Below are 51070 nucleotides of genomic sequence, written 5' to 3'. Positions count from 1 at the left end.
GAGATTCATGCACGTGTGGCAGTATTAAATAAATTTATGGAATTAGGCCGAGCTCATACCCAAGTTGTCACTTAAATTTAAACAACTTAGGAAAGCTCTATCTTTAAAATCTTTATGCAACAAAGCCGAATAAAACTGTCAAGTTTTTGACAGATTTGAATAAGCCGTTTTGACATCATCAGCTCATCCCGAGTGGAAACCTTTAAAAACATCAAAAGAGAAATGAAGGAAATTTAATATGAGCTATGACTATCAACATATTCAGGTCAAACCGATTAATGGCCGTATTGGCGCTGAGATTCAGGGTATTCAATTATCTTCGCAATTAGCGCAAGCGGTGATTCAGGAAATTAATCAGGCGCTATCTCCTGCCCTCAAATCAACACCTCAATGGTCTTTTTCTTCCAGACAAACTGATAATACAGGCCTTGTAAAATACACAGACTGACAAAGGCCAGCGCATAGGCATACCAGATGCCTTGTAATCCCCACCACTGACTAAACAGATAAGCACACGGCACTTCAATCAGCAAAATTGCCAGCACATTAATAATCATTGGCACCGTGACAGTCCCGCTGGCGCGCATAATCGAAGCGAAAATGGCACTGGCCCCAAAGAACAAAATTGACCACAATACAATAAACAGCAGCTGCTGGCCCAGCTCGACCACCTGCGGGTCGGTAATAAACAGCGCCATTAAATATTTCGAGAATAAATAGGCCAGCACCACTAGCATCCCGGTAATCATCAGGTTCATGCCCAAAGCAGTACGGGTGACTTTGGCCAGTAAATCGGACTTGCCAGCCCCAATCGCCTGCGCACCAAAAATAGAGGCGGCAATGGCAATCGACAGCGCCGGGAACTGAATATAGTTCAGCACCTGATTCACCGCACCATAGGCCGCTGTGGCTTCAGCGCCATAACGGTTGACCAGCCCGACAATTACCAGACCGGCCACCGACGTGGTGACCATCTGAATGCCGGTCGGAATGCCCAGACGTAAAATAATCTTGCTCAAGATCGGTTGATGGCGAATATTTTTCAGCAATTGCCAATCCGGTCGTAGCGGATGGTTTTTCTTGTTCAGATACACCGCCAGAAAAATCAGCACCGCCAGATAACCAATAATGGTGGCGATAGCCGGGGCAATAATCCCCAGACGCGGAAAACCAAAATAGCCGGCAATCAGCACCGGGGTAATAAACAGCCCGATCAGGCTGGTCATGCCTAAGGCAATTAAGGGGGTAATACTGTCGCCCACGCCGCGTAAAATGGAGGTGTAAATAATATAGACAAACAGCAGCGGGCTACCGGCCAGCATCCATTGCACATAGGGCAACGACAGATGCATCACCTGCGGATCGGTACCTAAGGCTAGCAGAATGGATTTGGCGAAAATCACGCCTAAAATTGCAATGATGGTACCGCCAATCAGGGTCATAAACAGGGTCGAGCCGACCACACAGCGTACTTTTTCAATATTCTGCGCACCCCAGGCCTGCCCGACCAGCACGGTTGAACCGGCTGACAGTCCGATCACAAAGGCCATCAAACAGAACAGAATCGGGAAGAATACCGCCACCGCTGCAATGGCATCGACACCCATCATCTGGCCAACAAAGACAGTGTTGATGGTGCCAGACAGGTTTTGCAGAATATTGGTGGCAATCAGCGGCAGCAGGAAAATCAGGAAGGTTTTCCAGAGCTTGTGTTGATTCACCAAAGGTTGATGCTGCGGCATGAGCAATCCTGTAACCGGTTTATGATCGTGTGCATGAATGGCTTTACCCTAGCATGAGCCTGTAGCAAAAAGCCTTAGCAATTGCGTAACTTAGCTGATCTTACGTACTCGTGTTAACAGGCCGAGAAAATTTCTGCGGCCCGATCCAGCGTTTCATCTTTTTTGGCAAAACAGACCCGAATCAGGCGTAAATCATCCGGCGGGGTCTGATAAAAAGCAGAAATCGGAATCGCCACAATCTTGTGCTGCTCGGCCAGATACTGGCACATCTGCAGATCGTTTAAATCCGGGCGGATGGCGCGATAGTCCAGATTCTGGAAATAGGTGCCTTGCGCGGGAATCCACTGAAAACGGGAGTGCTGGATACCGGCCTGAAAGCGGTCGCGTTTGGCCTGATAGAACGCGGCCAGTTCAGCAATATGTTCCGGATGCTGTTGCATAAATTGTGCCAGCGCGACTTGCACCGGGGTCACACCACAGAAATTGGCAAACTGATAAACCTGCCGGAACAACTGCATCAAAGCCGGTGAAGCCATGCAATAACCGGTTTTCCAGCCGGTGACATGAAAAGTTTTACCAAAAGAACCAATCACAAAACTGCGCTCGTGCAGGGCCGGAAAATCAAGCGCTGAATAATGCTGCTGGCCGTCATAGACCAGATGTTCATAGACCTCATCGGACAGTACGACAATATTGCGATCCTGAATCAGCTCAATCAGGGTCTGCCAGTCCTCGGCTGACCACAGCGTACCGCTCGGGTTATGCGGGGTATTGACGATGATCATGCGGGTACGATCATGAATGGCATCTTTGACCTGATTCCAGTCGACCTGAAAATGGGGCGGCTGCAAGGCCAGATGGATAGCTTTCCCGCCGGCCAGTTGCACGGTGGGTGCATAACTGTCATAGCTGGGATCAAAAATAATCACTTCATCCCCGGCCTGCACCACCGCCTGAATGGCACAGAAAATGGCAATGGTCGCGCCGGCGGTAATGCTGATTTCGGTGTGAGGATCAAACGAACGACCGGTCTGTTGCTGCTTTTGCGTAGCCAGCTGTTCTCTGAGCAATAACAGCCCATCACCGGGTGGATACTGGTTCTGGCCCTCTAATGTCGCCTGACACAGGGCCTCCAGCAGGGCCGGTGGGGCCGGAAAATCGGGGAAACCCTGTGACACATTCAGGGCATTCAGGCGCTGAGCCAGGGTGGTCATGACACTAAAAATGGTCACGCCAAGCGCAGGAAGTTTAAATTGAAGTTCAAGCATGACCATTGACTACCGTTATTGTGTATGCACATCGCATGATAAGCCGCCATCCGCCAGCAATTGAAGCGGTGAGCGAAAAAAACTGAATTAAATCAATTCGACCAGCGCCCGGATAATCCCCAGTGCCAGACCAATAAAGGCCCCCACCACCACGCCATTGACCCGGATCATATGCAGGTCGCCGCCGACCTCGTTTTCAATTTTGCCAATCATCTCGCGTGAATCCCATTCATGAATCCGCTCACTAATAAAACGGATCACTTTTTCACTGTACTGGTCAGAGAGATTGACGGCGATGCCGCTCATTTTGTCATTCAGCAACTGGCGCACGGCGCCGTTACTGATAATGTTCTCACCGACCTGCTGAATGGCCACGCGCAGGTTTTCCGCAATACCGGAATCGGGTTTTTCCAGATCTGCCCGGATTGCATCACACAGAATCACCACCGCGCCGCTAATAAAATTCAGCACTTGCGGACTGTCCAGCAGGGCATTTTTGGTCTGGTTCAGGCGCTGGCTGGCGGCACTGTCCTGATCGGCCAGCTGTTGCATCAGCTGATGTGCCATATCTTCTACTTTTTGCCGCCACGGATGATCGGGATCGGCCAGCATTGAATCGACTCGTTCCAGTAAAGAGTCGATGGTGCGCTGCTGTACATCAATACCAATCCAGCTGGCACCTCTGGCCAGTCGCCACACGCCCAGTTCTTTAAACAGGGTGCGGGTCAGCTCGCGGGTTTCTTCCGGATGTTGCAGCATCCAGTCATGTGCCAAATCCAACCCGCGTTGCAGTACATCCTGATGGAAATCATTTTCCAGCACCGCGCGCAGCATTTCACTAGCCAGATAATTAATGTCAGTATTTTTGACCCATTGCACGCTGTTGTTCTGGATAAAGCGGCCAATCTGTTCCTGCCCGACAAATTCAAAAATCTTCGGTACGGTCTGCTGAATCAGCTGGCTGACCTGCTGGTTATTCTGCGGATTGGCCAGCCATTTACCCACGGCCAGCGACACATCGGTATTGTGCAGGCTGCGCTGTACAATTTGCGGCGACAGGAAATTTTCCTGAACAAAACGTCCCATCGATTCGGCAATACGGTCTTTGTTGCGCGGAATAATTTCGGTATGGTCCCGCAAAAACTTGGGAATGGGCAGCCGGCCAAAGGGATTACGAAACAGCACGGTAATCGCATACCAGTCGGCCAGTCCGCCGACCACACCGGCTTCGGCTGACAGCATCAGAATATGAATCAGCCAGATATAGTCGGGCAGCAGTTTGGCCAGCACCATTAAACAGATCCAGGCCAGCACGGCCGTGATCAGGGCCATGGTGGCAAAACGCTTGCTGCGTTGCAGGTTTGGAGAAGTGGGTGCTGGCGCTGTCTGCATGCATGTTTCCCTAGTTTGAAGTGGCTACCGGTGGCTGTAACACCTGACCGCCTGGACTGAGCCCGTATTTTCCACCCAGTGACTGCAAGATCAGGCGAGCATCAAAGGCATCACTTGGGGCGCTTTTTTGATCTTTATAACATTGAATCGTATAGGAAACCTGAATCGGGTCAACATTAATGACCTGCGGGTAGTCATAAAATGGGTCAGGCCAGAAAGCCGGATGACGACGATAATAGCCATATGGATAAAAGCTCGGTGCCGGATAGACCACAGCTTGACGCGGTGGCTGCTGGCTGCGGTTACTCGGATCATCCAGCACTTTAAAGAAGGTATAGCCCTGTTGCAGCGTGGTTTGTGCCGCTTTGACCAGGGTAATTTCTTCGGCCGTGCCAAAGCTCATGTTGGGACGGGCCTGAAAACTAATGCGATAGGTCTGGCTGTTCAGTGGTGTCACCGAATATTGACCCAGCTGGTCAAAGGTCAGCGGCTTGGATGGTGTGGTGGCACAGCCGCCCAGCAGCAGACTGAGCCCGAGGCCTAAACCAAGAATTAGATGTTTCATGCTGTTCTCCTGTGAAGATACTGCAAGGGGAGAATGAACCGCGTTTTAATTAAAAACTGCTGTTCGGTTGGGTCAGGAACTCCAATTCTTCTGCGCTTGATTGGCGTCCCAATATTTGATTGCGATGTGGATAACGGCCAAAGCGCTCAATAATCACTTTATGTTTCAGTTCATAGCCCAACACGGTGGGGTCATTCAAACTTTCAAACAACGTTAATGCGACTTCGTGAATACGTTTGGATTCACTGTGCATAAACGGCATATATAGAAAACGACGTTCGGTTGGGTTTAAGTCCTGATCCAATTTTAAGTGAATCATTTCTTGTGCCAACACCAAGGCCATTCCATCTTGGGCAAAGGCACGCGGGTCATTACGGTATAAATTACGTGATAATTGATCTAAAACAATGATTTCAGCCAAACGACCTGCGGGTGTTTCGCGCCATGTCCATAGTTCTCCTTGTGCCGCTTGTTGCAGTACATCGGTAAATTTTTCTGCAAGCACGGCATCAAACTCTGCGCTTTTGACAAACCAGTTCGGTTCCGCAGCAGGAGAAAACCAAAAATCTAAAAAATCCTGATAATTCATACGCTTTATTATTTACCTCTGTTCTTTTGATTATAAAATCACAAATTTCACATGTCTTATAGAGCAACTTTGTGATAAAAAATTGCCAAAAATAAAGTTGTGGGTTTGTTTGAAAACTATACAGGATGTAATGTGCCGGCACTAAATCGCGTTATACTGATATAAACCGATGATTTTCTTTAGTAGTTTTTTGCGATAAGCGAGATTGTAATGAGTCAACCCGAATCGACCTCTCAAGATACTTTAACGACTTGGGTGGATTCTTCGCTACTGCGCGGCATGTTGCGCGGTATTGAGCGTGAAAGCCTGCGTATGCAAAGCAATGGATTTCTCTCTCAGGCAGCCCATCCGAAGGGCTTGGGTTCGGCACTGACTCATCCGCATATCACCACCGATTATTCCGAAGCATTAATGGAGTTTATTACTCCGCCGCAGGACAGTATTCCGGGCGCACTGAATTATTTAAGCGATATTCATGCCGTGGTGTACCGTCAGCTGGAACATGAAGAAAAACTCTGGCCGCTGTCAATGCCGTGTATGCTGGATGATGCCGAAGAACGCATTCCGCTGGCGCAATATGGCAGCTCCAATATTGGCCGTTTCAAGACCTTATACCGTCATGGTTTGGGGGTACGCTATGGACGCCGGATGCAGACCATTTCCGGGGTGCATTATAATCTGTCTTTCCCGGATGCTTTATTTGAAGCGCTACAACAACAAGAAAGCGATGAGGCACTCAAAAATCTGAGCCTGCAGGATTATCGCAGCCATCGCTATTTCGGTTTAATCCGTAATTTTATTCGCCTGACCCCATTGGTAATGCTGGTGGTCGGTGCCAGTCCATCGGTGTGTCAGTGTTTTATGACCGGCCGTGAACATCATTTGCTGCCACTGGTACGCGGCACGCTGTTCCTGCCGTATGCTACCGCCTTGCGTATGGGCCGTTTTGGCTATCAGAATTCGGCGCAAAAACAGCTCGGGATTCACTATAACAACCTGAGTGGTTATTTAGAGGGTCTGCAAAAAGCCGTCAAAACCCCGTATCAGCCATTTAGCCGTTTGGGTCTGAATGATGCACAGGGTGAGCCGATTCAGATCAATGATCACGTGCTGCAAATTGAAAACGAATACTACAGTCTGGTGCGTCCGAAACAGGTGCCTCAGGCGGGTGAAACCCCATCGCAGGCGCTGGCCAATCGGGGTGTTGGCTATGTGGAGTTACGCGCAGTCGATGTCAATCCGTATAGCTCTATCGGGATTGATGAACACACCGCCGGCTTCCTGGAAGTGCTGGCATTGTACTGTCTGCTCAAAGACAGTCCGGCGTTATTGGATGATGAACAGGACATTATTGAGCGCAATCAGGCCGAAGTCGTGAATCGTGGCCGTGCGCCAAATGCCACCATTTTAGCAGATGGCCAGTCCTATCCGATTGAAGACTGGAGCCGTAGTCATGCTCAGGCCATGCAGCCTTTGGCTGAACTGCTGGATCAGGCCTATGCCACCACGCTATATAGTCAGGGTCTGGCGACCATGCTCGGCCGGATTGATGAAGTCGATGCGACGCTATCCGCGCAGGTGATTGAAGATACCTTACATCAGGGCGGCACCTGGAATTTTGGCAGCCATATGGCGCAGCAACATGCTGACGTCTATCAGGCGCATGTATTAAGCCCGGAAACGCTGGCCTATTTTGAAGAAATGGCCCAGCAATCATTGCAACAACAACAGCAACTTGAGCAGGAACAGACCTTGAGTTTTGAGCAGTTTCTGACTCAGTACCGATAAAAATAGAAAGAGGATTGACCATGCAATGGAGTTATCGCTTCGTGAGTGGTGTTTTGTTTTGTGCCAGTGTGGTGGGGATGGTCTTCGCCCTGTATCTTGAGCATGTGCAAGGTCTGGCGCCGTGTCCATTATGTGTTTTCCAGCGTGTCGGCCTGATTGGTCTGGGGATCATTTCCCTGATCGCGCTGCTCCACAACCCGCTTTCGGGGGCGTTTAAACGGCTGTATGCCTTTTTGGGCAGCTTAAGCATTTTATGGTCGGCCGGTGTTGCCGCGCGGCATGTCTGGCTGCAAAACCTGCCGCCAGATCAGGTGCCAAGCTGTGGCCCGGGACTGGATTATCTGGTTGATGCCTTGCCAATGAAAGCGGTACTGCAACAGGTGCTGTCTGGGTCTGGCGAATGTGCAGTGATTGACTGGACTTTTCTGGGCCAATCCTTGCCGGTCTGGTCGTTAGTGTTCTTTATTGTGCTAACGATTATTAGTATCTGGCAGTTAATCCGTACCTATCCCTATACTTCGGCCAAAACCAAGCCGGTGAAAAAGAAATAATATTGTCTCCAGATCAATAACAAACAGGAGGGCCATGGCCCTCCTGTTTTAATTTTAGCGCATAATATTTTAAGTCAGGGCAATGCCTTCAATACTCTCTAAATTGACAATATATTCACGCACCTGTTCATTGACCCGGTCATCATTTTCCGGATAAAACCATTTCACAATCTGCTCGGCGACGCTGGAATGGTACTGAATTTCCATATGATTCAGACCATAAAACACCGCCTTATGCGATTCCGGCAGTTTTAGCTGAAAACGCGGGTTCGGATGTTCACCCAGTGCACTTTTGACACTGACCAGATAATCGCCAATTACTTTGCGGGTGCGGTTGCGCTTGTTTTCATATTCAATGGTGCCGGCCACCAAAAAGGCATTAATATGGGACGGGAAGGGCGCTGGTTTACGGTTATCATCAATTTCACCAATTCGCGCTTCATTGTGTTCCCAGTCATCATCGCGCACGCTGCCATAACGTAAATCCAGAATACCGTTACTGCGGATATTCACCACATGCCCGACAATTTTCATAAACGGGAAACGCCCCAGTTTATCCTGTAAGTGAAAGCCGAAACGCTCCAGCGCTGCACCATGATGCGGCGAACCCAGACAGACCAGGTTATCGACCATGTGAATCCACTCATGCAAATCCTGTTTGCCATAAAACAGAGCACTGCGTGACACCAGTCCGCCCATGCTATGTCCAATCAGGCTGATGCTGGTGATATTCGGATTGCGCTGAATCAGATCTTCCAGAGTATTGGCCAGACTATGACCATTGGCGGAAATACGCCGTCCGGTATTGTAATTTAAATACAGCATGGTGTTGCGCTGGCGCTGTGCCAGCAGTTTTTCGCCAATACCACCATATTGCTGATGTGACCAGTCCAGATGGTTCATACACAGGCCATGCACAAACAGAATCACCTGTCCGGTCAGCTCGCCTTTTTGCACACTGCCGTAGTGGTCATAAATGGTCATTGGCAGTGCCAGCGGATTTTGCTGATTCAGCAAATAATCACCCAGCACCCCATTTAAAATACCGACCAGCACATGCATATACGGTGTCAGCGGCTTGTCATGCAGGCGCGGAAAACGATCAATTACCTGACGCAGACTGGGCGCCAGCAGGTAGTTGCTATAGTTTTGCAAGGTATCAAAGGACAGGCTGTACAGCTTGCGAATGGGCGACATATTCTGAAATTTTCGGGAGTGCTGTTCACTCATGCCAAACAGGCTCAGCAAGACCTCACGCTGAATGGTCTGCACCAGCTCTTTGACCACCTGATGCACCGGCATACTCAACAGCTGCGCCAGACCTTCCAGTAAATCGGCCTGGCTGGGCGGTGTGGTGTCCCATTTACAATAAGTTTCATGCAATGGTGTTAAACTTGGCATGTGCTACTGCCCCCTAACAATAGTGTCGCGGCTACTTTCTTTTTCGTTGGCTTCACGGTATAAATTTCTAAGCTTAATTTTATATCATTCATCCCGAACAACTTTTACAATAGCGAGGATGACGCCCCAGTTTTAATTTTTTTGTCTAACAATTATTTGTGACATACAAATTAAAACATGAATGTGATCAAAGTCTCAAAAAAGTAAATACAACAATGAACATGGATAACATCCGATTAGCACAATGAATTTAATTTATTTGCATGGTTTCAGGAGCAATCCCTTTTCTGCCAAAGGCCAGCTGTTGCGGCAAGCGCTGGCACAGCGGAGTGACATTCAGGTGCATCTGCCCGATCTGAATGCGCCGCCATGCGAGGTGATGCAGCACTTATCTGCACTGATTGAGCAGCTGGATCAGGTGGCGCTGGTCGGCAGCAGTCTGGGCGGCTTCTATGCGACACAACTGGTCGCACGCTATGCGGTTCCGGCTGTGCTGATTAATCCGGCTATGCGACCATGGCAGTTGTTTCAGGAACTGTTCGGCGATGCGCAGATTCCGCTGAAAGTGCATGAACACTGGACGCTGGAGCTGCTCCATTTACAGCAACTGGAACAGATGGCAGTGCCTTTTGTTGAAAAGGCAGACAAAATTTTAGTGTTATTGCAGCAAGGCGATGAAGTTTTGGATTATCGTGACGCACAGCGTTATTATAGCCAGGCCCAGCATAGCTCTCTGATCATGACCGAAACCCGCGGCAATCATGGGATGGACAACTTTGCGCTAAAAATACCTATGCTGCTGCAGTTTTTATCGGATTCCCTAAAATAAGGAAACAGTACAACGTGTCTCAATATACGGCTCAATCTCTTGAAGTTTTATCTGGTCTCGATCCGGTCCGTCGCCGTCCGGGTATGTATACCGACACCTCGCGTCCGAACCATTTGGCGCAGGAAGTGATTGATAATGCTGTCGATGAGGCACTGGCCGGACATGCCACCAAAGTTAGCGTGACCGTGTATAAAGATGGCTCGCTGGCAGTAGAAGACAATGGCCGCGGGATGCCGGTGGATATTCACCCGGAATATGGCCAGAGCGGAATTGAAATTATTTTGACCAAGCTGCATGCCGGCGGCAAGTTCAGTACCGATAACTACCAGTTTTCCGGTGGTTTGCACGGGGTCGGGATTTCTGTGGTGAATGCCTTGTCGACCCGGGTAGAAGTGGATGTACAGCGTCAGGGCAATCTCTACAAAATGGCTTTTGAGCAGGGCGAAGCCACTGGACCACTAGAAGTGCTGGAAGGTAAAGCGCCAAAACGTGCGTCAGGCACCTTGGTGCGTTTCTGGCCGGAAGCCAAATATTTCGATTCACCAAAATTTGCCTTAAAAGCCTTAAAACATAATTTAAAAGCCAAAGCGGTTTTGGCGGCTGGCCTGCAAATCAATTATATCGACCAGATTAATGATGAAAAAATCACCTGGCAGTTTGAAAATGGCCTGGTCGATTATTTAATGGATGAACTGGAAGACCGCGAGATTATTCCGGCGCCGGCCTTTGTCTCTTCAGGCAATGCAGAACGCGCCAGCGCAGAGTTTGCGATTTGCTGGAATGTTGAAGGCGGTGAAAGCATTCAGGAATCTTACGTCAACCTGATTCCGACCGCGCAGGGCGGTACCCATGTCAATGGTTTGCGTTCCGGTATCACCGATGCCATGCGCGAGTTCTGTGAGCTGCGTAACCTGTTGCCGCGTAACTTGAAACTCTCGGCCGAAGATGTCTGGGATGGAGTGAACTATATCCTGTCGCTAAAATTCCAGGAGCCACAATTCTCCGGTCAGACCAAAGAGCGTCTGTCGAGCCGTGAAGCGTCCGGAATTGTGCAGAATATTGCCAAAGATGCCTTTGCCTTATGGCTGCATCAGAATTCAGATATAGCGCTGCAACTGGCAGAAATGGCCATCTCCAAGGCCGGTCGCCGTTTAAAAGCAGCCAAAAAAGTCGAGCGTAAAAAGATTGTGTCGGGTCCGGCTCTGCCAGGCAAGCTGGCCGACTGTGTCGGTCTGACCCGTGAAGAATCGGAACTGTTTATTGTCGAAGGGGATTCTGCGGGCGGTTCGGCCAAGCAGGCACGTGACAAGAATTTCCAGGCCATCATGCCGATTCGCGGTAAAATTTTAAATACCTGGGAAGTGTCTTCTGATGAGGTGCTGGGCTCTCAGGAAGTGCATGATATTGCCATTGCGATTGGGGTTGATCCGGGTTCAGATGACTTGTCTGAACTGCGTTATGGCAAAATCTGTATTCTGGCCGATGCCGACTCCGATGGTCTGCATATTGCCACCTTGCTCTGTGCGCTTTTTGTCAAACATTTCCCGGCTTTGGTAGAAGAAGGGCATTTATTTGTGGCCATGCCGCCATTATTCCGGATTGATGACAATAAAGATGTACATTACGCACTGGATGAAGATGAGCTCAACGGCATTTTAAATAAATGCAAAAGCAAAAATCCGCAAATCACCCGCTTTAAAGGCTTGGGTGAAATGAACGCCAGCCAGCTGCGTGAAACCACCATGGACCCGGATACACGCCGTCTGGTGCAACTGGATCTGGATGATATTCATGTCACTGCCGGTTTGCTGGATAAACTGCTGGCCAAAAAACGCTCCGCAGACCGGAAGCAGTGGCTAGAGCAAAAAGGCAATCTGGCTGATCTGGTGGTTTAAAACCTTAAAACTTTCATCATTTTAGAAAACCTGCCCGTCTTGGTGCAGGTTTTTTTATGTCGCTGATTTTTTCTCCAAAATGAGGCAATACGGCTGTATAGGGTTGCCCTTTTTTTGTTCACTTTTGTGTATCCTTATCCTTCAATATCTCTAAAAACTCAAGAGCACACCTTGCTTGCATGTGCGTGGTGCAGATCAGTGCAGCGTAGCTGAAGGGCGTTCTTTCATTTTTATATTAATCTAAGTAGCTAATTTTTATGATTTAAATCTTGCTTATCCCGTCTAGATCTGCCTGTCAGTTTTGCGTTTGGCATAGAAATTGAATTATCCGCTGCAGTCATAGAACAACAGGCACCATGTTCAGGTGCTGCATAAGTGTGGAGAAATTCATGAAGTTCCAGCGCAATCTGTTTTCAAAAAGTATGTTAGTGGCCAGCATGGCCGGGGTTGTGGCGCTCAGCGGCTGCTCAAAATCGACCGAAAGTAGCGACAGTGCCAGCACAGCCCAGCCAGCGGCCAGCACCGGTGAGACCATTAAAGTCGGTATCCTGCATTCCTTGTCCGGCACCATGGCCATTTCAGAAACCTCGCTAAAAGATACCGCGCTAATGGCAATCAATGAAATTAATGCCAATGGCGGGGTGCTGGGCAAAAAGCTGGAACCGGTGGTGGTTGATCCGGCCTCTGATTGGCCACTGTTTGCGGAACAGGCGCGCCAGCTGATTACTCAGGATAAGGTCGCGGTCATTTTTGGTGCGTGGACTTCAGTATCACGTAAATCGGTACTGCCGGTGGTGGAAGAGCTGAATGGTCTGCTGTTCTATCCGGTGCAATATGAGGGTCAGGAACAGTCGAAAAATATTTTCTATACCGGCGCAGCACCTAACCAGCAAGCGATTCCAGCAGTGGAATATCTGATGAGTGAAGAGGGCGGTCAGGCCGAACGTTTTGTGCTGCTAGGAACGGATTATGTCTATCCACGGACCACTAACCAGATTCTGCGCGCTTTCCTGAAATCAAAAGGCATTGCCGATGCCGACATTATGGAAGAGTACACCCCGTTTGGGCACAGCAACTATCAGACCATTGTCAGCAATATTAAAAAATTCTCGGCTGGGAAAAAGACTGCGGTCATTTCCACCATCAATGGCGATTCCAATGTGCCGTTCTACCGTGAACTGGGCAATCAGGGCATCAAAGCTTCTGATATTCCGGTGATGGCGTTCTCGGTGGGTGAAGAAGAATTACGCGGTATTGATACCAAGCCACTGGTCGGCCACTTGGCATCGTGGAACTACTTTATGTCGGTAAAAAATCCGGTCAATACCGAGTTCACCAACAAAATGAAGCAGTACGCAGTCGATTATAAACTGCCAAATGCCAACAAGCTGGTGACCAATGACCCGATGGAAGCGACCTATGTCGGCATCAATATGTGGAAGCAGGCGGTAGAAAAAGCCGGCACTACCGAGGTGGATCAAGTCCGTGCAGCCATGGCTGGTCAGGAATTTAAAGCACCCTCTGGTTATACCTTAAAAATGGATGCGTCAAACCATCACTTGCATAAGCCGGTCATGATCGGGCAAATCCGTGCCGATGGCCAGTTTGATATTGTTTATAAAACCCCGCAAACCCTACAGGCAGAACCTTGGAGTCCTTACCTTCCGAAGTAAGTTTGACATCACGCCTGCTGCTTCGGCAGCAGGTTTTTTTTCGATTTCTCTGCTTTCTTATAAAAAAGAGGACACACAATAGGGGGATATAAAATGAATATTCGCGTGAATATCGCCGCTATTTTTCTGATTTTTGCCCAAGTTTTATCGATACAGCTGGCTCAGGCCGAACAGCCGCAAACACAGACAGCCGTTGCTGTGACACAGGCCGATGCCATCCAGCAATTTGTGCAAGGTGATTTCGCCAGCCGCCGTGCCTTACTGAACCAGTGGCCCGGCAGCCTCGAACAGCTGGATCAGCTTGCACAATATGTTGAACAGCAGCAGCTCTATAGCGGCGCCAATGGTCAAACCTATATTCTGGAATCGGATGAGCGTTTACTGCATTATCCGGCACTGGAGCCGGTCAGCGACTGGCCAAGTGATCTGGCGCAGGTCACGCTGGTGAATACCTTGCAGAAAGCGCTGACCTTTGCGCTGGCGCATTCGAAAATGCAGTCAGAAGATGCGGCTGAGCGCCTTGAAGCTGTCGATATTTATGAAAGCAATCTGTCTGAATTACAGCTGGCGCAGATCAATCGCCTGTATTTACAGGAACGGAATAATAAGGTGAAGGCGCGTCTGGCCCAGCTCAAAGCACGGCTGGATTATCAGCAGCCAGATGTGCTGGTGAAAATTCAGGCCGCCCAGGTACTGGCCGATTCCAACCGTCCCGATGTACTGGCCATGGTGGAGCAGGAGCTGCAACAGCCGAATCTGAATCCGGAACTGAAAGCCGTGTTGCTGGAGGCCAAAAGCGCCATTCAGACCCGCTTACAGGCCAGTGAATGGGCCGGGCATCTATTTTCCGGGCTCAGTACCGCCAGTATTTTGCTGCTGGCGGCGTTAGGTCTGGCCATCACCTATGGTCTGCTTGGCGTTATTAATATGGCGCATGGCGAGCTGATCATGATTGGCGCTTATACCACCTATGTGGTGCAAAGCCTGTTTAAAAGCCATTTTGGCAGTTATCTGGACTGGTACCTGATCGTGGCGATTCCGGCAGCCTTTCTGGTCAGCGCTTTAATTGGCATGCTGATTGAACGCGCGGTAATTCGTCCGCTCTATGGCCGTCAGCTGGAAACCCTGCTGGCCACCTTTGGGGTGAGTCTGATTTTAATGCAATTGGTGCGGATGATCTTTGGCGCACAAAACGTGGAGGTGTCCAATATTGCCTGGCTGTCTGGCGGCATTTCCATTAGCCCAAGCCTGATGCTGCCGTATAACCGTATCGCAATTATTGTCTTTACCATCGCCGTGCTGTTGTTACTGGTCTATTTACTCAATAAAACCCGTTTTGGTCTGTTTGTGCGGGCTGTAACCCAAAACCGTCAGATGGCACGTGCCGTCGGAATTCGTTCCAGCCGCATCGACATGATGGCTTTTGGTCTGGGTTCTGGTCTGGCTGGACTGGCCGGTTGTGCCTTGGCGCAGGTCGGAAATGTCGGCCCGGATTTGGGGCAGAACTACATTATTGATGCCTTCCTGGTGGTGGTAGTTGGCGGGGTTGGTCAGGTCTGGGGTGCGGTACTGGCAGCACTGGGTCTGGGTATTAGCGGGACTGCGCTGGAAATTGGCATGGGCGCTGTACTGGCCAAAATTATTCTTCTGGTTCTTGTGATTTTGTTTATTCAAAAACGCCCACAAGGTCTGTTTGCCATCAAAGGCCGTTTTGTGGAGTAAGCGCATGAAGATCACACATTTACTTTCCGATAAACCCTATAGCGGGGCAGCCATTGCCGCCTGTTTTGCGATTTTACTGCTGTTGCCGTGGCTGCATCTGTTGCCGAGTGATTCGGCACTGCATCTGTCGGCTTATTGGGTCACCCTGATTGGCAAAATCATGTGTCTGGCACTGGTGGCTTTGGCCTTGGATCTGGTCTGGGGCTATGCCGGTATTTTAAGTTTGGGTCATGGCCTGTACTTTGCTCTGGGCGGTTATGCGTTTGGCATGTACCTGATGCGCCAATCCGCGGGTGATGGGCTGCCAGACTTTATGCGTTTCTTAAGCTGGACCGAGTTGCCGTGGTTCTGGGTTGGTACGGAACATTTCCTCTGGTCGCTTGCACTTGTTGTTTTAGTGCCGGGCATCATTGCCTTTGTGTTTGGCTTCTTTGCTTTTCGCTCCAAAATCAAGGGCGTGTATTTCTCGATTATCACCCAGGCCATGACCTTTGCTGCCGCACTACTGTTTTTCCGTAATGAAACCGGTTTCGGCGGCAACAATGGTTTTACCGGCTTTAAAACTATTTTGGGCATGGATATTACCTCGGCACCGATGCGGGCCAGCCTGTGTTTTATCACCGCGCTGGTGCTTCTGCTGTGCTTTATCGGGTTGCGTCATCTGATGAATCAGCCTTATGGCCGTGTGCTGGGTGCAATTCGTGACAGTGAAAACCGTCTGCAATATCTGGGCTATCGCACGCTGTGGTACAAGCTGTCGGCCTGGGTACTGTCTGCGGTGATCGCGGGTATTGCCGGGGCGCTGTATGTGCCACAGGCCGGCATCATCAACCCGAGTGAAATGAACCCGGTCAACTCAATTGAAATGGCGGTCTGGGTCGCAGCGGGTGGTCGTGGCACCTTAATTGGGCCTTTGCTCGGCGCGGGTGTGATTAACGCGGCCAAAACCTATTTCACCGCTGCTTCCCCAGAGGCGTGGTTACTGATTTTAGGGGCGCTGTTTATTGTGGTGACCATCTTCCTGCCGAAAGGGATTATTGGTCTGTTTGACCGTTTTAAAAAGGAGCGGAGCGAATGAGTGAACTGTTGCAAGCTCATGGCGGCCATGCTGCTGAAGGTTATGGCCGTCCCAAGGAACAGGGCGCAGATTTTAGCCACGGTATTGCGCTGTATTTGGAAAAAGTCAGCGTGTGGTTTGATGCCTTTCGTGCCTTAAATGACTTGTCTTTGTATATCGAAGAAGGGGAATTACGTTGCATCATTGGACCCAATGGTGCCGGTAAAACCACGTTAATGGATGTGATTACCGGTAAAACCCGTCCCACCGAAGGCAGTGCCTTTTTTGGCCAGACCTATGATTTAGCCAAGATGAGCACCGAACAGATTGCCGAGGCCGGAATTGGACGCAAGTTCCAGAAACCCACAGTATTTGAAAATTTTACTGTCATAGAAAACCTGCTGCTTGCCGCCCCGAAAGATAAACGGGTGAAAAAGAGTTTCTTTAGCAAGCTCGATCCGGATGCCCAACAGGCGCTGGAGGAATCGTTGGCGCAAATCCGCTTACAGGAATTGGTGCATAAACCGGCCGGATTGCTGTCGCATGGCCAAAAGCAGTGGCTGGAAATTGGCATGTTGCTGATGCAGCGCCCGAAGCTGATTTTGCTGGATGAACCAGTGGCAGGTATGACCGATGCCGAAACTGAACGCACCGCAGAGCTATGTCTGGAGCTGAAGAAAAATCATACCTTGATTGTGGTTGAGCATGACATGAGCTTTATTGACACCATCAGTGAAAAAGTCACGGTGCTGGCACAGGGTGCCATTCTGGCAGAGGGTACATTGGCCGAAGTTCAGGCCAATGAAGATGTGATTGAAAAATATTTGGGACGTTAAGGAGACCGCGATGCTAGAAGTCAAAGACGTCAATCAGTTTTATGGGGGCAGTCATATCCTGCGCGATGTATCGTTTCAGGCTCCGGTCGGCGCATGTTCAGTGGTGCTGGGGCGTAATGGCGTGGGCAAAACCACCTTGCTGAAATGCTTGATGGGCATTTTGCCGATTAAGTCCGGGCAGATTCTGCTGGATGGCAAAGATATTTCCAAGCTCAGTCCGGAGCAGCGCGTGCGTGAAGGTTTGGCCTATGTGCCGCAAGGCCGCGATATTTTTTCGACCTTAACAGTTGAGGAAAATATCCTGATTGGGATGGCGAAATTTAAAGGCACAAAAACCCGAAAAGTACCGGAACATCTGTACGAGATTTTTCCAATTCTGGATGAAATGAAGCAGCGCCGCGGCGGAGATTTATCCGGTGGTCAGCAGCAGCAATTGGCAATTGCCCGCGCGCTGGCTTCTGAACCGAAGGTATTAATTCTGGATGAGCCAACCGAGGGTATTCAGCCCTCGATTATTAAAGATATTGGCCGGGTGATTCGTAAACTGGCTGATAGTGGCGAAATGGCAATTGTGCTGGTCGAACAGTTCTATGATTTTGCCGAAGAGCTGGCCGATGGCTATACCGTGATGGTGCGTGGCCAGGTGATTGCACAAGGTGCCGGCAGGGAAATGCCGGAGAAAGGGATTCGGGAGTTAGTAGCGATTTAATTTCCCTCTCTCAAAGGGAGGTTGGAGGGATTTAACAAGTCAAAGCCTCCCTGAGCAAGAGATCAGCACGGCTTGATCTTGCAGCGCAAGAAGGGAGGTTTGGAGGCTTTAATTTCACCTCTCCCTGTCTCCGAAAAGGAGAGGGAAATTGTCATTCAATTTCCGTATTTTCATTCCATAAAAAATACCCGCCATACTGGCTGGATCTGAACTCACCCCCGCTACTTTTACCCTGTTCAGTTAAAAAGTGTTTGCCATTTTCGTTTAAGGTCAGGAAGCCTTTTGCAGTTAACTTCTCCAGTACATCTGCGGTTTTTAGCTTATGTTTTGCAGCCAGTTTGGAGGTGGTGAGTTTGGGTAGTGTTGAGCTTTCTTCGCCACGCTCTACTTCGGCCACCACAGCATCCGCTTTCACTTCATCGAGGCTAATCCGGACTTCATCACTAATCCGAATAATGCGCTGCGCTTCTTCATAGGCATCTTTAAATACTTCATCATCTTCGTATTTGCGAACCAGAATCCCCATTTCATTGTTATTAATCTGGCTGAATTCATATAAATTCAGGCTGGAAATAATACATTCTGATTCATTCAGATAGCATTTTGCATGCAGGTTCTTGCAGAAGCTTAAACGGACATAATCCAGTTTTTGCAGCCACTTAATTTCCTCTGGATGCAGGTCGCTTTTGCCATACACAATACGGATGTCAATTTTGAGCCGATCTTTATCTTCGAGTAATTCTTTAATCCGGTCATTGAGGCGTAAATAGGGGCTAATCAGAATTAAACGCTCTTTGGCATTCTTAATCAGTTCTTCTAGAAAAAAGTTGGTTGCACTGGTGTTTAAAAACTTGGCCATAAAAATCCCCGTGTCATTCTTATTGATGGCTTAGATCATAGTCTAAGTATAGGTAAAAATTAAACAAAAAAAAGAGCACTGAAATCAGTGCTCTTTTAGATGGATGCTGAGCGTTTAGCTAAAGAACCAGTATACGAACAGCGCAATAATGAAGGTACACAGGATGTTTAATACTATCCCGACACTCATCATTTCACGCTGTCTGATATGACCGGACCCAAACACAATTGCATTTGGCGGTGTTGCTACAGGCAACATAAAGGCACACGATGCACCAATACCAATAATAATCACCAGAATTTCTTTTGGCATACCCATCTGGTCGGCAATGGCGGCAAAGACCGGTACCAACAGTGCAGCAGAAGCGGTGTTACTGGTAAATTCAGTCAGGAAAATAATGAAAATGGTCACCACAAAAATAATCACCAGCGGTGATGCCGTACCAAATACATCTGCAACGGTTTGACCCAGTACCAGCGATGCACCTGAATCTTTTAACATCGCACTTAAGGTTAAACCACCACCGAACAGCAGTAACACCCCCCAGTCGGTGTTTTCAGAAACCTGTTTCCAAGTGGCTGTACCTAAAATCACCACCAGACAGGCGGCGACCAGCGCGGTCCAGGTATCCGGAGATGAAATACCAAAGTTCTCGCTGAGTTTTTTGCCAAAAATCCAGGCAATCGCGGTACAGATAAACAGAATCATGGTCGCGATACGGGTTCGGTTCCATGGAATTACTTCTGTTTCAAAATGAATTTTCTGGTTCAGTTTCGGACGCAACACCAGATATAAACTGACCAACATGGCTGGCAGTAAAATCAGCATCATCGGCAAACCGATTTTCATCCAGTCGGCGAAGTCATAGTCCAGTGCTTTGGCAGCAATCGCATTCGGTGGTGAACCGACCAGCGTTCCCAGGCCGCCAATACTGGCCGAATAGGCAATCCCGAGAAGAATAAAGACGAAGGTAGAGCGCTCTTTGGTTGAATCTAGGTGCGACAGCAGACCCAAAGCCAGCGGGAGCATCATCGCTGCGGTGGCGGTATTGGAAATCCACATCGACAGTGCAGCTGTGACGGCAAAAATGGCCAGCACTGAAATCCCCAAATGCCCGCCAGACATGGAAATAATCCACATCGCAATTTTACGGTCCAGTTTCTGGATATGTAGGGCAGTGGCCAAGGCAAAACCACCAAAGAACAGGAAAATGACCGGGTCAGCAAAAGTCCGCAGCGCCTGCGTGGTGGTCATCGGTACCAGTTCTTTGCTGGCATTTTCAATCGGCATGCCAAGCGCTACGGCCAGCACCGGCACCAGCAGCGCGGTAATGGTGATATGCACCGCTTCAGTCAGCCATAAAATCCCGATAAACAGCAGCAGGCTCAGGCCTTTATTGGCATAATCATCATAGGGCAAAATATGGTAAAAGCCCCAAGAAAGCAGGGCGGCAATGACAATAATAATCCAGCCTTTGACAATGCCTTTCGGCGCGGCCTCGACCGGTGGTTTTAACGTATCTGTATTCATATACGATCCTTTTATAGATTTATAGGAATTAGAGTAATCGGCCTATTATTTAATATTTTTCAAGCAGGGGGGCAAAGTATAAATTGATTATTTTGTAGCTAAGTGAAGATTAAACCACAAAAAAATGCGGGTTCTGACTGAGGAGTTGCACAGCTTGCCACAGGGCTGAGCCGCCGAGCACGGCCAGTAAGCTGAGAATCAGCCAGCGAAATTTCTGCTGGGAAATATGGGCACGTAACTGGCCGCCAGCCCAGACCCCGAGCAGCGACACCACGGTTAATAAGCCCAGTAAGGACCATTGTTCAGATTTAAATTGCAGCATCACCGGGTAAAGCAGCAGCAGCTGAATCAGTTTACTGACCGCAAAATTCAAGTTGCTGATCAGCACAATTTCGGTTTTGCTGTGTTCGGTACTCAGCAGGTACATCATCAGAAAGGGTGCCATGGCATTGGTGGCTCCGCCGATCACACCGGCCAGCAGACCAAACAGCAGCATGTTTTTCAGACTGGCCTGAATGCGCAGGGGCTGGCTGCGAAACTGATCCAGCACATACCATAAAATAAACAGCCCCATCAGCAGTTTGAGATAGCCATCATTTAGATGTAGCAGTAACTGCACACCGAATACACTTCCGATCAGACTGCTGATAATCAGGCCCCAATATTGACCGGAATAATAGCGCAGCGCCTGAAGAAAGCTGCGTTCGGGGTCGCTATTGAGTAAAAACAGATTCAGGATCAGGCAGGGTAATAGTACAAAGGCTACCGTGGTCGACAGCGGGTACAAGGTGGAGATGGCCGCGGTACTGACCATAGGAAAGCCGAAGCCACTGATCCCGTGTAACAGGGCAGCAATGATACAAAAGATCAGAACCATCAGGTCGGCTTTAGACATGCGTATTTCAACGGACTGGCAGAGTACTGACTAAAACATGCACATACTGGGCTTGTAAAGGGCAAGCCGGCTTATTTTTTATCAAATGGAGCGTAAACCTCTGTCTTTCAGTCAGAGATATAAGCGACACGACATGAAATGTCGTTTAATTGCTAAAAAACAATATATTAAGCCTAGTATGAGCTAATATAAGCCCATGAAAACACTTAAATTACGCATAAAAAACAGTCACACAAAGGTGCTAGACCAATTGGCATCTGAAGTTAATTTTGTCTGGAACTATGTCAATGATTTGTGTTTCAAACACCTACAGCGCAAACAACAATTCTTTTCAGCATACGATATTGCTAAATACACGAAAGGCGCATCAAAGGAATGTAATCTTCATAGCCAAACCATTCAGGCTGTAACAGAAGAATTGGTCACTCGCAGAAAACAGTTCAAAAAATCAAAATTGAGATGGCGTGTCAGTAATAAGAAATCAGCAAGAAGATCACTGGGTTGGATACCCTTTAAAAAGGTCGCTATTAAATATGCCGATGGATACGTTCAGTATGGCAAGCATCAATTCAAGCTATGGGATAGTTACGGACTATCGAAATACAGCATTCAAACAGGCTCATTTGTAGAGGATAGTCGTGGACGTTGGTATGTCTGCTTAGTGGTTGATTCACCCAAACAAGACAAACCTACCGCCACAAAAGCCGTGGGTATTGATCTAGGCTTAAAAGATATTGCTACCTGTTCCGATGGCACAGTCATCAGTAATCCCAAGTTCTATCGAAAATACGAGCAAAAGCTCGGTATTGCTCAGAGAGCGAGAAATAAAAAGCGTGTCCGTGCATTACACGCCAAGATTGCAAACTGTCGTAAAGACCATTTGCACAAGGCTAGCACCCAGCTGGTGAAAGACAATGCACTGATTGTCGTTGGTGATCTAAGTGCGAACAAACTTGTAAAAACTAAAATGGCGAAATCTGTTTTAGATACAGGATTTTCAGCGCTCAAAACCATGCTCAAGTATAAATGCGAGAACGCAGGGGTCATGTTTGAGGAAGTCAACGAGAGATTCACAACCCAAACCTGTTCGAGCTGCGGTACAATCACCGCAAGCAGTCCGAAAGGTAGAGCAGATTTGCGAATAAGAGTATGGAAATGTGAATGCGGAAGTGTAAATCAACGCGATTTAAACTCCGCCAAGAACATACTTGCGCTTGGGCATAAGCGTCTAGCAGTAGGAATCACCCTCCTTTCAGGTGGGTGAGGATGTCAAACCAAATGGAGAATTAAATCTGGGCAGAAACAATCTGGATGGGTGAGTTGAATTCATATACATCGCAGTTGGGACCAGAGCCAATCCGGTCAATCACGGCAAAATCGCTGGGTGCCTCCAGCGTCAGCAGGGGATGATGCCAGGTCCCGGCGCGGTAATTCACGCCTTGGGAACCATCGCTAATAAACGCTTGAAGCTGGCTGAGTTCTGGCTCATCTGTATTTAAACCCGGTGCCACCACCACCAGAAAGGCTTGCCCCTGCATCGGAATAAAAGCCTGCGACCCTTGAGGATGGCGCTCCAGCATTGCTACCTGAAACGGTATTTGGGTACTCTGGATATTGCGGAAAATACTGATGCCTGCTTGTCCTTCACCAAAAATTTCCGTCATGGCCAGCGCATGATAACGCTCGGTTTGGGCATGGTTAATATGAAAATAGTCATGTCCCTGACAGCTAATCACTTCACCAAAAGGGGCAAAATTGTCCAGGGTCAATGCTTGAATCTGAATGGTATTTTTCATGTTGTTTGAGAGTTCCTGGGCGGGTATTTTTATGGTCATCATCAACTGGTAGAGATGGAGGTCGCTGTCAGCCTGTGGAGTGGGCCAACAGCGACGCTGGTGCGTTAGTCCACCAGTGTGCCCCAGAGGCGAATCCGGCTGATGCCGCCGTCGGGAATCATATTGACCCGGATATGCGAGATTTTATCGTGCTTTAAAATCTGCTCGATAAAGGAATGCACATGGTCCATCTGCATGGGCTGCGCCTCCAGTAAAAATGGCCAGAACATGCTTTGTGGAATCAGTTGCGGATCGGTGGCATCTTCAATATAGACGGCCTGAATCGACACTTCTGCCGGGTAGTTGCCCTTGAAATGGGCGGTGTCGATATCAATTTTTTCAATCTGGCCGGCCTGTCCCAAAGCCAGAATACACCAGTCAAAGCCGGGCGTGCGGCGGCGTTTGGTTTCCCAGCCATCGCCCATATTGATGCTACGACCCGGATTAATCAGATTGCGTGGATGGCCAAAGTGGGCATCGCTATAGGTAATTACCCGGCCGCCGTTTTCAAGCGCCAGTAAATCCAGTGTACCCTGATGATCTGTGGTCTGAATTTTCACCTCGCCATATACGCGAAAACGTGCCACACCGCCATCGGGGAAAATATTCAGACGCACATGGGTATAGACCGCATCAGAGCTGACTTCAAACAGATGATGCTGGCTGGGTCCCAAAATACTGTTGGCTAAAAGCGGCTGCCATTCGGCCTGCTCCAGATTACCTTGCGGCGCATAGCAGGCTTCGACACTGGCTGAAGCGGGATAGTTACCGCTAAAAAAGGTGGTATCAATATCCAGCGCCTGAATTTTGCCAGCCACACCTAACTGGACAATGGCCCAGTCATAACCGGCATGGCGCTTGCGGCGGGTTTCCCAGCCGTCCATCCATTTGCCATGATCATCAAATTTATCTTCCACAAATACTGGTGCTGCAAATTGCAGCATACGCTGCGCATCGGCAAAAAAATCATCTGAACATTCAAGAACTTTTGCACCAATACGGGTATCTGCCAGGTTGGTTAGTGTTTGAAGCTGGGGCGGTAGGTCAAATGTTGGTGCAATTAAAGTGGCCATAATTCTCTTCCATTTATTGTTCATTCACAGCAGGCACGGCCGTGCATCGAAATCAGGCAGTGGCGCCAGATTTGGCTTGTACAGCAGGCCTATTACTACGGGTAGAAGCACAGCCTGTGCCAACTTCTGGCCATGCGACCCAGGCTAAGCATGAAATGGCACGTTTTTCGCTTCAGCTGTTCAGTTTTGACAGGCAAGCCTTGGGAGGAAAAATGAAAATTACAATTATTGGTGCAGGTATTGGCGGATTAACCACAGGGATTGCACTAAAAAAGTTTGGCCATGAAGTGCGTATTTATGAACAGGCTGAGCAGATTCTTCCGGTGGGTGCCGCTATTTCCCTGTGGTCCAATGGGGTGAAATGCCTGAATTACCTCGGGCTGACCGAGCAGGTGGCCGAGCTGGGCGGGCAGATGGATCATCTGGCCTATGTTGATGGCTTGAGCGGTGATGTGATGACCCAGTTCAGCCTGACGCCGTTAATTGAAGAAGTCGGGCAGCGTCCGTATCCGGTGTCGCGCGCGGAACTGCAAAATATGCTGATGGATGCATTTGGTCGTGAGCACATCTATTTAGGCAAGAAAATGGTGGCACTCCAGGAAGATGGTTCACAGGTGACGGTCAGCTTTGCTGATGGCACACAGCTACAAACCGAACTGCTGGTCGGGGCCGATGGTACCCACTCTTTAACCCGCGCCTATGTACTGGATGAAACCGTCGCGCGCCGTTATGCCGGTTATGTCAATTGGAATGGTCTGGTGGAGGTGTCCGAACAGCTGGCCCCGGCCGACCAGTGGACTACCTTTGTCGGAGAAGGCAAGCGCGCTTCCCTGATGCCGGTGGCCGATCAGCGTTTTTATTTTTTCTTTGATGTGCCGCTAGCGGCCGGACTGGAGAATGACCGCAGCCAGTATAAAACACTGTTAAAACAGTATTTTCAGGGCTGGTGTCCGCAGGTGCAGCAGCTGATAGACTCGATTGATGAACAGCGCACCAATCGCGTGGAAATTCATGATATTGAGCCTTTCGCCAATTTTTATAAAGGCCGGGTGGTGCTAGTGGGAGATGCCGCACATAGCACCACGCCAGATATTGGACAGGGTGGTTGTCAGGCCATGGAAGATGCTATTTATCTGGCACGTGCCTTACAAATTAATACCTTGGGTGTGCAGGATGCCTTAAGCCGCTACCAGAATAAACGCAATGAGCGCGCCAATGAACTGGTGCTGCGCGCGCGTAAACGCTGTGATGTTACGCATATGAAAGACCAGCAGGTGACGGAAGCCTGGTATGCCGAACTGCGCCAAGAGCAGGGGCCACATATCATGAAAGGCATTATCAGCAATATAGTCGGTAATCCGCTGGATTAATTTTTCTGTGCAGGATGCTTTTCAAGAAATACAGGTCAATCGACTGGTGTTGAGGCTGGCTGCTCTGATGCTGGATCCAGAATGAGTTGCATCAGCACCAGATCACGCCATTGTCCGAATTTTCTTCCAACTTGGGGCATATAGCCGCAATGCTGAAAACCTAATTGCTGATGCAAGGCAATTGAACCGCTATTGTCATGGTCAATGGCGGCCACCATCACATGAACCTGATGTGCCTGTGCATGCTGGATTAAGGCCTGCATCAACTGTTTGCCCAAACCCTGCCGGCTGAATTGACGGTCAATAAACACCGAATGTTCGACTGTATGTTTAAAACCGCTGATGCTGCGGAAGGTGGAATAATCGGCATAGCCGACAATTTGTCCGGTGTCCAGATGTTCGGCTACCAGCAGCGGAAAATTCTGTTTTTGTAATTGCTGGAACCAGTGCTGGAAATGTGCCAGATCAAAGGGCTGTTCATTCCAGGTGTTTACATGCTGTAGCACTTCCGGGTTATAAATCGCCTGAATGGCAGCAAGATCGTGTTCGGTGGCAGGACGAAGATGAAAGCGCATAAGCAGCACATCAGGATAGGAATGAGCGCATTATCATGCCGCTGCGGGCATAAAAAAAGCAAGACCGGAGTCCTGCTTTTTTAGGTTATGTATACGACTTAGAAATGGTATTTCACCAGTGCGCTGACATCATTCTGGTCTGCGCCTTTTACGCCAAATTTGTTGTTCCATACTGAGTGTTCAATACCCACGTATAAACGTGTTTCTGGAGAAATGTGTTTACCCACATTCCATTTGTACTGAGAAGTCCAGTTTAATTCGCTGGCATGAGTATCTTCAGCTGTTGACCAGTCCAGGAAGGCATCAACCAGGAAGTCTTCATTGCCCAGTTTAAATGGTACAGCATAGGTGATGGTCATTTGATAATCATCATCTGTCGTATCATTATCAGCACGATAGAAGTTGATGTTCGCATATTGGGTATATGGAATATCTAAAGCAAAGCCAACGCCATATAAGAAGTTGTTGAACTCAGGGTTGCCACCGTGCCCTGCGTTGTGCTCCCAAGTTGTTGCGACTAACACATCTTTCACTGGACCAAATGCCAGATTTTGACCAGTCACTTCGCCTAGGCTTAAACGTGGTGCCAATTCAAAGTAAGTTGAATCGTCATTGTTGCCATCCCATTGCTGGTCAACAAAGAAGAATACATCTGCATATTTCAGTTTAGCTGCGTATTCAGCAGTTAAGGTGGTACGGTCTTCAGTGCCTCCTAACTCGTAGTTTTCACCATAAAGACCAGTCAAGCTAAAGTCTTGCCATACAATAGGACTCGCCTGAGTGAAGGCAGCAGCGGTTGAGAATGCACAAAGTGCAGCAAGTTGCGTAAGTTTCATAACGGTGTCTTCGTCTTCCCCAAAAAGCGTGTCAAGGATACAGGTTATTAAGCAAAAATAAAGCCAAATTTAACTTTTTATTGGCAATTTTCCGACCAAATTTAGCTGCCGCGATAGGTCGAATAGGCAAAAGGACTGATCAATAACGGGATGTGATAATGCTGTGTCGCCTCCTTAATCTGGAAGTAAATCACCACTTTAGGAAAGAAGCTGTCCAGGCCTTTTCGTTCAAAATAGGCCGCAGTATAAAACTCCAGACTATATGAGCCTTCCGGACAGTCGGCCAAAGCAAAATCGGCGGCCGTGACCCGGCCATCGGTATTGGTTTCGGCTTCGGCCAGTAACTGTTGTTGCTGATTAAATAGCCGGATTTTCACGCCGGTAGCCGGTTGACCCAAATGGGTATCTAAAATATGGGTGCTGATCATGACTGAAGCTCCTGGCTTAAACGCAGTAAGGCAATGTCTGAGAGTTGCTGCTGCACAATGCGCTGTTCAGTGTCGGCATCATTCAGCAGACGATACTGTAAGGCTTGCAGAATATCTTCACTGCTCAAGCCAAAGGCTTTAATCAGGAAAATAAACCCGAATTTTTTTTCATAGGCCAGATTACCCTGTAAAAGTGCCTGCTGGGTGTCGCTATTGAGCTGGACGGCAGCCTGTTCCCGGGCTGAAAATACCTGCTCCTGTGCCGTAAGCTCTTGTTGTGCCTGTTTTTCACCAATTCGAGGATGGTTTGCGAGTGCGGCCTGAATCTCAGGCCAGCTCCAGTGGCTGGCCAGCTGCCGTGAAAACTCTAAAAGTTGCTCGATACTCTCAAAAGGACGCTGTTGGGCAATGACAGTTGCCCATGCCGGAATATGTACACATTGCTGCAAGAATTGGTGAATCTCAGCTTCAGGGGCCTGATTAAATTGATCCAGTTGCACAGTAAGGGTCTCATCATTACATTTAATTTTGTTGCTAAAAGTGCAATATCAGTGCCAAATTTCGGTGAAAATCCAATTTTTCACTGAGATGGTTAAAGCTGCACAAGTCCAGTGCGAGTTTTTTTATTTGACGGGTTCTGGTGCATGATGGCGATACCAATGCGTAGCAATATCACCGCGGCGGCAAATCCAGACCTGTGGATGCAATTGAATGTAGTCTAAAAAGCGTTGCAGGGCTTTAAAGCGTCCCGGGCGCCCCAAAAGACGGCAGTGAATACCAATCGAGAGCATTTTAGGTGCAGTTTCTCCTTCGGCATAGAGTACATCAAAAGCATCTTTCAGGTATTGATAAAACTGCTCGCCACTATTAAAGCCGGCTGCAGCGGCAAACTTCATGTCATTGCTGTCGAGGGTGTAGGGAATAATTAAATGCGGCCGTGACTGGCCCTGGGCATTGGTCAGCGTCTGCCAGAACGGTAAATCATCGCCATAATAATCACAGTCATACTGAATTTGTGGAAATTCGGCCAGTAACTGGCGGGTATTGGGACTGTCGCGGCCGGTATACCAGCCAATGGGTGCATGACCAAACAGGGTTTCCAAGACACTGATCGCCTGATCCATATGCTGGCGTTCAGTGGCCATGTCCATGCTCTGATAATGTAGCCAGCGTTGCCCATGCGACACCACATCATAGTCGGCCTGCTGAATGGCCTCGACCACATATGGATTCCGCGCCAGCGCCATACCGACCCCAAAAATGGTCATCGGTAACTGACGTCGCTGAAATTCCTGATGAATACGCCAGAAACCGGCCCGCGAGCCATATTCGTACATCGAATCCATCGACATATGTCTGGCCGGAAAGCTGGCCGCACCGACAATTTCAGATAAAAACTGCTCAGAACCGGCATCACCATGTTCAATATGATTTTCGCCGCCTTCCTCATAATTCAGCACAAATTGCACTGCAATACGTGCCTGATTCGGCCACTGCGGATGCGGCGGTTGGCCATGATAGCCAATTAAATCACGTGAATAAGGGGCAGAGCGGATTGAGTCAATCAGTGCCTGACCACGCAAGTAAGCAGTTGTCACAACAGGTTATCCTTTTGCTAATTTTTATCAAATATTGCTTGCATATTTTTGAGTTAGGCCCGATATTCAAAGTATAAGGACACGGTTCTGCAGACTCAAAAGTGTTCATCGTTCAATGTGGAGGGTAGCGTCCAAATTAGGTTGAAGATGTTCAATATGCTGGAAAACAGCAAGCGACAAACGTGCCAAGATAAAATAGTTTTGCACAAAAAAGATTCAGAAAACGAAAGAAAGAGAGGATGAGATTATGAATATTGAAATCCGTACAGATAAGAACATCCAAGGTAGCGAACGATTAATTAGTTACGTACGTGCAGAGCTAAGTGATGAATTTAAACGCCATAGTGAGCGTATTACCCATTTTTCCGTACATTTAAGTGATGAAAACGGGGACAAAGGCGGAGATGATGACATCAAATGTATGATTGAAGCACGCCCGGCCGGCTTGAAGCCTGTGGTGGTCAATCATCGTGGTCATAATGTCGATACCGCAATTCATGGCGCCATTGACCGTTTAAAACGTAGTCTGGAGCATGTCTTTGAGAAAAAAGAACATCCGCGTGGTGGACAGCCGGGTCGAGTTGACCTAGATACCGATGTCGACGAATAAGACAGGTATTGGCTGAAAAGCAGAAAAGCCCCAGTATCGGGGCTTTTTTTATAGCAAATTCATGCGACAAGATTACATTTCGCTTAAACAATTTTCACTGAATTGGGCATAATAGAACGAAATTGATTTGATTGAAGAGAGCTCTCTGCATGTTAACGGCACAACAACAACGCTTGGTGCAAGCCATAGAAGAACTAGATCAGGCCCAAGTGCAACAGCTTCTGGCCGCGGGGCTTGATCCGAATTTTATTGATCCTGAAAAAGGCCCGGTAATTTCAGTCTGGTCTGATGGCCTGTTTCAGTGGTGGGAAGCCATTTGCGAGGCCTATGAGGCGGGCCAGCCGCACAATGAAGCACAAAAACAGCAGGATTTGGCCGTCCATATGGAAATTCTGGACGCGTTAATTCAGGCCAAGGTCAATTTGCATTTGTGGGATGCGGAAGAAGTCTATGGCCCGTTATGGGACGCCGCCAGTGCCGCCTGTGCACCTGCGGTAAAGCGCCTGCTTGAAGAAAACGTCGATCCAAACCGTAAAGATGAAGATGGCCTGACCATTTTGTCATCCATCAGTGATTTATTCTTTGATTGCGACTTTGATGAAATTAACTGGGCTGAAGCCTTGCCTGAAGAACAGCAAACCTTAGAACTGCTCCGTGCCCATGGCGCGAAAATGACCAAAGAATTGGCTTAAAATTGAGATAAACACTATGTCAGCATTGAAATTATTGGGTGTGATGGTGGCGACTGCAGTCAGCAGTCAGGTCTTTGCCGCCGAGTTTGCATTTGACCGTCGGGGTGTGGGCATGAGCACCGGAATTACGCCGGTCGGCCAGTTGGCCTGGGAGCAGGCGCTGGCCAATGCGCACTATCAGAAAACCAAAGATGACAATGGTCTGACGCAGGAAATCACTCAGGTGCACGCCGATACCTTGTTGCGTACAGGTCTGGCAGACAATCTAGAATTACAGCTGGGCTGGCAGGGTCCGGGCTGGAGCCGGGTAAAAAGTGCTGGCCAGTCGGTTGAAGAAGATGGTCTGGGGGATGTCAGCATTGGTCTGAAACATGCCATTGATTTAGATGATGAAAAACTGTCGATGGCGGTGCTGGCCGAAGCGCAGATTGCCACCGGGAATGATGGTTTTAGTGCCGAAGAGGATATTTACAGCCTTAGCTCGGCAGTGGCCTATGCCTATAATGATTTACTCACCACCTCAATTAGCATGCGTTATGAGTGGCAGGACAGCAATTGGGCCTTGCAGGCAGTGCCAGGGATTCAATATCAGCTCAGCGATAAATGGGCCGGCTTCTCCGAGTTTATTTACCGCAAAGCAGAAAGCCAGAAGGTAGAATATGCCTTGGGTTCAGGTCTGATTTATGCCTTAAATGCACGTACCCAGCTGGATGCCAGTGTCGGTGTTGATTTAAATGGCGCTGATAAAAGTTATCATGCCGGTTTAGGTGTGGCCTTCCTGTTCTAAGTGCGCTCTGGTTATGGCGCTGTAGAAAGCGGGGGAGTAGAGTCTCTCGCTGACTGCTAGAGAGCTGCAACTTATTCTGCTTACGGTCTGTTCACAGGCCGTTTTTATATCTGGTTTAGCAGCAGAATTGCTACAGATCTCGACACAGGCGCTGGCAGATCACGCTATCATGATGGTGATGATCACAGCGGATAAGCGCGAGGCCTGTCCGCCCATTAAACTTTAGCTTTTAAGTCGCTTTGTATAGGCTTTGGCGCCATCTCCCTTGATCTCATCAGGTGGCACTGCCCAGCGATCGTGAATATTAAAAACAACAACAGGAGGATGAGTCATGATGGAACTGTACATTGCCAACAAGAATTACTCCAGCTGGTCCATGCGGCCGTGGCTGGTCCTTACTGCTTTTGAACTGCCGTTTCGTGAAGTGCTGTTACCTTTTCCTAAAGAACGCGGCACGGGCCATTTTAAACAGGATGTACTGGCAATTAACCCGAATGGCAAGGTACCGGTCTTGGTACATGACGGGCTAATGGTCTGGGATTCACTGGCGATTTGTGAATATTTGGCCGAACAGTTTCCGGAGCGCCAGCTATGGCCGGCTGGTCGGGCACAGCGGGCTCGGGCACGCGCTTTGGCTGCTGAAATGCATAGCGGTTTTCAGGCACTGCGTAACCATTGCGGCATGAATATTCGCGCTGATCTGGCAGAAGTCGGACAGACGTTATGGGCTGAGCAACCTGATTTACGTGACGATGTAGCCCGTGTCTGTCAGATCTGGTCTGAGCGTCCGGACCCAGGCGGTTTTCTCTGTGGTGATTTCTCGATTGCTGATGCCTTTTATGCACCGGTGGTCTGGCGTTTGAAAAGCTATGCGCTGCCCGTGAATGAAGACAGCCAGTATTATATGCAGACCATGCTGCAACATCCGGCAATGCAGGCCTGGGAACAGGCCGCGAAACAGGAACAAGACTGGGTCAATTATCTGGAGCCTTATCAGTCTGAACCATCCTCTAGCTAAGTCTTAAGAGGCTGCTGGTTCCAGCGGCTGATACAGCACCACCTGATTACGGCCATAGGCTTTGGCCTGATACAGGGCCTGATCGGCCTGACTGAGCAGCTTTTCATAAGGGGTATTGTGGTGCGATAAGGCAATCCCGAAGCTGGCGGTAAAATGGATGGGCTGGTTATGTTCATCATACAGTTCAATCTGGGTGATGGCCTGCCGGCAGCGCTCGGCCACCTGTTTGGCCTGGTGCGCAGTGGCCTGTTTCAGGACCAGAATAAATTCTTCGCCACCAAAACGGCCCAGCACATCCTGCTCGCGGATATGGCCGGCCAGCACATGACAGACTTGGACCAAGGCTTCATCGCCTTTATGATGGCCATGCTCATCATTAATCTGCTTAAAATGATCCAGATCGACCAGAATCACTGCATAACTGGGTGCCTGTTTGTGGTTCAGTTGTTCCAGACACTGGTTGATACTGCGCCGGTTAAAGGTATTGGTGAGCGGATCGACCTGACTTAAATGTGCAATCAGCGCCTCCCGATAGCGCCACTGACTCAGCAGAATTTCAAACAGCACCAGGCAGGTCAGCAGAATCGGCACAATAAAAAACAGCATCGACAGCACCCAGAAGCCATTTTTATAAGGAAAGTCGGTTAATAAAAATAAAGGTGCATAGGTTAACTGGCCGAAAAAGCTTAAATAACCGCAGCTGACCAGATACAGTGTGGCCGGAATTAAGGCCGAATAGACAATTCTGCGTTCAAACAGCACCAGACCGACCGTGGGTAGACTGATATAGGTCACCATAGTGGCCGGACTCAGCACCCCGACCAGATAGCCATCGCGGCACAGACTGACCACAAAGGTGGCCACCGCAATATAGGGCATATAGCGCCGGGTCCAGTCCTGTTTGCGAAAGTAGTGGCAGATGCCAATCATGCCAATAAACACGAACAGTCCGAATAAATTAATGACCAGCTGCTGTTTTAACAAGGCCAGATTGACCCAGCGCCACAGTTCCGGGGTGAGTAATACCACACTTTTCCAGATGGCCCAGATCACGTGCATCAGGCTGCCCAGAAACAGCATCAGAATACATTTGTTTAACGTGCTCCAGTTCATCACCACTTCTTTTTCGAGTAAATAACGGGTGACTTTGTATTTAAATGTGGGCACAGCACTGTGCGCAATGCGACTTTTCATGCGTGAATCACGACCCCAAAAATGAGCGTCTAAAGTCTCATTTTTATACAATTATTTTAATAAAACCTAACATATCATGATTTTAGAGAATTGGTAATGGCTATTTTTTGTACTTTTCGGGAAAATATCGTTGCATGGGTGCAACAGTGTGTGTTGTTTAAATCACTTATTTCTATTTTAAACTGCAGTAAAATGGCGCTATTGAAAAAATCACAGTTTAGGATTCTCTCCCATGAAAATTTTGCATATCGACTCGAGTATTTTAGGTGACGCTTCTGTATCACGTCAGTTGTCTAAAGCTATTGTGAACCAGCTACAGGCGAAAAATACAGCGGCCCAAGTTGACTATCTGGATCTGGCTGAACAGACCATTCCGCATTTAACCGCTGAAATTTTAATGGGACAAAATGCCGAGCAAAGCGCTTTAGGCGAACAGATTCTGCAACAATATCTAGATGCTGATGTCGTGGTGGTGGGCGCAGCCATGTATAACTTCGGTCTGCCATCGACTTTAAAAGCCTGGATTGACCGGATTAGCGTGGCAGGTCGTACCTTTAAATACACCGAAAATGGCCCGGTCGGTCTGGCAGGTGACAAGAAAGTGTATATCGCCAGCAGCCGCGGTGGTGTCTATGGCGAACAAAGCCCGGTTGATTTCCAGGAAGCATTCCTGAAAACCGTGTTTAACTTTACCGGTGTCAGTGATATTGAAGTAGTACGTGCTGAAGGGGTTAGCATGAGCGATATTAAAGATCAGGCGATTACTACGGCATTAGACCAGATTGCCAAAATCTAAGCTTTACGGCGCTGCATTAATCACAAAAAAGGTCAGTTTCTACTGACCTTTTTTTATGGCATTTTAATCTCGGTCCTGCTGATGGGCAAATTCGGCTAAATCGGCCAGCGCCATTTTGGCTTCATCAAACCACGGTGAGAACATAATAAAGTTATGCCACATACCGGTATACAGTTTAAAACTGACCTTCACGCCCGCCTGTTCGGCCTTGTCACGAAAACGCTGCGCATCATCCAGCAGCAGTTCTTTAGAACCCACCTGCACCAAGGTTGGTGGTAAATCGGTTAAATCATCAAATAGCGGCGAAACACGCGGATCACCACGATCGATCGACGGTGGCACATAGTATTGAATCCCGGTTTCCAGAGTTTCAATCGACAATAAGGCATCGTGTTTGCGGTTATAACGAATTGATTCACTGGTCAGGGTTAAATCCAAAAATGGTGAAAGCAGCATGAGGCCGCTGACTTGCGGTAACTGTTCATCACGGATTTTTAAGGCTAAGGCCAGCGCCAGATTGGCGCCGCAGGAATCTCCTGCCAGCAAAATATCTTTGGCCTGTACGCCCTGATCCAGCAGGGTCTGATAGACATCAAAAATTGCTTCTAAGGCTTCCGGGAATGGATTTTCAGGCGCCAGCGGATAATCGATATGAATCACCTGCATCTGGGTGCGGGCGGCCAGTTCAGTCAGAAATGGGCGATGGGTATTTAAAGACCCTAAATAAAAGGCGCCACCGTGAATATAGAAAATCAGCTGGGTGGCTTCATCTTGTGGCTTGATTTCTTCGGCTTTCAGGCCAGCCAGACGTAAAGCGCGGACTTCGACAGTTTTATTGGTCGGAAACAGCCGGCACATCTGTTCGAGGGCGAAACGCAGCGGATTATGCGGTAAATTATATTGGCTTGGCAGGCGGATGGTGGTTTTTAAAAAGCCTTCTGTGAAAATTTGTTTCAATAACGGGTTGATCTTCATTGTTCTTCCATCTTGTTCTTGATTTTGGCCTGTGCTTGCGTATTTACCAACACAATTTACAAGGTTACACTAAATGGTCACATTCAAAAATTGCAAATTTGTAGTGACTTTTTAATACTAAGGCTGTCTAACACTAGACTAGGGAATCAAAAAAAATGAAAAAAATTGCACTGGCATTAGGATTAATGGGTTTAACAGCTTTGGCGAATGCTGCTGATCCGCTAAATGGTACTGTCTGGAAAACAATTGATGACAAAACCAAGCAAGCAAAAGCAACCGTCAAATTTACCGAGCAGAAAAATGGCACGTTAACTGCAACAATTCAGTCCATTTTAACGCCGGGTGAAGAAAATGCCTGTACAAAATGTGAAGGACCTTACAAAAACAAATCCTTGAAAGGTTTAACCATTGTACGTGGTTTAAAGAATTCGGGTGGTACCAACTATGACAGCGGTTCAATTCTGGATCCGCAATCAGGTAAAACCTACAAGTTAAAAGGTCAACTGGCTGATGGCGGGCAGAAATTACAATTGCGTGGCTATATTGGCGTAGCAGCGCTGGGTCGTAACCAGACCTGGGTTCGTGTGAAATAAGCCAGCCAATAGAAACGGATTAAACCAGAAAGCCTGATGCAGATGCATCAGGCTTTTTGATTTTTAACGGATAAGTAAAAGGTAGATAAAAAGAATTTATCCGTTTAAGGCGCGATAGGCGGTTTCATCAAAACCAACAATAAAGCCGTCTGCGGTGGCCAGCACAGGACGTTTGATCAGGCTGTTGTGAGTGCGTAAGGCTTCAATTAAATCTGCTTCGCTGGACAGGGCTTGTGCCTGTTCCGCTTCCGACAGTTTGCGCCAGGTGGTGCCTTTTTTATTCAGAATTTTGTCCTGACCTTCAGCATCCAGCCAGTGTTTTAGCGTTTCTGCATCAATCCCCTGTTTTTTATAATCATGAAATTCATAAGCCAGGCCCAGTTCATTGAGCAGATCAAAGGCTTTTTTCATGGAGTTGCAGTTTTTAATACCATAAATTTTAAGCATAAAGCGGATTCCAGCAAGAAACACAATGCTCAAGAGATTAACCAAAAAATTGGTTTTGCACTATAGCGGGTATAAATATTGAGTTCATGGTTCTGAAATTAAACCGTCATTAAAATGCAACGCTACCGCGCCATAATAGTGGCAGAAAAACAAGACAGCACTTGATAAGAATTATTCGTGCTAAGAAAAAAACGAAAAGCAAATAGCCAATATAAAAAATAAAAGCCCAGATGTAGAAAACCCGCATTTAATCATCCTGATTATGCGGGTCTCACTACAACGTCCGATGTCACATCCTTGAAACAAAGACCATCATGGCTTTGTTTATTTGCATCCTACGGCTTCCTGTCCCTTTGCTGTCATCCTGACACTGTCCCTTTGCCGTGCTGCAATAATGCGCCGATTTAAAAAGCAGATAAAGGTCTCAATGACGACAAAATATGTCGGAAATAAACCTCTATTGAGTGAACAATTGTTCACTCAATAGGAAGGTTTTTAGTTGAGTTTATAATCAATAATCACCGGGGCGTGGTCGCTATACCATTCCTCTTTGTAGACCCAGGCATTGACGGTACGTGCTTTCCAGTCCGGTGAGCAGGCATGATAGTCAATCCGCCAGCCAACGTTCTTGGCACGCGCTTGGCCACGGTTCGACCACCAGGAATACAGTTCGGCTTCTTTGCGCACTTCACGGAAGGTGTCGACATAGCCCAGATCATCATAGATATGATCGAGCCAGGCACGTTCATGCGGTAAACAGCCGGAAGATTTCTGGTTGCCTGACCAGTTTTTAATATCAATACGTTTATGCACGATATTGTAGTCGCCGCAGACAATGATCGATTTATTTTCATCGCGCCATTGTTTCAGGATTTTTGTATATTCTTCGAGGAAGTGGTCTTTACGGGCTTGTGCTTCTTCACCCGATGAACCCGATGGCAGATACAGTGAGCAGATATGCACCGGATAACCCAGCCCTAAATCAAATTCTGCCGTGACAAAACGGCCTTGGGAGTCGGCCAGTTCAAAGCCTAAACCATCCTGAATAGACACAAATGGCAGGCGGCTGTAAATGGCGGTGCCGGCATAGCCCGGACGTTCAGCTGCGAACAGATGGGTATACCAGCCTTCCGGTTTGAATTTATCAGTCCACTGCGCATGGGTCAGACGGCTTTCCTGAATGCAGATGACATCAGCCTCTGATTTTTCCATCCACTCCAGCAGGCCTTTACTGACCGAAGAACGCAGGCCATTGACGTTAATTGAAACCACACGAAGAATTTTTTGATCACTCGGATAGCTACTCTTTGGTATCATGCGCAGGTCTTACCTCAATTTATGAATTTTGGAGCACCTCATGTCAACGCAAGCGACATTTAACCCTCAAGCTTTTATCGAACTCGCATTATCACGTGGTGTGCTTAAATTTGGTGAGTTTACTTTAAAATCGGGTCGCGTGAGTCCTTATTTTTTTAATGCCGGTTTATTAAATGATGGCGAAGCCTTGTCATTACTGGCGTCAGGCTATGCAGCCAAGTTAACAGAATGTGAAAATGTTGATGTGATTTTTGGCCCAGCCTATAAAGGCATTCCATTTGTGGCGGCAACGGCGGTGGCTTTATCGCAAAATCATAGCGTGAGTGTGCCTTGGGGCTTTAACCGTAAAGAAGCCAAAGATCATGGTGAAGGTGGTGTATTGGTCGGTGCGTCGGTTGAAGGTAAAAAAGTCTGGATTATTGATGATGTGATTACCGCAGGTACAGCAATTCGTGAAGTGGTGACCATTTTAAAAAATGCGGGTGCCACAATTGCCGGTGTACTGGTCGCGCTAGATCGTCAGGAAAAAGGGCAGGGTGATTTGTCTGCGATTCAAGAAGTTCAAAAAGAGCTAGAAATTCCGGTACATGCCTTAATTACGATGAAAGATTTAATGAATTATCTAGATGCCAAAGGTGAAAAAGAGGCTTTGGCGAAGATGGAAGCCTATCGTGTGAAGTATGGGATCTAATAATTAATACAACGTATTGATTTTTAATAAAGCTCTATCCATGATAGGGCTTTATTTTTATAAAAAACAAAAATGAATCTAGATTGGAATTTAATGATCGCAAGTTTTTCAGCTATTGCTGCAAGTGCAGCATCGATAGCGACTTTTTTGGGTTGGAAAGAAAATAGGGAACTTAGAAAAGTTCAAACCGAACCATTGATAGACATTAAGTTAGAACCTGCTGAGTACAGAATCCATTTTTTACGTTTAAAAATTACAAATGTAGGAAAAGGAGGAGCTCATAACGTAAAAATAAAATTATTTCCTGAACCTTCACTCGATGCTTCTTTTTTAGTTACTGCTCAAAAAGCTATTAAAGTTTTTATGCAAAGAGATTTTATGATTAAGGGAGTCAATTATTTAGCGCCGAATGATTCTAAATATACGGACTATCTAAGTTTTACTGGTTTAAATCCTAAAGAGTTAGATAGTGAATACTTCTTTAATCTTATTTTTAATGCTGAGATCAGATATGAGGATTTAAAGGGAAAGAAATATAAGAATACATATAAAATTGATACTTCAGAACTAAAAATTTATAAATTAGGAGAGAGTTTTGAAGAAGCTCTTCCCAAAGCATTAGCAGGAATTCAAAAGTCTTTAGAAAGTATGAGTAAAAATATTAATAGGCAAACTGCATTTTTAGATAAAAAATCAAAAGCAGAAGAAACTCATTGGAATGAATAGGAGCTAAAACAAAAGTTGAATTATATGAGCTATGTAAAACGTCGCAATAAAGAGTTAGATATCGATCAGGATGCATATCTTTTTAAAAAAATAGAACGTAGATTGTCTATTCATGAAATAAGAAGGAAAAATAAATAACAAAATCATCCTTCCTCACACTTCTTACACTCTAGCATCACCCCTAATTTTTCTTTGCGTCCTTGCTCCGTCATCACCCAGGGCCGGTTCTGCCATGGCGGATTATGCCGCACGTGCTGGCCATGACCACAGGCCAGCTCTGCGACCCAATGATTTTCTTCATCTAAATGATATCCCACAATTGGCTGTTGCATGGGCAGCTTCCTGAAATCAGCAAATACAGTGCTGCAAAGCTTTACTCAAATTCAGAAAAACAGGCAGCGAATCTCCGTTATACTCCACATCATAGCAATTTTAAAAGAGCAGTCATTATGCGCGTACTTGTGGTGATGGACCCGATTGAAACGGTGAACCTGAAAAAAGATTCCACCATGGCCATGCTGTGGGCCGCGGCACGTCGGGGTCATGAACTCGGTTATGCACTACAACAAGATTTATATATTGATCAGGGCAAGGCTTTCGGTCTAATCAGCCCGTTAAAAGTCTTTGAAGATTACAACCATTATTATGAGCTGGGCGAAAAACAAAAAGAATCCATCGCAGCCTATGATGTGGTGCTGATGCGTAAAGACCCGCCATTTGATATGAACTTTGTCTATAGCACCTATATTCTGGAACAGGCAGAGCGCGAAGGAGCGTGGATTATTAACAAGCCGCAAAGCCTGCGTGACTGTAATGAAAAACTGTTTGCGACCCAGTTCCCGGAGCTGCAGGTGCCGACTTTGGTGACCTCTCAGCAAAGCCTGATTCGTGAATTTATTCAGCAACAGGGCGATGTGATTGTGAAACCGCTCGATGGGATGGGCGGCATGGGCATTTTCCGTCTGTATCAGAATGGTGTGAATATTGGCTCTACCATTGAAATTCTGACCAATAACGGCACCCAGCCAATTATGGCGCAGCGTTATATTCCGGAAATTGTAGAAGGGGATAAACGCATTTTAATGGTCAATGGCGAGCCAATTCCGTATTGTCTGGCACGTATTCCGCAAAACGGCGAAGTGCGTGGCAACCTGGCCGCTGGTGGTCTGGGTGAAGCACGTCCATTGACCGACAATGACAAGGCAATTGCTGCCAAAGTCGGGCCATTTTTACGTGAAAAAGGTCTGGTATTTGTCGGTCTGGATGTGATTGGTAACTATGTCACTGAAATTAACGTGACCAGTCCAACCTGTATCCGTGAAATTGATGCCCAGTTCGGCACCTCAATTGCCGATACCCTGTTTGATGTACTGGAAGCCGGTCGTTAAGCAGTTCTTGAAAAGAGTCACTTTGGGTGGCTCTTTTTGTATTTTTAAGCGAGATTTGGGGTTGAAAAACTGCGTTGAGCAAGAAAATCATAGCGATTTTGTAAACCAAAACCAGTCGACATAATTTGATGAAAAATGCAGTAAATTTAACAATTTCGGTGAATTAATAATAAAACTAGTTTAAACTTTCAAAACTGTTGAAAAAAACAATGAGCCGCTTGGTGAAAAAAAGTAAATAAACTTTCAAGCTCATACGATTGTGATTACAATTGAGCGCTTATAAAGAACTTTCATTAGCCATATTTGGATTGAAGAATTAGACCGTGACTGATGCAGCGCAAACCAAGCCTAAACATGTGATGATGATGGCCGCAGGCACTGGTGGCCATGTTTTCCCGGCCCTAGCCGTGGCCAAAGAACTCCAGCAGCAGGGAATCCATGTGTCCTGGTTAGCAACGCCTACAGGCATGGAAAACCGTTTATTACAAAACCAGAATATTCCGATTTATCAGATTGATATTCAAGGCGTGCGCGGTAACGGACTGGCACGCAAACTGATGGCGCCTTTTAAAATTCTAAAAGCCACCTTAAGCGCCATGCAGTTAATGAAAAAACACAAAGTAGAGGCTGTCGCCGGATTTGGTGGCTATGTGGCAGGACCGGGCGGTCTGGCAGCACGTCTGCTTGGTATTCCGGTCATTATTCATGAGCAGAATGCGATTGCCGGCTTTACCAATACCCAGCTGTCACGTATTGCCAAAACTGTTTGTCAGGCGTTCCCGGATACATTTCCGGCCAGCACTAAAATTGTCACCACTGGCAACCCGGTGCGTAAAGAAATTAGTGCGACTTTAACCCCATCCTGGCGTTATCAGGAACGTGAAAAAGCAGGTTTGCCGCTGCGTATTTTAATTGTTGGCGGCTCTTTGGGCGCGCAGGCACTGAATGAACGTGTCCCAGAAGCCTTAATACAGCTGGATGTACCTTTAAATGTGTATCATCAGTGTGGGCAAAATCATGCAGACAGCACCCGGGCGCGTTATACCAACAAGCCGGACAGCTTAACGGTTGAAGTGCAACCCTTTATTGAAGATATGGCACAGGCCTATAGCGATGCCGATCTGATTATCTGCCGGGCCGGCGCACTGACGGTTACGGAAATTGCAACCGCGGGTGTGGCTGCGGTATTTGTGCCCTTGCCAAGCGCTGTGGATGACCATCAGACGGCCAATGCACAATTTTTGGCCAAGACGGGCGCGGCAAAAATCTGTCCGCAAGCCAGCATGACCCCGGACAGCTTAAAAGAACTGTTAATGCCGTTGATGAACCGCCAATTGCTCTCTGAAATGGCCAGCAAGGCGCGTCAACAGGCGCAACCTAATGCAACCCAACAAGTGGTTGCTTTAATTCAAGATTTGTAAACCGAGTAAACTATGTCTCCATCTATCCCTGCTGATCAAGTAAAAGAACTGATTAAAGTGCCTGAAATGCGTCGTATCAAACATATCCACTTTGTCGGGATTGGCGGCGCCGGGATGTGTGGCATTGCCGAGGTATTAAAAAACCAGGGCTATGACGTTTCCGGTTCAGATATTAAAGCCTCAAAAACCACCGCCCAGCTGGAAGAAAACGGCATTCGGGTGTTTATTGGTCATAGCGCAGATAATATTCAGGGCGCCAATGTACTGGTAGTCTCTACCGCGATTGATCCGGAAAACCCGGAAGTTAAAGCCGCTATTGAGAGCCGTATTCCGGTGGTGCGCCGTGCTGAAATGCTGGGTGAGCTGATGCGTTATCGTCACGGGATTGCCGTGGCCGGAACACATGGTAAAACCACCACCACCAGCCTGGTTACCTGTATGCTGGCAGAAGAAAATCTGGACCCGACTTACGTGATAGGCGGTTTGCTGAACCGTACCGGGGTTAATGCTGCACTGGGTGCGAGCCGTTATATTGTGGCTGAAGCCGATGAATCAGATGCATCTTTCCTGCATCTGGAGCCAATGGCAGCGATTGTCACCAATATTGATGCCGACCACATGGATACTTATGGCGGCAGCTTTGACAAGCTAAAAGATACCTTTATTGAATTCCTGCACAAACTGCCATTCTATGGTTTGGCAGTGGTTTGTGGTGATGATGCCAACATCCGTGAAATTATGCCGCGCATTGCCCGTCCGGTGCTAACCTACGGCTTTAATGAAGACAATGATATTCGCGCAGTCGATGTTGATCAGGACGGTATGCGTACCCACTTTACCGTATTGCGTAAAGACCGCGAGCCACTGCGTGTTACCGTGAATCAACCAGGTCTGCACAATGTACTGAATGCCTTGGCCGCCATTGGTGTGGCGACGGATGAAGGTGTTTCTGATGGTGCGATTTGCCGTGCACTGGAAGGCTTTAGTGGTGTAGGTCGCCGTTTCCAGGTGCAAGGTGAATTTGAACTGGACGGTGGCAGCATCAAACTGGTCGATGACTATGGTCACCATCCTAAAGAAGTGGAAGCCACCATTAAAGCAGCGCGTCAGAGCCATCCGGACCGCCGTCTGGTGATGTTGTTCCAGCCGCACCGTTTTAGCCGTACCCGTGACTGTTTTGATGACTTTGTTGAAGTGTTATCGCAGGTCGATCAACTGCTGTTGCTGGAAGTGTATCCTGCCGGTGAAAAAGCCATTGTGGGTGCCGACAGCCGCAGTCTGGCACGTAGTATCCGTTTGCGTGGTCAGGTTGAGCCAATCCTAATTGATCCGGTTGAGGGCAATCTGGAAACACTGGTACAAAAAGTGTTACAACCGAATGATTTGTTATTGACCCAAGGTGCGGGTAATGTAGGAGCAATCTCCATCGAGCTTGCTCAAAATAAATTGTATTTAAAATAATCACCCAAAGTGATATTTGAATTTGGTCGCTCAGTGTAAAGTTTAAGGATATAAACGTGTCAAATGCTTCAAAGTTCGGCAAAGTTGCCGTGTTATTTGGTGGAAAATCTGCCGAGCGTGGGGTGTCTCTGGATAGTGGACAGGCAGTGCTCGATGCGCTGCTGCGCGAAGGCGTTCAGGCAGAAGCGTTTGACCCGAAAGATCGCAGTGTGACCGAACTGGTCAATTATGATCGTGCCTTTATTGTCCTGCACGGCCGCGGCGGTGAAGATGGTCAGATTCAGGGTGTACTGGAATGGCTGAATGTGCCGTATACCGGTACTGGCGTACAGGGTTCAGCCATTGGCATGGACAAGGTCAAAACCAAACAGGTCTGGCAAGGTTCCGAGCTGCCAACAGCGCCGTATCGTATTGTCACCAAAGATTCAAACCCGGCTGATATTGTCGCTGCATTGGGTTTACCACTGATTATCAAGCCGGTACATGAAGGTTCCAGTATTGGCATGAGCAAAGTCGAACGTATTGAAGACTTTGCTGAAGCGATTGCCAAAGCCACCGAGCATGATGCAGTGGTGATGGCTGAAAAATGGATTACCGGTCGCGAGTTCACGATTGTCTTACTGAACGGTCAGGCCTTGCCGGTGATTCGTCTGGAACCGCCTAAAGATGTGGCGTTCTATGACTATGAAGCCAAATACAACCGTAATGATGTGCAATATGGCATTCCATGTGGCTTAACCGAGTCGGAAGAGCAGCAGTTACAGGTCTTGGCCCTGCGTGCGTTCCAGGCGGTAGGTGCCAGCGGCTGGGGCCGTATTGATGCAATGCAGGATGAACAAGGCAATTTCTGGCTGCTTGAAGTCAACACTGTACCGGGCATGACCAGTCACTCACTGGTGCCAAAAGCCGCGCAGGCGGTGGGCTACAGTTTTGATGCCTTGTGCGTGGCAATTCTTGAACAAACCTTAACGGATGCGACCCACTAAGCCATGGCTCAACTTCCTGCTTCCATGCGCCGTAAACGCGCAGCGATTACCTCGATTCACGATAAGCCACCGACGCGTAAAGAAAAGCTGACGAACCTGGGTGGATGGGTATTGCTGTGCGTGGCGATTGTGGTATTGGCAGCAGGAATCTATGGTCTATATAAAGTCATGACCGATGCACGCGTGGCTGAACTGGACGTGGTCGGTACTCGTTCCAATGCCGAACTGCGCCAGGTCATGACCCATGTTTCGCCAGTGGTCACAGATAACTATTTTACTTCCGATCTGGAACAGATTCGTGATACCGCACTGGAACTGTCCTGGGTCGATCGGGTGGTGGTGTCACGCGCCTGGCCGAATGCCATCCGTTTACGGGTCATGCCACGCCATGCGATTGCGCGCTGGGGCACCGGACGTTTACTCAGTGACAGCGGTGATGTGTTTTCGGAAGTCACACCCAAGAATAATCAGCATCTGCCGTTATTACATGGCCCGATGCATCAGTCCAAAATGATGATGCGTCGCTATAATGAAATTAACCAGTTATTTTTACCGGTGAATCTGCGTTTAAAAGAGTTATATCTCACTGACCGGATGACCTGGTTTATGCAGTTTGATTCTGGCCTGCGGGTGATTGTGGATCAGGATCAGACCATGAGTAAATTGCAGCGCCTGAGTCATCTGGCGCAAAGTGACTTCAAGCCGGTATGGTCCAGGATTTCTGCAATTGACCTGCGTTACCGCAATGGTCTGGCGATCCAGTGGAAAAACTCGGTGGCACCAAAAATTGCCAATGGTCATTTTGTTGTAACGATTGATGACACAAGCATTGCGAATGCAATAGCAGCAAAGCCATAATACTTGGCTTTAAAAATAGAGGCATTAAGCCATTAATTAAACAAACATGTGATGGTAGTAAATAAATGAGTGAAGCTGTTCCCTCGGTTGTTGCGATTGACATTGGGACACACAAAGTTTCAGTTTTGATTGGTAAGGTACACGCGCCAGACAATATCCAAGTGATTGGTATGGCTACCGCTCGTAACCGAGGCATGAATAAAGGAAAAATTGTAAGTCTCGATAAAGTCATTACAGCCATTAAAAATGCCGTTCAAGAAGCAGAAGATATGGCGGAATGCCGGGTGCATTCAGCCTGGATTTCTATTCCAAGTGCAGAATTAAAAAGTTTTTATGCTGCGGGGCGTACCCCAATTGAAAATAGTGACCACACAATTACAACAAGTGAAGTGGTTCGTGCCTTAGATCTGGCCAAAGCCAGCCATTTAACTTCAGACCATTATCTGGTCAGCGCGGTGCCATTGGGCTTTGATCTGGATGATTCCGGTGAATGGGTACAAAACCCGATCCGTATGTCGGCGCATAGCATGACCGGTCATTATCAGCTGATGATGCTGCCGATTAGCACCATGCAGAATCTGGACCGTGCCTTAAAAGGGGCCAATATTGGTGTAGAAAAAATGGTGGTGTCGCATCTGGCCACCGCTGAAGCCAGTTTACTGAAAGATGAAAAAGAATATGGCGTGTGCCTGGTTGATATTGGCGCCGGTACCACCAATATTGCGGTCTATCTGGATGGTCGTCTGGCGCTGTCACAAACCCTGCAGCGTGGCGGTGAGCATGTGACCCGTGATATCGCGGCGGTATTGCAGACCACCACCGAAGAAGCCGAGCGGATTAAACTGCTTTACGGTTGCGTCGATTTAAAAGTGGTCAAACCTGATCACATGATTCAGATTCAGGGCATTGATGGTCCGCAAACCATCAGCCGGATTGAACTGTCGGAAATTATTATTGCGCGTTATGAAGAAATTTTTGCGCAAATCCGTCAGGAACTGGAAAACAGTGGCGCCATTCATGGCTTATATCATGGTGTGGTGCTGGCTGGTGATGCCTGTCAGATTGAAGGCATGGTCAGTCTGGTACGCCGCACCCTGGGTGTGTCTGCGCATTTGGGCAATCCGCCGGTACAGGTTTATGCCGATGAACCGCATCAGGCTGCCTTGCGCCGTTCGCAGTATGCAACCGCAGCGGGCGTGCTGATGTATAGCCAGAGCTACAGTCAGGACACCATTGTCGAAACCGAAGACCCGGAGACCTTATCGGTCTGGGCGCGTGTAGGTCGTGCCTGGTCAGGACTCAACGAAAAACTGAAATCAATTTTTTAGTTGATTTTTTAGGGAATATTGTTAGGAAGTTGTACGGATTATCGCTTGTACTTGACAAGGCAGCCGTTGGACAGCATTCTTAAAAACAATTTTTTATTAAGATCAAGGCAGTATACGGGCTGAAGTGACTGCCAATTATGAATTAGGAAAGCTAAAGGTCATGGCCTCATTTGAATTTTTTGAAGATGATCAAACCGATAACAACGGTCAAGCCCGTTTCACTGTATTTGGTGTAGGTGGTGCAGGCGGTAACGCCGTACAGCATATGCTGGAATCAGATATCCAGGGTGTGAAATTTGTCTGTGCCAATACCGATAAACAGGCACTGGACCGCATGAATGCACAGTGCAAAATCCAGCTGGGCGAGCAAAGTACCCGTGGTCTGGGCGCAGGGGCTAATCCGCAAGTGGGTCAAACCGCTGCTGAAGAAAGCCGCGAGCTGATTCGCCAGCAGTTAGAAGGCACCGATATGGTGTTTGTGACTGCCGGTATGGGCGGTGGTACCGGTACCGGTGCTGCACCTGTTGTCGCTGAAATTGCCAAAGAAATGGGCATTTTAACTGTCGGTGTCGTAACCACACCGTTTAACTTTGAAGGTAAACGCCGTCTGCAATCTGCAGAAAAAGGTATTGAAGCTTTAGAGCAGCATGTTGATTCCCTGATCATCATTCCAAACCAGCGCTTGTTAAAAGTGTTCCGCGACATTTCCATGAAAGATGCTTATAAAAAGGCAGATGACGTGCTGTTAAATGCCGTGCGCAGTATCTTTGATTTAGTGGTACGTCCGGGTCACATCAACCTTGACTTTGCCGATTTGAAAACGGCCATGAGTACCCGTGGCTATGCCATGATGGGTGTCGGTCTGGGGCGTGGTGAAAACCGTGCCCGTCAGGCAGCAGAGCAGGCGATTCGCAGTCCGTTACTGGATAACGTGACCATCATGAATGCCAAAGGTATTCTGATTAACGTGACCGGTGGTGATGACGTGACCTTTGGTGAAATTGAAGAAATTACCGATGTTGTCAACCAGATTGTCGATCTGGATGAAGGCCAGGTATTCTACGGTACCGTATTTGATCCGGATGCGCGTGATGAAATCAGCGTGACCGTAATTGCCACTGGTTTGACCCGTAATTCAGCCGATGCGGTTGAGCCAGTCAAGCGTTCTTCAGTGGTGCAGTCTGCACAGGCAACCGCTCAACAGCCGGTTGAAGAAGATGATGTTCCGGCCATTCAGCGTCAGGCAGAGGCAGCGCCGGCCATCAATGCGACTGCAGGCAGCAGCAATAATTCACGTCCAACGCCAATGAGTATTCAGGAATATCTTAAAAATCAACAACGTAAATAATTTTTACGATATAGATTTTTATTCCAGAACTTGTAAAAGGTAGCCAAATGGCTACCTTTTTGTTTTTTATCAATGGCTAAATATGCTAACGTATAGCGGTTTTATATACAGATGAATTGAGAGCATGTTGAAACAACGTACCCTAGAACGTGTCGTGAAAGCGAGTGGTATAGGTCTGCATAGTGGACAGAAAGTCATGATTAACTTTGTGCCGCACCATGCTGACGGGGGAATCGTGTTTCGCCGTATTGACCTGAATCCACCGGTCGATATTCCGGCCGATGCCATGCTGATTCAGGAAGCCTTTATGTGCTCGAATCTGGTTCAGGACAATGCCAAAGTCGGCACCATTGAACACATTATGAGTGCGCTGGCGGGTCTGGGAATTGATAACCTGATTATCGAGGTTTCCGCCTCTGAAGTGCCAATTATGGACGGCAGTGCCGGTCCCTTCATCTATTTATTAATGCAGGGTGGCTTAAAAGAGCAGGATGCGCCAAAAAAATTCATCAAGATTTTAAAACCGGTTGAAGCGCTAATTGATGATAAACGTGCCATCTTCACCCCGCATGACGGTTTCCAGCTCAATTTCACCATCGATTTCGATCATCCCGCCTTTAAAAAAGAATATCAGTCTGCCACTATCGATTTTTCTACCGAAACCTTTGTCTATGAAGTCAGTGAAGCACGCACCTTTGGCTTTATGAAAGATCTGGATTATTTAAAAGCCAACAATCTGGCCTTGGGTGCCAGCCTGGAAAATGCCATTGGGGTCGATGACACTGGTGTGGTCAATGAAGAGGGCCTGCGTTTCTCGGATGAATTTGTTCGTCACAAAATATTAGATGCGGTAGGTGACCTGTATTTGCTCGGTCATCAAATTATTGCGAAATTTGATGGATATAAATCGGGTCATGCATTGAATAACCAGCTCTTGCGGAATGTGCAAAAAGATCCAAGCAGCTATGAAATTGTAACATTTGATGACATTAATCAATGTCCAATTCCGTATGTGAGTGTGACATAAGTCATTGTCTTTCCTTGGTGATGTTATAATGTAACATCTAAAAAAGTGAACTAATTCTCGTTTTTATCGGTTTTGTATTTTTTAGATTGGCGCAATGTTACTTTTTATTGCTTGCCAAACGTAACAAAGCTTGGCTAAGCTTAGGGTCGCTCACAAAGTCAGCAGCACCGCGAAGCATTTCCTGGGTTTCTGTACTGAGTGTTCTTGAAGATTTTTCCTGTTTTGGGGGCGTTTGCAACTGCGGTTTTAACCGGACCTGAATCTTGTGTAAATCTTGAAGTTCTGCCAATTGTGATAGCTGAGCAACATACTGTTTTTGCAAATAGGCCAGTTGACTCACCATCGCCTGATTGGTGCCAGTAATGGTAAGAATCCCTTGCTGATAACAAACAACCTGCCAAAGTTCGGGTTGGGGCAACAAGGGTTGAATAATTTGAGTAAGTTTCTGCCAGGCAGCAACTTGCGTTGAGAGAAACGTTAGGTTTCCTGTTTTTATGTGTTTTCTTGTTTGGCGAAAGACGTTACAAGGCTCGGACATACATATTTCCTTCATGTTTATGTCTTAATCTTATGCGCTCCTTTCAGTGAAGATCAAGGAAGAGATCACCAAGGAACTCTGAGTAAGAACAGTTTTTATGAGGTTTTTATGCATACGCGACGTATTTTATTAGCGTTTTCTTTGGCGGCTTCTGCGGCGTCAGTGGCTTTTGCTGATCTGGTTGACTTAAACAGCCAAAATTCATCGACAGACCGTATTGAAGAATTGACCCGCACCCTGGCACAAGGGACCTATAGCGAGTCACAAGACATCAATATTCCGGCGCAAACTGAAATTAATGTCAAACTGCGTGAAAAAACGGTTGAATTAAACAACGAATCTTTAGCGAAAAAATACGGTTCAGCGTCTTCTGCGAAATCTTATAGCGCTAATCCATATAGCTGGTTAGTGGCGCATCCTTTACCAAATGCCCGTGTAAGCTCAAACTATGGTGGTCGTACCATGAATGGTCGTGCTGAACGTCATTCAGGTTTAGATTTAGCAGCGCCAAGCGGCACACCAATTTATGCCACTGGCCCGGGTATCGTAACTAAATCAGGTTGGGGTACAGGTTATGGTCAATATGTTGAAATTAACCATGGCAATGGCTATTTAACCCGTTACGCTCATGCATCACGCTTAATTGCACGTGTCGGCGATCGTGTTGCTGCAGGTGAGCATATTGCAAACGTGGGTTGTACAGGTCGTTGTACCGGTCCTCATTTACATTATGAAGTAGTAAAAGACGGCGTTCGTAAAAACCCATCAACTTACCTGGCAATGCTGCCTTAACAGCTTGCGGCTTTTGCTCAAAAGGCCTAATTTTTGAGCACGTCATGCATTAAGACCTTATAACGATTATATTATCACTCAAAAGAATATTGTCTGTATATTAAACCGCCGCTATTGGCGGTTTTTTGTTATTTTGGGTAATAAAACGTCAATAGATATTTTTTCTCGAAATACTAGTCTAAAGTCGTATTCACCGATGGCCATACCTTTAGAAAGCAGAAATATGGTACATATAAACCATATAATTAGGATTCAGGAATGACCGACTATGGCGTATTATGGTGATACCGACGCGCAGGAAACCCAAGAGTGGCAGGACGCGTTTGATTCAGTTTTGCAGCACATGGGAACCGAGCGTGCGGCATTTTTATTAGAAAAACTTTATCAACGGGCAATCGCGAAACACGTTCCCATTCAGCGTCTAAATACGCCTTATTTAAATACCATTTCAGTTGAAGAGCAACCACCAATGCCGGGTGATCAGGATATGGAGCGTCGTATCCGCGCCCTGATTCGCTGGAATGCACTGGCGATGGTGCTGCGTGCTAACAAAACGGGCGATGATCTTGGTGGTCACCTGGCCAGTTTTGCTTCTTCTGCCACCCTTTATGATGTTGGCTTTAACCATTTCTTCCGTGCCAATAGTGATAACTTTGGCGGCGACATGATCTATTATCAAGGTCACTGTGCTCCGGGTATCTATGCACGTTCTTTCCTTGAAGGTCGTCTGACTGAAGAACATTTAAATAACTTCCGCCGTGAAGTCGGCGGTAAAGGTTTGCCATCTTACCCACACCCATACCTGATGCCAGACTACTGGCAGTTCCCGACCGTATCCATGGGTCTGGGTCCGATCATGTCGATCTATCAGGCGCATATTCAAAAATACCTGATGAACCGTGGCCTGATCAAAGAAGAAGACCGTAAAGTCTGGGCTTATCTGGGCGATGGCGAAATGGATGAGCCGGAAAGCCTGGGTGCGATTTCACTGGCGGGTCGTGAGAAGCTGGATAACCTGATCTGGGTGGTGAACTGTAACTTGCAGCGTTTAGATGGTCCGG

At 47.7% G+C, this 51070-nt stretch carries 51 protein-coding genes (1 of these 51 running past the window's edge); 29 read left to right on the top strand and 22 right to left on the bottom strand.

Going from position 1 to position 51070, the window contains the following annotated elements:
* Positions 1–374: 374 nt before the first annotated feature.
* From FTT64_RS09790 to FTT64_RS09770, 5 genes are all read right to left on the bottom strand, one after another.
* The gene (locus tag FTT64_RS09790) at positions 375–1742 is read right to left on the bottom strand and encodes an MATE family efflux transporter (protein WP_005180888.1); all 1368 of its coding nucleotides are present in this window, start codon (positions 1740–1742) and stop codon (positions 375–377) included.
* Between the two features lie 113 nt (positions 1743–1855).
* On the bottom strand, positions 1856–3010 hold the full coding sequence (locus FTT64_RS09785) for a methionine aminotransferase (RefSeq protein WP_180182322.1): 1155 nt from the start codon (positions 3008–3010) through the stop codon (positions 1856–1858).
* Between the two features lie 87 nt (positions 3011–3097).
* Positions 3098–4402: a DUF445 domain-containing protein gene (locus tag FTT64_RS09780; protein ID WP_016658710.1), complete on the bottom strand. Its 1305-nt coding sequence runs from the start codon at positions 4400–4402 to the stop codon at positions 3098–3100.
* A 10-nt stretch (positions 4403–4412) separates the two neighbouring features.
* Positions 4413–4967: a hypothetical protein gene (locus FTT64_RS09775; RefSeq protein WP_180182321.1), complete on the bottom strand. Its 555-nt coding sequence runs from the start codon at positions 4965–4967 to the stop codon at positions 4413–4415.
* Between the two features lie 49 nt (positions 4968–5016).
* Positions 5017–5556, bottom strand: coding sequence for a DUF924 family protein (locus FTT64_RS09770; RefSeq protein ID WP_005180881.1), 540 nt, complete (start codon positions 5554–5556; stop codon positions 5017–5019).
* A gap of 210 nt (positions 5557–5766) precedes the next feature.
* Here FTT64_RS09770 and gshA point away from each other — a divergent pair, with 210 nt between their 5' ends.
* Both gshA and FTT64_RS09760 read left to right on the top strand, forming a co-directional pair.
* Positions 5767–7344, top strand: coding sequence for a glutamate--cysteine ligase (gshA, locus tag FTT64_RS09765; RefSeq protein WP_180182320.1), 1578 nt, complete (start codon positions 5767–5769; stop codon positions 7342–7344).
* Between the two features lie 20 nt (positions 7345–7364).
* Positions 7365–7895 carry a disulfide bond formation protein B gene (locus FTT64_RS09760; RefSeq protein WP_168370811.1) on the top strand — a complete coding sequence of 177 codons (531 nt, stop codon included), beginning with the start codon at positions 7365–7367 and terminating at the stop codon, positions 7893–7895.
* Positions 7896–7964: 69 nt separating this feature from the next.
* Here the strand turns inward: FTT64_RS09760 and FTT64_RS09755 are convergent, their stop codons facing one another.
* Positions 7965–9296 (bottom strand): hypothetical protein, encoded by a 1332-nt coding sequence (locus FTT64_RS09755; protein WP_075168204.1) that lies wholly within the window; start codon positions 9294–9296, stop codon positions 7965–7967.
* Between the two features lie 244 nt (positions 9297–9540).
* On the opposite strand from FTT64_RS09755, the gene FTT64_RS09750 reads away from it, so the two are divergent.
* The 7 genes from FTT64_RS09750 (at position 9541) to urtE (ending at position 18017) form a co-directional block, all read left to right on the top strand.
* The gene (locus tag FTT64_RS09750; RefSeq protein ID WP_104471951.1) at positions 9541–10125 is read left to right on the top strand and encodes a YqiA/YcfP family alpha/beta fold hydrolase; all 585 of its coding nucleotides are present in this window, start codon (positions 9541–9543) and stop codon (positions 10123–10125) included.
* A 14-nt stretch (positions 10126–10139) separates the two neighbouring features.
* Positions 10140–12020 carry a DNA topoisomerase IV subunit B gene (parE, locus tag FTT64_RS09745; RefSeq protein WP_005180875.1) on the top strand — a complete coding sequence of 627 codons (1881 nt, stop codon included), beginning with the start codon at positions 10140–10142 and terminating at the stop codon, positions 12018–12020.
* Between the two features lie 389 nt (positions 12021–12409).
* Entirely contained in the window at positions 12410–13693 is a 1284-nt protein-coding gene (urtA, locus tag FTT64_RS09740) for an urea ABC transporter substrate-binding protein (protein WP_160255399.1), read from the top strand.
* Positions 13694–13786: 93 nt separating this feature from the next.
* On the top strand, positions 13787–15415 hold the full coding sequence (gene urtB / locus FTT64_RS09735) for an urea ABC transporter permease subunit UrtB (protein ID WP_180182319.1): 1629 nt from the start codon (positions 13787–13789) through the stop codon (positions 15413–15415).
* A 4-nt stretch (positions 15416–15419) separates the two neighbouring features.
* Positions 15420–16493 (top strand): urea ABC transporter permease subunit UrtC, encoded by a 1074-nt coding sequence (gene urtC, locus FTT64_RS09730; RefSeq protein ID WP_016658716.1) that lies wholly within the window; start codon positions 15420–15422, stop codon positions 16491–16493.
* Entirely contained in the window at positions 16490–17308 is an 819-nt protein-coding gene (urtD, locus tag FTT64_RS09725; protein ID WP_104513174.1) for an urea ABC transporter ATP-binding protein UrtD, read from the top strand. Before urtC ends, urtD begins: the two co-directional genes overlap by 4 nt.
* Positions 17309–17318: 10 nt before the next feature.
* Positions 17319–18017: an urea ABC transporter ATP-binding subunit UrtE gene (urtE, locus tag FTT64_RS09720; RefSeq protein WP_180182318.1), complete on the top strand. Its 699-nt coding sequence runs from the start codon at positions 17319–17321 to the stop codon at positions 18015–18017.
* Positions 18018–18168: 151 nt separating this feature from the next.
* On the opposite strand, the gene FTT64_RS09715 is transcribed toward urtE, so the two are convergent.
* The 3 genes from FTT64_RS09715 to FTT64_RS09705 form a co-directional block, all read right to left on the bottom strand.
* A complete protein-coding gene (locus tag FTT64_RS09715) occupies positions 18169–18876 on the bottom strand; it encodes a phospholipase D family protein (RefSeq protein ID WP_180046864.1) in 708 nt (235 codons plus the stop codon).
* A gap of 114 nt (positions 18877–18990) precedes the next feature.
* Positions 18991–20406, bottom strand: a complete 1416-nt coding sequence (locus FTT64_RS09710; protein WP_005180862.1) for a DASS family sodium-coupled anion symporter — start codon at positions 20404–20406, stop codon at positions 18991–18993.
* 109 nt (positions 20407–20515) lie between these two features.
* Entirely contained in the window at positions 20516–21301 is a 786-nt protein-coding gene (locus FTT64_RS09705) for a sulfite exporter TauE/SafE family protein (protein ID WP_016658721.1), read from the bottom strand.
* Between the two features lie 196 nt (positions 21302–21497).
* Between FTT64_RS09705 and FTT64_RS09700 the strand changes: the two genes are divergently transcribed.
* Positions 21498–22565, top strand: coding sequence for an RNA-guided endonuclease TnpB family protein (locus FTT64_RS09700; protein WP_180182317.1), 1068 nt, complete (start codon positions 21498–21500; stop codon positions 22563–22565).
* Positions 22566–22587: 22 nt separating this feature from the next.
* Here the strand turns inward: FTT64_RS09700 and FTT64_RS09695 are convergent, their stop codons facing one another.
* The gene (locus FTT64_RS09695; protein ID WP_180047452.1) at positions 22588–23097 is read right to left on the bottom strand and encodes an ureidoglycolate lyase; all 510 of its coding nucleotides are present in this window, start codon (positions 23095–23097) and stop codon (positions 22588–22590) included.
* A gap of 104 nt (positions 23098–23201) precedes the next feature.
* Positions 23202–24209, bottom strand: a complete 1008-nt coding sequence (alc, locus tag FTT64_RS09690) for an allantoicase (RefSeq protein WP_180047454.1) — start codon at positions 24207–24209, stop codon at positions 23202–23204.
* A 212-nt stretch (positions 24210–24421) separates the two neighbouring features.
* On the opposite strand from alc, the gene hpxO reads away from it, so the two are divergent.
* Entirely contained in the window at positions 24422–25579 is a 1158-nt protein-coding gene (gene hpxO / locus FTT64_RS09685; RefSeq protein WP_075175542.1) for an FAD-dependent urate hydroxylase HpxO, read from the top strand.
* A gap of 35 nt (positions 25580–25614) precedes the next feature.
* Here hpxO and FTT64_RS09680 read toward each other — a convergent pair whose 3' ends face one another.
* The 5 genes from FTT64_RS09680 to puuE form a co-directional block, all read right to left on the bottom strand.
* Positions 25615–26154, bottom strand: a complete 540-nt coding sequence (locus FTT64_RS09680) for a GNAT family N-acetyltransferase (protein WP_152342576.1) — start codon at positions 26152–26154, stop codon at positions 25615–25617.
* Between the two features lie 98 nt (positions 26155–26252).
* Complete coding sequence (locus FTT64_RS09675) at positions 26253–26990, bottom strand: outer membrane protein OmpK (RefSeq protein WP_168407369.1); 738 nt, start codon at positions 26988–26990, stop codon at positions 26253–26255.
* A 101-nt stretch (positions 26991–27091) separates the two neighbouring features.
* The gene (gene uraH, locus FTT64_RS09670; protein WP_180047460.1) at positions 27092–27418 is read right to left on the bottom strand and encodes a hydroxyisourate hydrolase; all 327 of its coding nucleotides are present in this window, start codon (positions 27416–27418) and stop codon (positions 27092–27094) included.
* Positions 27415–27918 carry a 2-oxo-4-hydroxy-4-carboxy-5-ureidoimidazoline decarboxylase gene (uraD, locus tag FTT64_RS09665; protein ID WP_104511360.1) on the bottom strand — a complete coding sequence of 168 codons (504 nt, stop codon included), beginning with the start codon at positions 27916–27918 and terminating at the stop codon, positions 27415–27417. Before uraD ends, uraH begins: the two co-directional genes overlap by 4 nt.
* A gap of 123 nt (positions 27919–28041) precedes the next feature.
* Positions 28042–29016, bottom strand: a complete 975-nt coding sequence (gene puuE / locus FTT64_RS09660) for an allantoinase PuuE (RefSeq protein WP_168384482.1) — start codon at positions 29014–29016, stop codon at positions 28042–28044.
* 247 nt (positions 29017–29263) lie between these two features.
* Here puuE and FTT64_RS09655 point away from each other — a divergent pair, with 247 nt between their 5' ends.
* From FTT64_RS09655 to FTT64_RS09640, 4 genes are all read left to right on the top strand, one after another.
* Entirely contained in the window at positions 29264–29626 is a 363-nt protein-coding gene (locus FTT64_RS09655) for an HPF/RaiA family ribosome-associated protein (protein ID WP_005180845.1), read from the top strand.
* A 149-nt stretch (positions 29627–29775) separates the two neighbouring features.
* Positions 29776–30318, top strand: coding sequence for a hypothetical protein (locus FTT64_RS09650; protein WP_005180844.1), 543 nt, complete (start codon positions 29776–29778; stop codon positions 30316–30318).
* Between the two features lie 16 nt (positions 30319–30334).
* Entirely contained in the window at positions 30335–31105 is a 771-nt protein-coding gene (locus FTT64_RS09645; protein WP_180182316.1) for a transporter, read from the top strand.
* 331 nt (positions 31106–31436) lie between these two features.
* Complete coding sequence (locus tag FTT64_RS09640; protein ID WP_005180842.1) at positions 31437–32123, top strand: glutathione S-transferase family protein; 687 nt, start codon at positions 31437–31439, stop codon at positions 32121–32123.
* Positions 32124–32126: 3 nt separating this feature from the next.
* On the opposite strand, the gene FTT64_RS09635 is transcribed toward FTT64_RS09640, so the two are convergent.
* Positions 32127–33317: a GGDEF domain-containing protein gene (locus FTT64_RS09635; protein ID WP_016658730.1), complete on the bottom strand. Its 1191-nt coding sequence runs from the start codon at positions 33315–33317 to the stop codon at positions 32127–32129.
* A gap of 232 nt (positions 33318–33549) precedes the next feature.
* Here FTT64_RS09635 and FTT64_RS09630 point away from each other — a divergent pair, with 232 nt between their 5' ends.
* Entirely contained in the window at positions 33550–34113 is a 564-nt protein-coding gene (locus tag FTT64_RS09630) for an FMN-dependent NADH-azoreductase (protein WP_005180838.1), read from the top strand.
* A 63-nt stretch (positions 34114–34176) separates the two neighbouring features.
* Here the strand turns inward: FTT64_RS09630 and FTT64_RS09625 are convergent, their stop codons facing one another.
* A complete protein-coding gene (locus FTT64_RS09625) occupies positions 34177–35088 on the bottom strand; it encodes an alpha/beta hydrolase (protein ID WP_180182315.1) in 912 nt (303 codons plus the stop codon).
* Positions 35089–35243: 155 nt separating this feature from the next.
* On the opposite strand from FTT64_RS09625, the gene FTT64_RS09620 reads away from it, so the two are divergent.
* Entirely contained in the window at positions 35244–35681 is a 438-nt protein-coding gene (locus FTT64_RS09620) for a DUF2147 domain-containing protein (RefSeq protein WP_005180835.1), read from the top strand.
* Between the two features lie 96 nt (positions 35682–35777).
* On the opposite strand, the gene FTT64_RS09615 is transcribed toward FTT64_RS09620, so the two are convergent.
* Both FTT64_RS09615 and FTT64_RS09610 read right to left on the bottom strand, forming a co-directional pair.
* Positions 35778–36128 carry a Spx/MgsR family RNA polymerase-binding regulatory protein gene (locus FTT64_RS09615; protein WP_016658732.1) on the bottom strand — a complete coding sequence of 117 codons (351 nt, stop codon included), beginning with the start codon at positions 36126–36128 and terminating at the stop codon, positions 35778–35780.
* A gap of 495 nt (positions 36129–36623) precedes the next feature.
* Positions 36624–37445, bottom strand: coding sequence for an exodeoxyribonuclease III (locus FTT64_RS09610; RefSeq protein WP_016658733.1), 822 nt, complete (start codon positions 37443–37445; stop codon positions 36624–36626).
* Positions 37446–37485: 40 nt separating this feature from the next.
* Between FTT64_RS09610 and pyrE the strand changes: the two genes are divergently transcribed.
* Positions 37486–38136: an orotate phosphoribosyltransferase gene (pyrE, locus tag FTT64_RS09605; protein WP_005180830.1), complete on the top strand. Its 651-nt coding sequence runs from the start codon at positions 37486–37488 to the stop codon at positions 38134–38136.
* A gap of 93 nt (positions 38137–38229) precedes the next feature.
* Complete coding sequence (locus FTT64_RS09600; RefSeq protein WP_180083971.1) at positions 38230–38862, top strand: hypothetical protein; 633 nt, start codon at positions 38230–38232, stop codon at positions 38860–38862.
* A gap of 143 nt (positions 38863–39005) precedes the next feature.
* Here the strand turns inward: FTT64_RS09600 and FTT64_RS09595 are convergent, their stop codons facing one another.
* Positions 39006–39194 (bottom strand): DUF3565 domain-containing protein, encoded by a 189-nt coding sequence (locus FTT64_RS09595; protein ID WP_016658735.1) that lies wholly within the window; start codon positions 39192–39194, stop codon positions 39006–39008.
* A 117-nt stretch (positions 39195–39311) separates the two neighbouring features.
* Here FTT64_RS09595 and gshB point away from each other — a divergent pair, with 117 nt between their 5' ends.
* From gshB to lpxC, 8 genes are all read left to right on the top strand, one after another.
* Complete coding sequence (gene gshB, locus FTT64_RS09590) at positions 39312–40250, top strand: glutathione synthase (RefSeq protein WP_180182314.1); 939 nt, start codon at positions 39312–39314, stop codon at positions 40248–40250.
* A gap of 323 nt (positions 40251–40573) precedes the next feature.
* On the top strand, positions 40574–41671 hold the full coding sequence (murG, locus tag FTT64_RS09585; protein WP_180182313.1) for an undecaprenyldiphospho-muramoylpentapeptide beta-N-acetylglucosaminyltransferase: 1098 nt from the start codon (positions 40574–40576) through the stop codon (positions 41669–41671).
* A gap of 12 nt (positions 41672–41683) precedes the next feature.
* Positions 41684–43132 carry a UDP-N-acetylmuramate--L-alanine ligase gene (murC, locus tag FTT64_RS09580; RefSeq protein ID WP_016658738.1) on the top strand — a complete coding sequence of 483 codons (1449 nt, stop codon included), beginning with the start codon at positions 41684–41686 and terminating at the stop codon, positions 43130–43132.
* 56 nt (positions 43133–43188) lie between these two features.
* Positions 43189–44118 carry a D-alanine--D-alanine ligase gene (locus tag FTT64_RS09575; RefSeq protein WP_016658739.1) on the top strand — a complete coding sequence of 310 codons (930 nt, stop codon included), beginning with the start codon at positions 43189–43191 and terminating at the stop codon, positions 44116–44118.
* Positions 44119–44121: 3 nt separating this feature from the next.
* Positions 44122–44976 (top strand): cell division protein FtsQ/DivIB, encoded by an 855-nt coding sequence (locus FTT64_RS09570; RefSeq protein WP_005180814.1) that lies wholly within the window; start codon positions 44122–44124, stop codon positions 44974–44976.
* A 65-nt stretch (positions 44977–45041) separates the two neighbouring features.
* The gene (ftsA, locus tag FTT64_RS09565) at positions 45042–46304 is read left to right on the top strand and encodes a cell division protein FtsA (RefSeq protein ID WP_005180811.1); all 1263 of its coding nucleotides are present in this window, start codon (positions 45042–45044) and stop codon (positions 46302–46304) included.
* Positions 46305–46464: 160 nt separating this feature from the next.
* Complete coding sequence (gene ftsZ, locus FTT64_RS09560; protein WP_005180810.1) at positions 46465–47652, top strand: cell division protein FtsZ; 1188 nt, start codon at positions 46465–46467, stop codon at positions 47650–47652.
* 124 nt (positions 47653–47776) lie between these two features.
* Positions 47777–48679 carry a UDP-3-O-acyl-N-acetylglucosamine deacetylase gene (gene lpxC, locus FTT64_RS09555; protein WP_005180809.1) on the top strand — a complete coding sequence of 301 codons (903 nt, stop codon included), beginning with the start codon at positions 47777–47779 and terminating at the stop codon, positions 48677–48679.
* Positions 48680–48776: 97 nt separating this feature from the next.
* On the opposite strand, the gene FTT64_RS09550 is transcribed toward lpxC, so the two are convergent.
* Entirely contained in the window at positions 48777–49217 is a 441-nt protein-coding gene (locus FTT64_RS09550; RefSeq protein WP_016658741.1) for a hypothetical protein, read from the bottom strand.
* A gap of 108 nt (positions 49218–49325) precedes the next feature.
* On the opposite strand from FTT64_RS09550, the gene FTT64_RS09545 reads away from it, so the two are divergent.
* Together FTT64_RS09545 and aceE are read left to right on the top strand one after the other, a co-directional pair.
* Positions 49326–50009: a M23 family metallopeptidase gene (locus FTT64_RS09545; protein ID WP_005180807.1), complete on the top strand. Its 684-nt coding sequence runs from the start codon at positions 49326–49328 to the stop codon at positions 50007–50009.
* Positions 50010–50277: 268 nt separating this feature from the next.
* Positions 50278–51070, top strand: partial view of a pyruvate dehydrogenase (acetyl-transferring), homodimeric type gene (aceE, locus tag FTT64_RS09540; protein ID WP_104505658.1) — the 5' portion only. The gene runs 1910 nt beyond the window's last position; 793 of the gene's 2703 nt are visible here — the first part of the coding sequence; its start codon is at positions 50278–50280; the stop codon falls past the right edge of the window.

Source organism: Acinetobacter sp. Q186-3 (assembly GCF_013420655.1).
GTDB lineage: Bacteria > Pseudomonadota > Gammaproteobacteria > Pseudomonadales > Moraxellaceae > Acinetobacter > Acinetobacter indicus.
The sequence above is the reverse complement of the archived record's forward strand: the minus strand, read 5'-3'. Positions and strand labels throughout refer to the sequence as shown.

Excerpts from the sequence above, each read along its gene's own strand:
- FTT64_RS09790 (WP_005180888.1), bottom strand. The coding sequence starts at position 1,742 with ATGCCGCAGCATCAACCTTTGGTGAATCAACACAAGCTCTGGAAAACC.
- FTT64_RS09785 (WP_180182322.1), bottom strand. The coding sequence starts at position 3,010 with ATGCTTGAACTTCAATTTAAACTTCCTGCGCTTGGCGTGACCATTTTT.
- FTT64_RS09780 (WP_016658710.1), bottom strand. The coding sequence starts at position 4,402 with ATGCAGACAGCGCCAGCACCCACTTCTCCAAACCTGCAACGCAGCAAG.
- FTT64_RS09775 (WP_180182321.1), bottom strand. The coding sequence starts at position 4,967 with ATGAAACATCTAATTCTTGGTTTAGGCCTCGGGCTCAGTCTGCTGCTG.
- FTT64_RS09770 (WP_005180881.1), bottom strand. The coding sequence starts at position 5,556 with ATGAATTATCAGGATTTTTTAGATTTTTGGTTTTCTCCTGCTGCGGAA.
- gshA (WP_180182320.1), top strand. The coding sequence starts at position 5,767 with ATGAGTCAACCCGAATCGACCTCTCAAGATACTTTAACGACTTGGGTG.
- FTT64_RS09760 (WP_168370811.1), top strand. The coding sequence starts at position 7,365 with ATGCAATGGAGTTATCGCTTCGTGAGTGGTGTTTTGTTTTGTGCCAGT.
- FTT64_RS09755 (WP_075168204.1), bottom strand. The coding sequence starts at position 9,296 with ATGCCAAGTTTAACACCATTGCATGAAACTTATTGTAAATGGGACACC.
- FTT64_RS09750 (WP_104471951.1), top strand. The coding sequence starts at position 9,541 with ATGAATTTAATTTATTTGCATGGTTTCAGGAGCAATCCCTTTTCTGCC.
- urtA (WP_160255399.1), top strand. The coding sequence starts at position 12,410 with ATGAAGTTCCAGCGCAATCTGTTTTCAAAAAGTATGTTAGTGGCCAGC.
- urtB (WP_180182319.1), top strand. The coding sequence starts at position 13,787 with ATGAATATTCGCGTGAATATCGCCGCTATTTTTCTGATTTTTGCCCAA.
- urtC (WP_016658716.1), top strand. The coding sequence starts at position 15,420 with ATGAAGATCACACATTTACTTTCCGATAAACCCTATAGCGGGGCAGCC.
- urtD (WP_104513174.1), top strand. The coding sequence starts at position 16,490 with ATGAGTGAACTGTTGCAAGCTCATGGCGGCCATGCTGCTGAAGGTTAT.
- urtE (WP_180182318.1), top strand. The coding sequence starts at position 17,319 with ATGCTAGAAGTCAAAGACGTCAATCAGTTTTATGGGGGCAGTCATATC.
- FTT64_RS09715 (WP_180046864.1), bottom strand. The coding sequence starts at position 18,876 with ATGGCCAAGTTTTTAAACACCAGTGCAACCAACTTTTTTCTAGAAGAA.
- FTT64_RS09710 (WP_005180862.1), bottom strand. The coding sequence starts at position 20,406 with ATGAATACAGATACGTTAAAACCACCGGTCGAGGCCGCGCCGAAAGGC.
- FTT64_RS09705 (WP_016658721.1), bottom strand. The coding sequence starts at position 21,301 with ATGTCTAAAGCCGACCTGATGGTTCTGATCTTTTGTATCATTGCTGCC.
- FTT64_RS09700 (WP_180182317.1), top strand. The coding sequence starts at position 21,498 with ATGAAAACACTTAAATTACGCATAAAAAACAGTCACACAAAGGTGCTA.
- FTT64_RS09695 (WP_180047452.1), bottom strand. The coding sequence starts at position 23,097 with ATGAAAAATACCATTCAGATTCAAGCATTGACCCTGGACAATTTTGCC.
- alc (WP_180047454.1), bottom strand. The coding sequence starts at position 24,209 with ATGGCCACTTTAATTGCACCAACATTTGACCTACCGCCCCAGCTTCAA.
- hpxO (WP_075175542.1), top strand. The coding sequence starts at position 24,422 with ATGAAAATTACAATTATTGGTGCAGGTATTGGCGGATTAACCACAGGG.
- FTT64_RS09680 (WP_152342576.1), bottom strand. The coding sequence starts at position 26,154 with ATGCGCTTTCATCTTCGTCCTGCCACCGAACACGATCTTGCTGCCATT.
- FTT64_RS09675 (WP_168407369.1), bottom strand. The coding sequence starts at position 26,990 with ATGAAACTTACGCAACTTGCTGCACTTTGTGCATTCTCAACCGCTGCT.
- uraH (WP_180047460.1), bottom strand. The coding sequence starts at position 27,418 with ATGATCAGCACCCATATTTTAGATACCCATTTGGGTCAACCGGCTACC.
- FTT64_RS09655 (WP_005180845.1), top strand. The coding sequence starts at position 29,264 with ATGAATATTGAAATCCGTACAGATAAGAACATCCAAGGTAGCGAACGA.
- FTT64_RS09650 (WP_005180844.1), top strand. The coding sequence starts at position 29,776 with ATGTTAACGGCACAACAACAACGCTTGGTGCAAGCCATAGAAGAACTA.
- FTT64_RS09645 (WP_180182316.1), top strand. The coding sequence starts at position 30,335 with ATGTCAGCATTGAAATTATTGGGTGTGATGGTGGCGACTGCAGTCAGC.
- FTT64_RS09640 (WP_005180842.1), top strand. The coding sequence starts at position 31,437 with ATGATGGAACTGTACATTGCCAACAAGAATTACTCCAGCTGGTCCATG.
- FTT64_RS09635 (WP_016658730.1), bottom strand. The coding sequence starts at position 33,317 with ATGAAAAGTCGCATTGCGCACAGTGCTGTGCCCACATTTAAATACAAA.
- FTT64_RS09630 (WP_005180838.1), top strand. The coding sequence starts at position 33,550 with ATGAAAATTTTGCATATCGACTCGAGTATTTTAGGTGACGCTTCTGTA.
- FTT64_RS09625 (WP_180182315.1), bottom strand. The coding sequence starts at position 35,088 with ATGAAGATCAACCCGTTATTGAAACAAATTTTCACAGAAGGCTTTTTA.
- FTT64_RS09620 (WP_005180835.1), top strand. The coding sequence starts at position 35,244 with ATGAAAAAAATTGCACTGGCATTAGGATTAATGGGTTTAACAGCTTTG.
- FTT64_RS09615 (WP_016658732.1), bottom strand. The coding sequence starts at position 36,128 with ATGCTTAAAATTTATGGTATTAAAAACTGCAACTCCATGAAAAAAGCC.
- FTT64_RS09610 (WP_016658733.1), bottom strand. The coding sequence starts at position 37,445 with ATGATACCAAAGAGTAGCTATCCGAGTGATCAAAAAATTCTTCGTGTG.
- pyrE (WP_005180830.1), top strand. The coding sequence starts at position 37,486 with ATGTCAACGCAAGCGACATTTAACCCTCAAGCTTTTATCGAACTCGCA.
- FTT64_RS09600 (WP_180083971.1), top strand. The coding sequence starts at position 38,230 with ATGATCGCAAGTTTTTCAGCTATTGCTGCAAGTGCAGCATCGATAGCG.
- FTT64_RS09595 (WP_016658735.1), bottom strand. The coding sequence starts at position 39,194 with ATGCAACAGCCAATTGTGGGATATCATTTAGATGAAGAAAATCATTGG.
- gshB (WP_180182314.1), top strand. The coding sequence starts at position 39,312 with ATGCGCGTACTTGTGGTGATGGACCCGATTGAAACGGTGAACCTGAAA.
- murC (WP_016658738.1), top strand. The coding sequence starts at position 41,684 with ATGTCTCCATCTATCCCTGCTGATCAAGTAAAAGAACTGATTAAAGTG.
- FTT64_RS09570 (WP_005180814.1), top strand. The coding sequence starts at position 44,122 with ATGGCTCAACTTCCTGCTTCCATGCGCCGTAAACGCGCAGCGATTACC.
- ftsA (WP_005180811.1), top strand. The coding sequence starts at position 45,042 with ATGAGTGAAGCTGTTCCCTCGGTTGTTGCGATTGACATTGGGACACAC.
- ftsZ (WP_005180810.1), top strand. The coding sequence starts at position 46,465 with ATGGCCTCATTTGAATTTTTTGAAGATGATCAAACCGATAACAACGGT.
- lpxC (WP_005180809.1), top strand. The coding sequence starts at position 47,777 with ATGTTGAAACAACGTACCCTAGAACGTGTCGTGAAAGCGAGTGGTATA.
- FTT64_RS09550 (WP_016658741.1), bottom strand. The coding sequence starts at position 49,217 with ATGTCCGAGCCTTGTAACGTCTTTCGCCAAACAAGAAAACACATAAAA.
- FTT64_RS09545 (WP_005180807.1), top strand. The coding sequence starts at position 49,326 with ATGCATACGCGACGTATTTTATTAGCGTTTTCTTTGGCGGCTTCTGCG.